Source organism: uncultured Imperialibacter sp. (genome assembly GCF_963974565.1).
GTDB classification, from domain to species: domain Bacteria; phylum Bacteroidota; class Bacteroidia; order Cytophagales; family Cyclobacteriaceae; genus Imperialibacter; species Imperialibacter roseus.
On the sequence record NZ_CAXBCJ010000019.1, the window covers coordinates 1 to 57,671 of the forward strand.

General features: G+C 46.3%; 50 protein-coding genes (1 of these 50 running past the window's edge). 17 read left to right on the forward strand and 33 right to left on the reverse strand.

The features are described from left to right. The first annotated feature begins 252 nt into the window (after nucleotides 1-252). A complete protein-coding gene (locus tag AAC052_RS21580) occupies nucleotides 253-1,146 on the forward strand; it encodes a sugar phosphate isomerase/epimerase (protein WP_339815468.1) in 894 nt (297 codons plus the stop codon). A 15-nt stretch (nucleotides 1,147-1,161) separates the two neighbouring features. On the opposite strand, the gene AAC052_RS21585 is transcribed toward AAC052_RS21580, so the two are convergent. The 6 genes from AAC052_RS21585 to AAC052_RS21610 all read right to left on the reverse strand — a co-directional run bounded on the left by AAC052_RS21585 (nucleotide 1,162) and on the right by AAC052_RS21610 (nucleotide 5,701). Next, nucleotides 1,162-1,938 carry a LuxR C-terminal-related transcriptional regulator gene (locus AAC052_RS21585; RefSeq protein ID WP_339815469.1) on the reverse strand — a complete coding sequence of 259 codons (777 nt, stop codon included), beginning with the start codon at nucleotides 1,936-1,938 and terminating at the stop codon, nucleotides 1,162-1,164. A gap of 119 nt (nucleotides 1,939-2,057) precedes the next feature. After that, nucleotides 2,058-2,846, reverse strand: coding sequence for an amidohydrolase (locus tag AAC052_RS21590; RefSeq protein ID WP_339815470.1), 789 nt, complete (start codon nucleotides 2,844-2,846; stop codon nucleotides 2,058-2,060). Further along, nucleotides 2,828-3,979 carry a methionine aminotransferase gene (locus AAC052_RS21595; RefSeq protein WP_339815471.1) on the reverse strand — a complete coding sequence of 384 codons (1,152 nt, stop codon included), beginning with the start codon at nucleotides 3,977-3,979 and terminating at the stop codon, nucleotides 2,828-2,830. Before AAC052_RS21595 ends, AAC052_RS21590 begins: the two co-directional genes overlap by 19 nt. Before the next feature lie 4 nt (nucleotides 3,980-3,983). After that, nucleotides 3,984-4,535 carry a peptide deformylase gene (gene def, locus AAC052_RS21600; RefSeq protein WP_317489576.1) on the reverse strand — a complete coding sequence of 184 codons (552 nt, stop codon included), beginning with the start codon at nucleotides 4,533-4,535 and terminating at the stop codon, nucleotides 3,984-3,986. After that, entirely contained in the window at nucleotides 4,532-4,948 is a 417-nt protein-coding gene (gene ruvX, locus AAC052_RS21605) for a Holliday junction resolvase RuvX (RefSeq protein WP_339790400.1), read from the reverse strand. The genes def and ruvX overlap by 4 nt, the downstream gene beginning before the upstream one ends. Nucleotides 4,949-4,951: 3 nt before the next feature. Further along, the gene (locus AAC052_RS21610) at nucleotides 4,952-5,701 is read right to left on the reverse strand and encodes an iron-sulfur cluster repair di-iron protein (protein ID WP_317489574.1); all 750 of its coding nucleotides are present in this window, start codon (nucleotides 5,699-5,701) and stop codon (nucleotides 4,952-4,954) included. Nucleotides 5,702-6,080: 379 nt separating this feature from the next. Here AAC052_RS21610 and AAC052_RS21615 point away from each other — a divergent pair, with 379 nt between their 5' ends. The 3 genes from AAC052_RS21615 to murF all read left to right on the forward strand — a co-directional run bounded on the left by AAC052_RS21615 (nucleotide 6,081) and on the right by murF (nucleotide 10,933). Next, nucleotides 6,081-7,700, forward strand: coding sequence for a S41 family peptidase (locus AAC052_RS21615; protein ID WP_317489573.1), 1,620 nt, complete (start codon nucleotides 6,081-6,083; stop codon nucleotides 7,698-7,700). 494 nt (nucleotides 7,701-8,194) lie between these two features. Beyond that, nucleotides 8,195-9,355 (forward strand): homogentisate 1,2-dioxygenase, encoded by a 1,161-nt coding sequence (locus AAC052_RS21620; RefSeq protein ID WP_339815472.1) that lies wholly within the window; start codon nucleotides 8,195-8,197, stop codon nucleotides 9,353-9,355. A 282-nt stretch (nucleotides 9,356-9,637) separates the two neighbouring features. Beyond that, nucleotides 9,638-10,933, forward strand: coding sequence for a UDP-N-acetylmuramoyl-tripeptide--D-alanyl-D-alanine ligase (gene murF / locus AAC052_RS21625; protein ID WP_317489571.1), 1,296 nt, complete (start codon nucleotides 9,638-9,640; stop codon nucleotides 10,931-10,933). 5 nt (nucleotides 10,934-10,938) lie between these two features. On the opposite strand, the gene AAC052_RS21630 is transcribed toward murF, so the two are convergent. Further along, on the reverse strand, nucleotides 10,939-12,321 hold the full coding sequence (locus AAC052_RS21630) for a sodium:alanine symporter family protein (RefSeq protein WP_339815473.1): 1,383 nt from the start codon (nucleotides 12,319-12,321) through the stop codon (nucleotides 10,939-10,941). Between the two features lie 3 nt (nucleotides 12,322-12,324). After that, nucleotides 12,325-13,023, reverse strand: coding sequence for an arylesterase (locus AAC052_RS21635; protein WP_339815474.1), 699 nt, complete (start codon nucleotides 13,021-13,023; stop codon nucleotides 12,325-12,327). A gap of 209 nt (nucleotides 13,024-13,232) precedes the next feature. Between AAC052_RS21635 and AAC052_RS21640 the strand changes: the two genes are divergently transcribed. Continuing rightward, entirely contained in the window at nucleotides 13,233-13,970 is a 738-nt protein-coding gene (locus AAC052_RS21640; protein ID WP_317489568.1) for a response regulator, read from the forward strand. Here the strand turns inward: AAC052_RS21640 and AAC052_RS21645 are convergent. The 5 genes from AAC052_RS21645 to AAC052_RS21665 all read right to left on the reverse strand — a co-directional run bounded on the left by AAC052_RS21645 (nucleotide 13,967) and on the right by AAC052_RS21665 (nucleotide 21,435). Beyond that, nucleotides 13,967-16,045: a tetratricopeptide repeat protein gene (locus AAC052_RS21645; protein WP_339815475.1), complete on the reverse strand. Its 2,079-nt coding sequence runs from the start codon at nucleotides 16,043-16,045 to the stop codon at nucleotides 13,967-13,969. The genes AAC052_RS21640 and AAC052_RS21645 overlap by 4 nt on opposite strands. Nucleotides 16,046-16,725: 680 nt before the next feature. After that, nucleotides 16,726-18,945 carry a tetratricopeptide repeat protein gene (locus AAC052_RS21650; protein WP_339815476.1) on the reverse strand — a complete coding sequence of 740 codons (2,220 nt, stop codon included), beginning with the start codon at nucleotides 18,943-18,945 and terminating at the stop codon, nucleotides 16,726-16,728. 328 nt (nucleotides 18,946-19,273) lie between these two features. Continuing rightward, the gene (locus AAC052_RS21655; protein WP_339815477.1) at nucleotides 19,274-20,056 is read right to left on the reverse strand and encodes a hypothetical protein; all 783 of its coding nucleotides are present in this window, start codon (nucleotides 20,054-20,056) and stop codon (nucleotides 19,274-19,276) included. Beyond that, nucleotides 20,053-20,745 (reverse strand): hypothetical protein, encoded by a 693-nt coding sequence (locus AAC052_RS21660; RefSeq protein WP_339815478.1) that lies wholly within the window; start codon nucleotides 20,743-20,745, stop codon nucleotides 20,053-20,055. Before AAC052_RS21660 ends, AAC052_RS21655 begins: the two co-directional genes overlap by 4 nt. 12 nt (nucleotides 20,746-20,757) lie before the next feature. Next, complete coding sequence (locus AAC052_RS21665; RefSeq protein WP_339815479.1) at nucleotides 20,758-21,435, reverse strand: hypothetical protein; 678 nt, start codon at nucleotides 21,433-21,435, stop codon at nucleotides 20,758-20,760. 241 nt (nucleotides 21,436-21,676) lie between these two features. Between AAC052_RS21665 and AAC052_RS21670 the strand changes: the two genes are divergently transcribed. The 3 genes from AAC052_RS21670 to AAC052_RS21680 are packed head-to-tail and all read left to right on the forward strand — an operon-like array spanning nucleotide 21,677 to nucleotide 25,467. Beyond that, on the forward strand, nucleotides 21,677-22,375 hold the full coding sequence (locus tag AAC052_RS21670; RefSeq protein ID WP_339790363.1) for an ABC transporter ATP-binding protein: 699 nt from the start codon (nucleotides 21,677-21,679) through the stop codon (nucleotides 22,373-22,375). Next, nucleotides 22,375-24,936: an FtsX-like permease family protein gene (locus AAC052_RS21675; protein WP_339815480.1), complete on the forward strand. Its 2,562-nt coding sequence runs from the start codon at nucleotides 22,375-22,377 to the stop codon at nucleotides 24,934-24,936. The genes AAC052_RS21670 and AAC052_RS21675 overlap by 1 nt, the downstream gene beginning before the upstream one ends. 12 nt (nucleotides 24,937-24,948) lie before the next feature. Then, on the forward strand, nucleotides 24,949-25,467 hold the full coding sequence (locus AAC052_RS21680) for a hypothetical protein (RefSeq protein ID WP_339815481.1): 519 nt from the start codon (nucleotides 24,949-24,951) through the stop codon (nucleotides 25,465-25,467). A gap of 302 nt (nucleotides 25,468-25,769) precedes the next feature. On the opposite strand, the gene AAC052_RS21685 is transcribed toward AAC052_RS21680, so the two are convergent. After that, a complete protein-coding gene (locus tag AAC052_RS21685; protein WP_339815482.1) occupies nucleotides 25,770-27,464 on the reverse strand; it encodes an AMP-binding protein in 1,695 nt (564 codons plus the stop codon). 650 nt (nucleotides 27,465-28,114) lie between these two features. Between AAC052_RS21685 and AAC052_RS21690 the strand changes: the two genes are divergently transcribed. Further along, nucleotides 28,115-29,062, forward strand: coding sequence for a ketoacyl-ACP synthase III (locus tag AAC052_RS21690; protein WP_339815483.1), 948 nt, complete (start codon nucleotides 28,115-28,117; stop codon nucleotides 29,060-29,062). Nucleotides 29,063-29,462: 400 nt separating this feature from the next. Here AAC052_RS21690 and AAC052_RS21695 read toward each other — a convergent pair whose 3' ends face one another. Then, nucleotides 29,463-30,011: an NUMOD4 domain-containing protein gene (locus tag AAC052_RS21695; RefSeq protein WP_151996384.1), complete on the reverse strand. Its 549-nt coding sequence runs from the start codon at nucleotides 30,009-30,011 to the stop codon at nucleotides 29,463-29,465. Nucleotides 30,012-30,732: 721 nt separating this feature from the next. On the opposite strand from AAC052_RS21695, the gene AAC052_RS21700 reads away from it, so the two are divergent. Further along, the gene (locus tag AAC052_RS21700) at nucleotides 30,733-32,595 is read left to right on the forward strand and encodes a glycosyltransferase (protein ID WP_339815484.1); all 1,863 of its coding nucleotides are present in this window, start codon (nucleotides 30,733-30,735) and stop codon (nucleotides 32,593-32,595) included. A gap of 64 nt (nucleotides 32,596-32,659) precedes the next feature. Here AAC052_RS21700 and tsf read toward each other — a convergent pair whose 3' ends face one another. From tsf to AAC052_RS21725, 5 genes are all read right to left on the reverse strand, one after another. Then, on the reverse strand, nucleotides 32,660-33,490 hold the full coding sequence (tsf, locus tag AAC052_RS21705) for a translation elongation factor Ts (protein WP_317489556.1): 831 nt from the start codon (nucleotides 33,488-33,490) through the stop codon (nucleotides 32,660-32,662). Between the two features lie 113 nt (nucleotides 33,491-33,603). Then, complete coding sequence (gene rpsB, locus AAC052_RS21710; RefSeq protein ID WP_151996381.1) at nucleotides 33,604-34,380, reverse strand: 30S ribosomal protein S2; 777 nt, start codon at nucleotides 34,378-34,380, stop codon at nucleotides 33,604-33,606. A 30-nt stretch (nucleotides 34,381-34,410) separates the two neighbouring features. Then, the gene (gene rpsI / locus AAC052_RS21715) at nucleotides 34,411-34,797 is read right to left on the reverse strand and encodes a 30S ribosomal protein S9 (protein WP_151996380.1); all 387 of its coding nucleotides are present in this window, start codon (nucleotides 34,795-34,797) and stop codon (nucleotides 34,411-34,413) included. Nucleotides 34,798-34,807: 10 nt separating this feature from the next. Further along, nucleotides 34,808-35,257: a 50S ribosomal protein L13 gene (gene rplM, locus AAC052_RS21720; protein WP_317489555.1), complete on the reverse strand. Its 450-nt coding sequence runs from the start codon at nucleotides 35,255-35,257 to the stop codon at nucleotides 34,808-34,810. A gap of 154 nt (nucleotides 35,258-35,411) precedes the next feature. Then, entirely contained in the window at nucleotides 35,412-36,122 is a 711-nt protein-coding gene (locus AAC052_RS21725) for an RNA pseudouridine synthase (RefSeq protein WP_151996378.1), read from the reverse strand. 116 nt (nucleotides 36,123-36,238) lie between these two features. Here AAC052_RS21725 and AAC052_RS21730 point away from each other — a divergent pair, with 116 nt between their 5' ends. From AAC052_RS21730 to AAC052_RS21740, 3 genes are all read left to right on the forward strand, one after another. After that, a complete protein-coding gene (locus tag AAC052_RS21730; protein ID WP_339815485.1) occupies nucleotides 36,239-37,699 on the forward strand; it encodes a M14 metallopeptidase family protein in 1,461 nt (486 codons plus the stop codon). 246 nt (nucleotides 37,700-37,945) lie between these two features. Then, nucleotides 37,946-40,711 (forward strand): phosphoenolpyruvate carboxylase, encoded by a 2,766-nt coding sequence (locus tag AAC052_RS21735; protein WP_339815486.1) that lies wholly within the window; start codon nucleotides 37,946-37,948, stop codon nucleotides 40,709-40,711. 60 nt (nucleotides 40,712-40,771) lie between these two features. After that, entirely contained in the window at nucleotides 40,772-41,824 is a 1,053-nt protein-coding gene (locus tag AAC052_RS21740) for a hypothetical protein (protein ID WP_339815487.1), read from the forward strand. Here the strand turns inward: AAC052_RS21740 and AAC052_RS21745 are convergent. The 6 genes from AAC052_RS21745 to AAC052_RS21770 form a co-directional block, all read right to left on the reverse strand. Then, entirely contained in the window at nucleotides 41,821-42,888 is a 1,068-nt protein-coding gene (locus tag AAC052_RS21745) for a VOC family protein (protein WP_317489551.1), read from the reverse strand. The genes AAC052_RS21740 and AAC052_RS21745 overlap by 4 nt on opposite strands. 5 nt (nucleotides 42,889-42,893) lie before the next feature. After that, on the reverse strand, nucleotides 42,894-43,589 hold the full coding sequence (locus tag AAC052_RS21750) for a TIGR04283 family arsenosugar biosynthesis glycosyltransferase (protein ID WP_339815488.1): 696 nt from the start codon (nucleotides 43,587-43,589) through the stop codon (nucleotides 42,894-42,896). A gap of 176 nt (nucleotides 43,590-43,765) precedes the next feature. Then, entirely contained in the window at nucleotides 43,766-44,848 is a 1,083-nt protein-coding gene (locus AAC052_RS21755) for an ATP-binding protein (RefSeq protein ID WP_317489549.1), read from the reverse strand. A 6-nt stretch (nucleotides 44,849-44,854) separates the two neighbouring features. After that, nucleotides 44,855-45,544, reverse strand: coding sequence for a response regulator transcription factor (locus AAC052_RS21760; RefSeq protein WP_151996371.1), 690 nt, complete (start codon nucleotides 45,542-45,544; stop codon nucleotides 44,855-44,857). Nucleotides 45,545-45,695: 151 nt separating this feature from the next. Then, on the reverse strand, nucleotides 45,696-46,532 hold the full coding sequence (locus tag AAC052_RS21765; RefSeq protein WP_317489547.1) for a DUF3108 domain-containing protein: 837 nt from the start codon (nucleotides 46,530-46,532) through the stop codon (nucleotides 45,696-45,698). Beyond that, a complete protein-coding gene (locus AAC052_RS21770) occupies nucleotides 46,529-47,557 on the reverse strand; it encodes an aminopeptidase (protein WP_339815489.1) in 1,029 nt (342 codons plus the stop codon). The genes AAC052_RS21765 and AAC052_RS21770 overlap by 4 nt, the downstream gene beginning before the upstream one ends. A gap of 127 nt (nucleotides 47,558-47,684) precedes the next feature. Between AAC052_RS21770 and AAC052_RS21775 the strand changes: the two genes are divergently transcribed. Next, the gene (locus tag AAC052_RS21775; RefSeq protein WP_317489545.1) at nucleotides 47,685-48,101 is read left to right on the forward strand and encodes a hypothetical protein; all 417 of its coding nucleotides are present in this window, start codon (nucleotides 47,685-47,687) and stop codon (nucleotides 48,099-48,101) included. A 106-nt stretch (nucleotides 48,102-48,207) separates the two neighbouring features. After that, nucleotides 48,208-49,239 (forward strand): recombinase RecA, encoded by a 1,032-nt coding sequence (recA, locus tag AAC052_RS21780; protein WP_151996368.1) that lies wholly within the window; start codon nucleotides 48,208-48,210, stop codon nucleotides 49,237-49,239. A 75-nt stretch (nucleotides 49,240-49,314) separates the two neighbouring features. Here recA and rny read toward each other — a convergent pair whose 3' ends face one another. The 6 genes from rny to rpsT all read right to left on the reverse strand — a co-directional run bounded on the left by rny (nucleotide 49,315) and on the right by rpsT (nucleotide 55,758). Next, on the reverse strand, nucleotides 49,315-50,880 hold the full coding sequence (rny, locus tag AAC052_RS21785; RefSeq protein ID WP_317489544.1) for a ribonuclease Y: 1,566 nt from the start codon (nucleotides 50,878-50,880) through the stop codon (nucleotides 49,315-49,317). A gap of 86 nt (nucleotides 50,881-50,966) precedes the next feature. Continuing rightward, nucleotides 50,967-51,254 (reverse strand): cell division protein ZapA, encoded by a 288-nt coding sequence (locus AAC052_RS21790; RefSeq protein WP_151996366.1) that lies wholly within the window; start codon nucleotides 51,252-51,254, stop codon nucleotides 50,967-50,969. Between the two features lie 318 nt (nucleotides 51,255-51,572). After that, a complete protein-coding gene (gene pheT / locus AAC052_RS21795; RefSeq protein ID WP_339815490.1) occupies nucleotides 51,573-53,990 on the reverse strand; it encodes a phenylalanine--tRNA ligase subunit beta in 2,418 nt (805 codons plus the stop codon). An 85-nt stretch (nucleotides 53,991-54,075) separates the two neighbouring features. Continuing rightward, on the reverse strand, nucleotides 54,076-54,678 hold the full coding sequence (locus tag AAC052_RS21800; protein ID WP_339815491.1) for a DUF1684 domain-containing protein: 603 nt from the start codon (nucleotides 54,676-54,678) through the stop codon (nucleotides 54,076-54,078). A 5-nt stretch (nucleotides 54,679-54,683) separates the two neighbouring features. After that, nucleotides 54,684-55,391, reverse strand: coding sequence for a DNA repair protein RadC (gene radC, locus AAC052_RS21805; protein WP_317489541.1), 708 nt, complete (start codon nucleotides 55,389-55,391; stop codon nucleotides 54,684-54,686). A 112-nt stretch (nucleotides 55,392-55,503) separates the two neighbouring features. Next, nucleotides 55,504-55,758, reverse strand: a complete 255-nt coding sequence (gene rpsT / locus AAC052_RS21810) for a 30S ribosomal protein S20 (RefSeq protein ID WP_317489540.1) — start codon at nucleotides 55,756-55,758, stop codon at nucleotides 55,504-55,506. Nucleotides 55,759-55,874: 116 nt separating this feature from the next. Here rpsT and AAC052_RS21815 point away from each other — a divergent pair, with 116 nt between their 5' ends. Together AAC052_RS21815 and AAC052_RS21820 are read left to right on the forward strand one after the other, a co-directional pair. Next, entirely contained in the window at nucleotides 55,875-56,912 is a 1,038-nt protein-coding gene (locus AAC052_RS21815; protein WP_339815493.1) for a zinc dependent phospholipase C family protein, read from the forward strand. A 76-nt stretch (nucleotides 56,913-56,988) separates the two neighbouring features. Next, nucleotides 56,989-57,414 carry a DM13 domain-containing protein gene (locus AAC052_RS21820; RefSeq protein WP_317489538.1) on the forward strand — a complete coding sequence of 142 codons (426 nt, stop codon included), beginning with the start codon at nucleotides 56,989-56,991 and terminating at the stop codon, nucleotides 57,412-57,414. Nucleotides 57,415-57,419: 5 nt separating this feature from the next. Here the strand turns inward: AAC052_RS21820 and AAC052_RS21825 are convergent, their stop codons facing one another. Next, nucleotides 57,420-57,671: the 3' portion of a TerC family protein gene (locus AAC052_RS21825; protein ID WP_317489537.1), read on the reverse strand. 489 nt of this gene lie beyond the right edge of the window; 252 of the gene's 741 nt are visible here — the last part of the coding sequence; its start codon lies beyond the right edge, outside the window — the gene reads right to left on this strand; it ends in the stop codon at nucleotides 57,420-57,422.

Consider the following 57,671-nt stretch of genomic DNA (forward strand, 5'->3'; position numbering starts at 1 on the left):
GACAGACTGAAGCTTAATATTTAAAGACTGACACAGTTAATGTAATACTACCAACAGAGTAGGCATTCTATAAATGAATCAGCATTTATAAGGATCGGATAGAGTTCTTCTGTAAAGGCGTCATTATGCCAGCCCCTCACTCCAAAGTAGCAATGCCCACCCCATCACCACACCAGTTTGTTGCAAATGACACCTCAAGTTTCCATCTATTAATGGTAAATTGAGAAACTTAAACACCCTCAATAATTGAAGATGAATCGAAGAACATTTGTTAAGTCTGCCGGTGCGCTGTCGGCAGCTGCGCTGGTACCACTCACCGGCTTTTCAGCAGCCAGGAAGCCAAAATACAAAATGGGCTTGCAGCTCTTCACCATCAGAGATGCCATGGCCAAAGACCCGGTCAGCACACTAAAGCAGGTCAAGACGCTGGGCTATCAGGACACGGAGATCTTTGGCTACGACGGCGCAAAAGGCACCTACTACGGCATGAAGGCCGCCGACTTCAAAAAGCTCCTGAACGACCTGCAACTCACCGCCACCAGCGGGCACTATGATTTTTCTTCGTATTTCAATCAGCCCATGGACACGCTGCTCGGCTACCTCGACCAGTGCATAGAAGGCGCCAAAGTGATCGACGCCAAATACATCACCTGGCCCTGGCTGGCACCCGACTACCGCACACCCGACAATTTCAAAGCGCTGGCCGACAAGCTCAACCAAATGGGCGAGCGGGTGCAATCGGCCGGGCTCGGCTTTGCCTACCACAACCACGACTTCGAGTTTGCTCCGCACAATGGTGTTAAAGGGTATGACATCATTCTGAGCGAGACAGACCCCCAGCTTGTCAAATTACAGATGGACATGTACTGGGTGGTGCGCTCCTCCAACTCAACTCCTGCTGAGCTTATTGCTGCCAACCCGGGCCGCTACGTGATGTGGCATATCAAAGACATGGACAAAGTGACCCAGGATTACTCCGAGCTGGGCAACGGCTCCATCGACTACATCAAAATGCTATCGACCATCGACGCCGATGCGCTGCAATATTACTACCTGGAGCAGGGCGGCAACTTTGCCACCAACTCCATGCAGAGCATCACTGACAGCGCTGAGTATTTTAAGAAGCATCTGCAGAAGTACTTGTGACCGGCTTTGCTGCCATTAAATCAGTCCCTTTTTCAGGCAATAGGCCACCAACTGAGTGGTGTTTCTGCAATGAGATTTGTTGAGCACATTGCGTTTGTGGGTGGTTACCGTGGTGTCAGCGATAAAAAGCTTTGCTGCGATTTCTTTTACAGCAAGGCCTTCTCCCAGTAACCTCACAATCTCAAGCTCTCTTTTGGTAAAAACAGGCTTAGTTGAACGAATGGCTGAAACCTCTCTTTCAAAAACGTCAATACCCAGGTAGGACGGCTCTCCGTTGAGACCAATGAGCGACAGCCGGTAATTGTTGGTGGAGGTAATATGCGAGATGTCGGTGTGCACACCCATCACCTTCAATAGCGCTCCGTCTGTCGTGGTAGCCAGGGTAATAGTTTGCATATTGAACAGCTTGTAAGTGCCGTCTTTTACCCTTTCCCTGAAGCAGTAGCTGACCTTGTAATTCACCATTTTTTCAGGTGCCACCTTGTTTTTGAGGAAATGCGCCACATAATCCTCGCACTTCAAAAGAAAATCTAAATCGTCGGGGTGCACAATGTTGACCAGTTCGCTTATAGGCTTACCTGTTACGTCAATGCCCAAAATGGCTGTGAGGGTGCTGCTTGCCTTTTCGAAAGTGAGCGTGGGAGAATCTAAAATATAATAGTAAAAAGGCCCGGGGCAGAAAAAGGAAGCAACGAGCTCCTCTACAGGTACTTTTTGCAGGGAAGCTGACTCCTTAGCCAGGTAGTTGTCGTGTGATTCAAAAATCTGGTGAAGTATCTGGTTTTTATCCATCTGTCGTACTCATGCTCAAGGGCTCAACCAGAACCCTGTTCTCTTGCCAACATGGTTCAATACCCAGATCGGCCTAATGGTAACCTCGTGGCAGGGACAGGCAGTCGAAATGGCGGTTGCTACTTCACCTCAAATGCATCCGCTTCTTTGTAAAACGGATACCTGTTTCTGAAAGCAGCCATTTCCTCGTAGTTGAGAGTTGCCTCTAGTATACATTCTTTGCCCTCATTGAAAACGAGCTCTTCACCTTTGTGGTTGTAGGCGGCGGAATGCCCCAGGTACTGTGCTTTCACGCCATCCACTCCTATGCGGTTGACGCCAATACAATACGACAGGTTTTCTATGGCTCGGGCTTGAAGTAGCGTGTCCCACGCATTGACTCTCGGCGCTGGCCAGTTGGCCATGTACACCAGCAGATCGAAAGAAGCTGTGTCGTCTTCCCATTTGTTGCGGGCCCACACAGGGAAGCGCAGGTCGTAGCAGATCATAGGGCAAATTTTCCAGCCCTTCCATTCAAAAATCAGCCGCTCAGTGCCCGGAGTAAATCCATCGGCCTCACCAGCGAGCGCAAACAGGTGGCGCTTGTCGTACTGATGGTGGGTGCCATCAGGCAGCATGGCTATGAAGCGGTTGTAGTACTGGCCCTTTTCTGTCACGATATAGCTGCCAAGTATCGCCGCCTGAGTCTGTGCTGCCTGCTGCTTCATCCAGCGGAAGGTCTTGCTGTTCATGGGCTCAGCCAACTCTTTGGCTTTCATGCTGAAGCCGGTGGTGAACATTTCGGGCAGCACAATGATGTCCGGTTTGTTCCTGATCTTCCATATTTTTTCCTCAAACATGTGGAGGTTGGCTTCAATGCTTTCCCAATGAAGATCGGCTTGTATGAGGGCTACTTTAAGATCCTGCATAGTTTTTCGGCTCCTTGAATGATGGTTTCGTCCTGCTTGGCAAAGCAGAACCGCAATACTTTGTGGTCGGTGTGGTTGTGATAAAACACCGACACCGGGATGCTGGCCACTTTCATTTCTTTGGTCAGGCGTATGGCCAGATCGTAGTCATTCTCTTTTGTTATTTCGTCATACGACATCACCTGAAAATACGTGCCGTGGCTCGCCAGCGGTTTCCAGTCGGTGCCTTTGATACAATCGAGAAACAGGTCTCGCTTTTTCTGAAACATGGGGCCAATGCCCGAATAATGATCGCCCGAGCTCAGGTAAGCGGCAATACCAGCTTGCATCGGCGTGCTAACGCTGAATGTGAGGAATTGGTGTACCTTTTTCATTTCCACCATCAGCTCAGGGTGGGTGACCATATAGCCTATTTTCCAGCCCGTCACGTGAAAGGTTTTTCCGAAGGAGAACACAGCAATGGCCCAGGGCTTCAGGCTGGGACTTGAGAGCAGGCTGTGGTGCTTTTTTCCTTCAAAAATGATGTGCTCATAGGCCTCATCGCCGAGGATGTAAATGCCGTGTTTGTGTGCCAGTCGTTCCAGCTGCTCCAGGTCACTCTCCGCCAAAATGGCACCGCTGGGGTTATGGGGCGTGTTCACTACGATCATGCGGGTGCGGGACGTGATGCTGTCTTCTACCTGGTCCCATGGAATGCTGTAATCCGGAAAATTGAGGGGAATAGGCACCATAGTGCCGCCTGCCAGGGCAATGCAAGGTTGGTACGAATCGTAAGCCGGCTCAAACACAATTACCTCATCTCCCTCCTTTACCAGGGTAAGGATGGCACAAACAATCGATTCCGTGGCACCGGCCGTTACCATCACTTCGGTTGCCGGGTTGGGTGTCCAGCCGAAGGTATGCAGCACCTTTTCTGAAATGGCTTTCAACAGCGGTGGGAAGCCAGGCATGGGGGCGTACTGATTCAGCCCGGCCTTCATGGCCTTCATCACTTCCTCTGCCAGCTCTTCCGAAATAGGGAAATCAGGGAACCCCTGCGAAAGGTTAACGGCCCCCTCATCCAGCGCCAGTTTCGACATCACTGTGAAAATACTGGTACCTACGTCTGGCAGCTTCGAAGAAATGGGCGTCATGCAGTTATCTTTTCACGGGAATTTTCAAACGATAGTCAGCCGACACTTTGCCCCTGCTGATATTCACAAGTTTATTCTTGATAATCCTCTTTTTGAAAGCAGTGAGATGGTCAGTGAAGAGCACGCCTTCAATGTGGTCGTACTCATGCTGAATAATACGGGCCTTCATGCCTTCGTATGTCTCTGTATATTCTTTCCAGTGCTCGTCGTAGTAGTTCACCGTGATGCTGTCCGGCCGTTGCACATCGTCCCTCACGCCGGGAATACTCAGGCAACCTTCTTCCATCACGACAGGCTTGCCATCTCTTTCTACAATTTTGGCATTGATGAACACCTTCCTGAATCCCGACAATTCGGGTTCTTCAAGCGGTGACCCATCCACCACAAACAGCCTGATAGACATGCCTATTTGCGGCGCTGCCAACCCAATGCCACTAGCACTTCGCATGGTTTCAAACATATCCAACACAAGCTGCTTTACATCAGATCCCTTTTCTATATCAGCCGCCCTCTTCCTCAATACGGGATCACCATATACTACTATAGGGTAAATCATAATCTATTACTCTCCATGTACGACTGCAGTATAATCACTGCACTTATTTTATCTACGTTTCCTTTAATTCTCCTGTCCTTTTTCTTCATGCCCCCGGCAATCATGGTGTCCATGGCCATTTTGGAGGTGAAACGCTCATCAATCAAATGAATGGGCATTTCCGCAAATTCCTTTTTTAGCTGCACCAGAAACCGGTTGACCAGCAGCGTGCCGTTGGTGTCGGTATTGTCCAGTTTTTTTGGCATTCCCACCACGAAAGCATCCACAGTTTCCTTTTGCAAATATTGCTTTAAAAACGCAATAAGTTCATGCGATCGAACCATTTCGAGCGACGTGGCAATCAGTTGTAAGGGATCGGTGACGGCTATACCAGTTCTTTTGCCTCCGTAGTCAATGGCAAGAATACGCCCCATGTGCTAGTTCCAGCGGATTTTTCTGTTGATCAACTCCTGCACACTCTTTTCAAGCATGAGCGCCTTGGGGAAAAGCACTTCGTCCTCAATAGACGCATGTTGTACCAACTCTTTGTCAAATGCCTTGAACTCCTCATAAATAACCTTCAGGTGAAGGTCATTGTTAGGGTTATGCTGGTAATCACCAGTTATTTCTCTTATGCCTTTCAATTCATCTTCCGTATGGTCGTGATCGAGCGCCGCCTCCTGAATAGAGTACGACTCCAGCATGTAGAACAATTTACTTGAAGGCATGGTGCCCTGCTGAACTTTATACAACGAATTCACATAGGCAAAAAGTGTGTCTTCTTCCTCGTACACGTGGTGTATGAAGTCTTCCAGAAACAGGGGAAAAACAAACTTGAGGTCATCAGCCAATGTCTTGCTCACAGCAGATCGCTGATCAAGCCCATTGATAAGGCGGGCCAGGTAGGGCAGTTTTTGCTTGATGAATATGTGGTGTGAATGCTTCAGGTATTCAATGATCAGATCAACCGGATAGGTGGAAATGGTGTTTTTGTCAAACTGGCTTTGTGGCTTGTAGCGCTCCATATTGCGAAGTACCTTATCCAAAGGAAGGTTTTTTTCTTTGCAAAGAGCCTCCAAAGTATGCCCCGAGTATTTGTAGAAAGCCACCCCAAAGTAGTCGAGCACTTTAGCGAACACGAAGTTCTCGTCGATGATAGAATTAATGGTTCTTTGGGCAAGCTTCACGCTACAGATTCTGATTAAGAAGCAAATATACACATTATGGTTGATGGTGTAAACGCTGAATATTAAAAACTTACCATTGCCATTGACCAACTAATCGCATAAATTTCAAGGCTATTAATAACCGAACACTATTAAGTTGCGTTTGAACTTAAACTGTTGTTATAAATGCTATTTAGTTAAGAGCATTTCACCCCTACCCCTAAAGGGGCCTACTAATGGTCATTGTGTCGCCCTTTAGGTTTCCCCAATAGGGCTGGGGTAAAAATAGAATTGGGTGATTGAACCTCTTAACTAAACGATGTTGATTGTTGTTGATACACAATGTGATTTATTGAATACTGACTGGAGAAAATAGAAGTCTTGATCAAAGAAAAAAATTATGAACAACTCAAAGTGGGCCATCCGTTTGCCAATCATCATTACCTCAGCTGTCGCCATTGGCGTGCTTCTGGGAGCTAACTTCACCACCAGTGATACCCCATCGGGCGACATGAACAAAAGTCTGTTCAAGTTCAGGGAGGTGCTGGGTTATATTGACAGAAATTATGTGGATGATGTTGATTCAGAGGAGTTGGTAGAAACTGCCATTGTGAAGATGCTGGAGAAACTGGATCCACACACCGTGTATATTCCCAAGGAAGAGGCAGTGCTTGCTCAGTCCCAACTTCAGGGCAACTTCGAGGGCATTGGTATTGAATTCAATATTTTCAAAGACACACTCTATGTTGTTACGCCACTTAGCGGCGGCCCATCCGAGAAAGTTGGACTCCAGGCCGGCGACAAGATTGTGAAGGTGGACGGGGAAAACATTGCCGGTATAGGCCTGAACAACCGAAAAGTGTTTGAAAAGCTGCGTGGGCCAAAAGGCTCGGAAGCGAAACTACAGATCATCAGAGATTCCAAAAAAGCACCGCTTGACTTCACGATCATCAGGGATAAAATACCTCAGTCATCAGTGGATGTGTCGTACATGGTCAATAAGGAGGTGGGCTACATCAAGGTGAGCCGTTTCACAGCCACTACCTACGATGAGTTTTATGCGGCCATGGAAAAATTGATTGACCAGGGCATGAAAAAGCTGGTGCTTGACCTGACAGGAAACCCTGGCGGTTACCTGGATAAGGCGGTGAACATGGCCGACGAGCTGCTCGCCGACGATGACATGATCGTTTATACCAAAGGAAAAGAAACCCGCTACAACGATGAATACAGGGCAGTGCGCAAGGGTATTTTTGAGAAAGGCCCTGTTGTTGTAATGATTGACCAGGGAAGTGCTTCGGCTTCTGAAATTGTGGCCGGTGCCCTGCAGGACAATGACCGGGCACTGATTGTTGGTCGTAGGTCATTTGGCAAAGGCCTTGTGCAAATGCCTATCAACTTGAGCGATGGTGCCGAACTGCGACTGACGATTTCGAGATACTACACGCCAAGCGGCCGCTCTATACAGAAGCCATACGATGGCAAGGACGCCGCTTATTCTCATGACCTGGCCGACAGGTATGAAAACGGTGAGCTTTTCGTAGCAGACAGCATTCACGTGAACGATACGCTGGAATATGCTACTGGCAAGGGACGAAAAGTGTATGGCGGAGGCGGTATTGTGCCCGACTTCTTTGTTCCCATCGACACGACGGAAACATCAAGTTACCTGACCAAGATGTATACCAGCAACTCGTTGAGAGAGTACACATTCAAATACTACGAGGCCAACAAGCAGAAGTTTGAGAAAATGGGCTTTGACGAGTTTTTCAACGACTTTAACGTGACCGACAAAATGCTGGAGGACCTCAACAAGGTGGCAAAGGAAAATGGCGTGAAATACGCCGCAGCTGACTTTGCCAAGTCGAAGGAGTTGGTGCGTATTCACATGAAGGCGCAGATAGCCCGAAGCAACTGGGGCGAGGAAGGCTTCTTCCCCGTCTTCAACCAGGCCGACGAGATTTTCATCAAAGCCCTGACGCTGTTTGACCAGGCCGAGCAGCTGGCAGAAAGAAATTAAAGCATTGGAGATTTCGGGTGGATGAATCCGAATTCAAAAGCTGAATCTGACAAGCTCGGGTTCAGCTTTTTTTTTAAGTAGACTACAAAAGTTTATGCCAGTGGGCGGTAATGCAGTTAGCATACTTGGAGTGAGATTGGTTAAAGAGCTGCGATAGAGCTGCCAAACTTTTGCAGTCTTGATTATGCTCTGGAAATAATCTATCGGATGTTTTCGGTTAAATGACATTGTTGAAATTGAGAGGCGCCCTTTTGGGAGGGGGGGCGAAAAATGGCGGCGGATGAGGGCTTTTGGCATGTGCGTTAATTTTTCGATGATTTTTGGTTACTTTTCATCCAGGAAAAGTAACAGCCAGTCCGGCTTTGAGGACATATTCATCTGTACCGGATTCTGAAATGATTTTTTAGCGCAGCTTAGCACACCCAAATTTTAAGACACCTTTGCTCTATAAAGCCTGCATTGTTATCTAAATTTGACTATTAACCCTACATGAGATGGCTTACTATTATAAACTGGGAGAAATCCCCCCCAAGCGACACACCCAATTCCGGCAACCCGATGGCAGCCTCTACAAGGAAGAGCTGGTAAGCTCCAAAGGCTTTTCGGGCATTTACTCTAACCTTTACCATATCAACGCCCCTACCAGGGTGAAGTCCGTTGGCACGCCCGTCAGGTACGGGTCGAAAATTGCTGAGGACAATGCGCTGCTGCAGACCCATTTGAAAACAACCGGCGTTGGCACCACTGGCGGCGACTGGCTGGAAGCCCGCAAAGTGCTGCTCAAGAACAAAGATGTGTCGATGGCGCTCTGCAATCCCAGCAGCCGAAGCATGGACTACTTTTACAAAAATGCCGAAGCCGATGAGGTCATTTTCATCCACGATGGCAGCGGCTGGCTGCTTTCTCAGTTTGGCAAGCTAAGGATCAAGTCGGGCGACTATGTGGTCATTCCCCGTACCACTATTTACAAAGTTGAGTGGGACAAAGGACCTCTGAGAACGCTGGTTATCGAGTCGGCTGGGCCAGTCGAAACTGTGAAGCGGTACCGCAATGAGCTGGGGCAGCTTTTAGAGCATTCGCCCTACTGCGAAAGGGACATCAGGCCACCATCGGAGCCAGTCACCGAAACCAGGAAAGGCGAGTTTCTCATGAAAATTAAGAAAGGCGGCTACCTGCATCAGTATGTGTACGACTACAGTCCGTTTGACGTGGTGGGCTGGGACGGATTCCTGTATCCCTATGCCCTTAGCATCCACGACTTTGAGCCGATAACCGGGCGCATCCACCAGCCGCCACCGGTGCATCAAACCTTTCAGGCACATGGGTTTGTTATCTGCAGCTTTGTGCCCCGCCTGTTCGACTATCACCCGCTGTCGATTCCAGCGCCCTACAACCACAGCAATATCGACTCTGATGAGGTGCTGTATTACGTGGAAGGCAATTTCATGAGCCGAAAAGGAATTGAGAGAGGCTCTTTCACTTTACACCCTGGCGGCTTGCCACATGGGCCTCACCCCGGCACGGTAGAAAAGAGCATTGGCGCTAAAGAAACCGAAGAGCTGGCAGTGATGCTCGACACATTTGGGCCACTGTATCTCACTGAGGAGGCGCTTGAATTTGTGGATCCTAACTACCCAATGAGCTGGACGGAGTAAGGAAACTGGAAGACCGAAGCAGCGGCGTCGGTGCGGCGGGGATGGCGTTTGCGTGGGTGCCGTCAGCCGCCCGAAAAAGATCGGCCCCGGGAGATGGTAGGCGTCGATACGGCAAGCAGGCCAGCAGCGTTGGGGCCGTCAGCCGCCGGTCCCCTATTGAAGTCTCAGGTTAACAGTATTGCGAAAATGCAGCAGCCAGAAGCACTCCCCCTGCCGACTTTCTCGCCCGGCACTTTCGTACTCACCTGCTCCTCATTACCTTTGACCTCAAACAATTTGTGAATGGACAACAACTTCATCGAATTCCTTTATAGCCGGTTTCTTTTATCGAGCGGAGTAAGCACCGACACCCGCACCGTTGCTGAAGGCAACCTTTTCTTTGCACTGAAAGGCCCCAACTTCAACGCCAACGCCTATGCCGGAGAAGCCCTGGCCAAGGGTGCTAGCTACGCCGTAATCGACGATGTGGCATACAAAAAGGGAGACCAATACATCCTGGCTGAGGATGGCCTAAAGGCTTTACAAGACCTCGCCGCTTTCCACCGCAGCAGGTTCCATCGCCAGGTACTGGGCCTTACCGGCTCTAACGGCAAAACCACCACCAAAGAGCTGATCAATGCCGTGCTCAGCAAGAAATACATCACCCATGCCACCACCGGCAACCTCAACAACCATATCGGCGTGCCGTTGACCGTGCTGGGCATTCATCCGCAGGTGGAAGTGGCCATTATTGAAATGGGAGCCAACAAGGTTGGCGATATCAAAGAGCTCTCCGACATCGCTAACCCCAGCCACGGACTGATCACTAATATCGGCAAGGCCCATCTGGAAGGCTTCGGCGGCATCGAGGGCGTGCTCAGGGGCAAAAGCGAACTCTTCGACCATATCCGCAAAAATGGAGGCACCGTCTTTATTAACAGCCGCCAGCCCAAGCTGCAAAATATGGTCAAGCGATTCGAATCAGCCATAACCTTCCCCCAATCTGGCGACACTTACGAAGTGAAGTTCATTGAAGCCAACCCATTCGTGGTGTTTCAGGTCGGCGATCGGGTGCCTGTTACCAGCCAGCTGATTGGCAGCTACAACTTCGACAATATCGCTGCCGCCATGGCTGTGGGACAGTACTTTGAGGTACCACTGGACCAGGCCGAAGCCGCCATTGCAGGCTACCAGCCAAAAAACAACCGCTCTCAGCTACTCAAAGCTGGCAGCAACAATATCATCCTCGATGCCTACAATGCCAACCCCGACTCTATGAAAGTGGCCATCGAGAACCTAAAGACCATGAAGGCCGACAACAAAGTGGCCATCCTGGGCGACATGCTGGAGCTAGGCGCTGACTCCGACATGGAGCATACCGCTATCGGCAAAGCGGCTTGCGAAGCGGGTTTCAGTCAGGTGATTTTCTGCGGGCCTAAAATGAAACAAGCCAAAGAAGCATGTCCTTCGGCTTTATATTTTGAAACGAGAGACGCACTACTGGCCCATGTGAAGACATCGGGCTTCGCTGACTGCACGATTTTGATAAAAGCCAGCAGAGGTATAGGATTGGAAAAAGTGGTGAGTGCTTTGGAATAAAAAATTCAACTTTGCTTCACCAGCTCCCCTCTTTTCACCCTGCCAAAGTAGTCGTTGGCAGCAGCCTTTACTTTAGGCGCCAGCAAAATGGCTCCCACCATAGTTGGGATGGCCATCAGTCCAAACATCACATTGATAAAGTCGACCACCATGGTGAGTGTGGTGATGGATCCCACAATAATGATGGAAACATACCAATAGTTGAAGTAATGGGCGTATTTCGCTCCCGCCAGAAAGCTGACGCATTTGGTGCCATAGTAGCTGTAAGAGAACAGGGTGGTAAACCCGAATATCAGCACACATAGGAACAAAAGGAATGGCCCTACTGTCGGCATGGCCGCCTCAAATGCCTTACCTGTCAGGGTAATGCCGTTGGTATCTGTCGTTTGCCACACGTTGGTAGCGAGGATGGCAAAACCCGTTAGCGTACATACAATGAGTGTGTCGATGGCTGGCCCCATCATGGCCACAAGCCCTTCCCGCACCGGTTCTTTGGTCTTGGAAGCCCCATGCATCAATGGCGCAGTGCCAATACCAGCTTCATTGGAGAAAGACGCTCTCTTCGCTCCCTCTATGATCAGAGCCCCGATGGCGCCCCCCATTGCAGCCTTTGCTGTAAATGCATCGCTCAGAATCATTCCAAATATGTGCGGGATATCAAAAAAATGAATGCCCATGATGTATAACACACAGGCCATATACAGCACCACCATAAACGGCACCATGCGGCTGGCCACCAGGCCAATTCTCTTAATACCTCCAAAGATTACGAGACACGTAAGCGCCGTTATAGCTAAACCCATGACAAGATTGGAGCCGAATGAACCGGCCCATGTAAATCCAGCTGGTGTAAGCAACACATCGTTGGTGACTTGAATGACCTGGTTGGCTTGAAAAATAGGTGTGGCTCCAAAAAAACAGAATACACTGAAAAACACGGCCAATGGCTTCCATTTCTTCCCAAGACCTTCTGTAATCACATACATCGGGCCACCCTGCACATCTCCATTGGAGTCTTTACCCCGGTACATCACTGCCAGGGTGCAGGTGAAAAACTTGGTGGCCATTCCGAAGAAAGCACTCACCCACATCCAGAAGATAACGCCCGGCCCACCCATGACAATGGCAATGGCTACGCCACTTACATTGCCCATTCCAATAGTAGCTGCCAAAGCACCGGAAAGCGCCTGAAAATGGCTGACGTCTCCGGGAGCATCCGGATCGTCGTATTTGCCTCTTAAGACATCGAGGGCGTGCCTAAAGTAACTGAAAGGTGCAAAGCCCGAATAGAACATGAAGAAAATGCCGCCGCCCATGACGAGCACCAACAATGGAACCCCCCATACAAAGTTGGCCGCAGCCGAAATGAAACTCTCTATTTTGTCCACAGATCAAATATTGTCTTCGTCAATGATAGGTTTGAGCACAGCCCACACATTGTCTGCCAACATCTTGTGTCCTTCCGGCGTGGGGTGGATGCCATCGGGAAGATTTAGCTCGGGAATTCCCCCCACTCCCTCCAAGATGAAAGGAATAAACGCCGTATTGTGCTTTTCTGCAAGCGTCGGGAAAATGCCCTTGAACCTGTCGGTGTACTCCTGCCCCATATTAGGTGGAATTTGCATGCCAGCCACGATAATTTTTACCTGCGGATTAGATTGCTTTACTTTTTCTATGATTTGGGAAAGATTCTTCTCGGTTTCGTCGAGGCTTATCCCACGCAGTCCGTCATTGCCACCCAGCTCCAAAGAGAAAATATCGACTGGTGTTTTCAGCACCCAATCGATCCTGGAAAGCCCACCAGCGCTGGTTTCGCCACTCAATCCGGCGTTGATAACGTTATAATTGTAACCAAGCGAATCAAGCCGCTCCTGAATGATAGCAGGGAAAGCTTCACTTATGTCCAAACCGTAGCCAGCCGTGATGCTGTTGCCATAGAAAAGGATGACTTTTCGATTATCCTCTTCCGATTCGCCGGCGGCATCTGCTTCGCTTGTTTTCTTTTTTGGGGTCTTTTGTTTGCTGCTATCAATGCCGTCACAGGCAAATACACCCACAAGCAGCAGCATTCCCAAAATACTTTTTATCATAAGTACCTTCTTTTATAATTACAAGTATACTAATTCATGACGGAACATCTTTCTGACAGGCGCCAAGTTGATGAGTAGAAAATCCTTCCGATAACTTTACTTAAAACGAAATTCTTGATTAACTTAACACGTAACTACCTGTACCATCAGTTGCAGGCATCCCGTGAGCCTTCGATTTTTTTGTTTAATACTAGTTAGCCAACCTTGTAATGGAACAAGTAAAAGTCCTCATTGTTGAGGATAAGTCAGTGGTAGCCGAAGACCTGAGATTGTGCCTTGAAGATTTTGGATATATAACATTAGGGGTCTGTACCAACGGTTTTGATGCGATTGAAAAGACAGAAGAGTTGTCGCCAGACATCCTTCTGATGGACATCAATATCAATGGCCCTATAGACGGTGTAGAAACCGTCAGGCAGATTACTGCCACCCATTCTCTTCCGGTTATTTATCTAACTGCCTACAGCGATTCAGCGACTGTTGATAGAGCCAAAAGTACTCACCCAGCGGCCTACCTGGTCAAACCTTTCGATCCCATCGACCTGAAGATAGCCATTGACATCGCCATAGAGAACTTCCAGAAAGACAGAAATGACAAAGGTGTGTCAAACGGCGAGCATGCTCTACCCGTCATAAACGATTCGTTTTTCATTAAGCAGGGCGAGTCTTATCACAAAGTGCCATTTACCAACATATTGTATGTTGAAGCAGATGGAAGCTATACCAAAATACATACTACGCAGGGCACAATGACCTTATCAATGAATATGAAAGGTGTTTTGTCAAACCTTCCGTCTATTTTCCTGAAGGTGCACAGGTCGTTCATTGTTAACCTTCATATGGTTGACAAGTTTGACCGGAATAATCTGTATGTGAGAGAAGTCGCCATACCTGTAAGCAATTCTAATAAAGATATTTTGACAGAGAAGTTTTTGAAAATCTCCTAGGCCATCCTGAACTTGATCTCGACTTCGGCGCCCCCATCTTCTGTGTTGGAAAACAGCACCGTACCATCCATCTCAGAAACCAGCATCTTCATGAGGTTAAGCCCAAAGTGAGCCTGGCTGCTTTCGAACTCCAGATCAAAACCGGGGCCATTGTCTGATATTCTCACCAGCACCTGATTACCTGCACTGGTGCCTTCACATTTTACTGTAAGTTTTTTTCCAGGTTGATAAGCATGCTTAAAGATATTTGAGAAAACTTCGTTGATAATCAACCCAAACGTAACTGCCGTATCCACATCTAAATCTATCTCGTCACAAGAGTTCACCCTACTCACCTGAGACTCACCCAAATGATGAACCCTCAACAGATGGTCAAAAATATCTTCGGCATATTGCTTCATCTCAACCGATTCATGGTTGCCCTGCTGGTAAAGTCGCTGATGCAGCAACGACATTGATTGCACCCTGTTCTGCCCCTCAAAAATTGCCTTTCTGGCATTTACATCTTCAATGCCTCTTTGCTGAAGTCTGAGAAGACTCGAAATTATTTGGAGGTTATTCTTTACCCTGTGATGGATTTCTCCAATAAGAATTTCCCTTTCTCTGGCTCTTTTTTCGAGCCTTTTATTTTGGTCGGCAATCTGTGTTTTCTGCGTATCTATGCTTGAGTTAAGCGCTCTGATTTTTTTGAGCCTTGTATTAACAAACATCAACAGGATGATGATGGCTACCAACCCGGCACTAAGCAAAATGATCATTTGCTTCTGGAGCGTAAGTACGCTGGAATTGAGCGTTGCGATCTGGTGCAACTGATCAATTTCCTTTTGCTTTTCCTCTGTCTCGTAGCCGATCTTCAATTTCGCAATTTCCCTATGCGACAGTGCATTGTCTATTTTTTGCTCAATAGTGGTCGCCTCCTCAAGAAAAAACAATGCTCTTTCAAAGTCCTTTCCCTGAACGTATGCCTTGTATAGCGCTTTTGCGGCATTCCGCTGACTTTTTTTTATCTCAAGGTTTGACGCCGCGTCGTAGGCGTCACGTGCTGTGCTTATAGCCAAAGGAATATTGCCAACAGTAAGATAGAGGCCCGAAAGCTTAGTTTTAGTGGTTATAACTGACAGCCTATGACCGACGCTATCATCAAGAAGGATACAGGCATTTAAATAGTCTATTGCCTTTCGGAAATTCCCATGAGCGCTTTCAACATCCGCCAGGTCATTCAACACATAATCCAGTTGAATGCTGTAGCCGTTTTCAAGAAAAATCTGATATGCTTGCGTTAGATAGTCTCTGGATACATCGTTGTTGCTACGTCTTCTCTCGATTTCTGCCAGCTTTCGATAGCAATCCGCCAAAAGCAACTTTTCATCGAGAGCACCATATACATATTCGGATTTATGGAAGTACTCAATGGCCTTTTCGTCTTCACCAAGAAGTTCGAAAAGATTGGCTATCTCATAATACCTTGACACCAGCGCCAGAGAGGGTTCCTTCTGCGAAAAGGACTCAAGTTCATTGAGCTTACGCTGAAGCAATCTCTTTTTTACAAAGGTATTGTCTTCTGAGGCTTGCTGTTCGTATCGCTTTGACGACTGCTCATATACATTTCGGAAATTTAAGTCAAGCTTCATCGCCTCAATGAAGTAATTTTCTGATCGAAGATATTCTCCCCTTGAATCGTATATAAGACCCAGATTGTTCAGAATCCGGGACAGGTTTGTTGTATCGTTTAGTTTTCTGAATTGCGCCTCTGCCTTATTTAAGTATTCCAGCGCCTTGGGGTAATTGGCGGTGTAGTAATAGACTAATCCAATGCCATTATAAGCTTCCCCAAAATCATCCTCTAAATTGTTTTCCAGGAAAATATCCAGCGCTTTTGAATGATAAAATAGCGCACTGTCATACACAGCATGGGCCCAGTAAGCAAGCGCTTTGTTCTGATAAGCCATCGCTTCCCCTTTTGCATATCCCAATTTGAGGCTCAACTTCAGCGCCTGTTGTGCATAACCGATCGCCATTTCAAAATTACTAAGATGTCTGTAGGCGGCGATAGAGTTATAGACCCTGACCCGCATGGTATCATCCAATTTATTTTTCAGTAGCCGGGTGAGACTATCGATTTGGGACAAAAATGGCTGGCATCTCAGTTCGTGAAAAAAGAAAAAAGAAAAAAAGAACACCACAAAAAAGGCCCGCTTACATGTCATGCCCTACAAAGAGTTTATGGTAATATTTCATTCACAAAAAAAATGAGATAGCTCAAGAACCAAATCTCATCACCTGCAAACATTCCCAAATCGCTATTTCAATTTCAGCATAATTTACAAGACTTAACTGACTGTAAATAAAGCAATAACAGCTCATCTAAGTACTTTATTTTTTTGACAAAAGCAATTTAAGCAAACCTGATCGCCTGTCACCACCGTCTTTTTTTACCCCTCAAAAACACCAATATACCAGTATGAAAAGGTCAATTTTTTCGATGTTGTCACTTGCTGCTCAAATACGTCGTCTGGCTTTTAGCCATGATGGCAAAATGCGGCTCTTAACGTTGTTTGTTTCACTAGTCCCAAATTCTTTCGCCATTGAATTCTCATCGGTTGGGACAGGAACCGAGTTAGGCAAATAGAGGACAGCAAATATATTAGGGGTTTATTAGAAAGATCTTTGTCTTTGAAGAAGCGCCAGCAGGCTCTGCGGCCCTTTGACACCCATCGGTGGCTGTTTCTGCGCCCTCAGAAAAAGGCGACCGCCATTAGTCGATATAAGCTTCGGCTACTCTGATTGTGACAGTCAATCCTTCTGTCTTCCCACCTGCAAATGTAGCCTCACCGCCCAGTTCAGTGGCAAGCATTTCAACAAGCCTTAGGCCAAAACCAGTTTCATTGAAATCTATCTTTTCAGGCAAGCCAGGACCATTGTCTGTGATCCGGATGGTCAATCCATTTTCTCTTTTTATTTCCGAGTGAAGCCTCAGCACATCCACAAAAGGATAGGCATGTTTAAAAATATTTGAATACACCTCGTTGGCCATCAACCCTATCGTAACCGCAGTGTCAATGTCGAGGTTGACATTATCAGATTCAAAGCTGCTCTTCATCTTTTGCGTATCCAAATTGTAGACTTTTGCCAGATGCTTACACACGTCCGACACATAGTCGGCGATAGGAATTTTACCATACGACCCGTGCTGGTAAAGTCGCTGGTGAAGTAGCGACATAGCCTGCACCCTGTTTTGGCCTGCAAAAAGAGCTTCTTTGGCCGCAACATTTTTTACTTTCCGCTGCTGTAGCCTCAGCATGCTGGAAACAACCTGCAGGTTGTTTTTTACCCGATGGTGAATTTCCCCGATCAAAAGCTCACGCTCTCTGCCTCTTTTTTCTAGCTTAAAATTTTGTGCTTCTATATGCGCATTCTTCTCCTCAATCCCCGATTTAAGCTCTCTGATTTTGATCAATCGATTTCTCATCACAACGAGGATGACCGCAAACGCAGCAAAACCTCCTCCCATAAGCATCAACAACTGCTTCTGCAAGGCCACGACGTTGCTTTGCAGTTCGGATACTTCACTTAGCTGATCAATTGCCTTCTGCTTTTCTTCACTTTCGTACTGAATTTGTAGCTCAGCTATTTCCCGGTGGGTAAGCTCGTCCCCAAATTTCTGCTTTAGCGAGGTGCTTTCCTCCAGATAACTCAAGGCGGTGCCCATAAACCCCATAGCCTTGTTGCACTCATAAAGCTGCCTCGCACTCGTCTCCACACGGGTAAGCGACCCAATTTCCCTTGCTATTTCATAGCCTGACTGGGCATAAGATAGTGCCTCCTGCTTCTTGCCTTGTTCCAATAGTATCCGTGCCAGGGTTATCTTAGTCTTTGACAAAGCTGCCCTATGACCAAGGCTGTCGTCAAGGGCAACTAGTCTTTTATAATGCAAAATGGATTCCTCAATATTGCCCAGCTTATAATTTGTTTCCCCAAGCTGCGCCACAACCGCAGCTAGTCTTATGTAGTTTCCTTCTCTGAGGTAGATTGACTCTGATTGACGAAAAACTTCCAGAGCAGTCCCGAAGTCGGCGAGCTCGGCATAACATTCGGCCTGGTCACGCAAGCAATGAGCCAACAACACCTGCTCATCCAGCTCAGTGTAAATCTCGGCGGCTCTTCTGTAATAGCTCAGGGCTGAGTTGTACTCCTTCAAAACAAAGTAAATTTCTGCAGCCTCAACGCAAAGATTAGCAAGCTGTTCAGCGCTTCCGCTCTCGCTCACCCGCTCAATTCTCTCCAACCTTTCTTCCAGAATCGGCCTGTTAATGAACTCATTCTCATGTATCATTCCCTTGCCATAGGTGCGGTTCTGCTGATCACGCAACTGTCTAAAGCTCTGGCTCAGTTGCAGGCTTTCTATGATGTATCGGGTGGATGCAGCATAGTCTCCTTTGGCATCATGCACAAGACCCATATTGTTCAATACCCTGGCCAAATTGGCGGTATCGCTTCTCGCTCTGTAATCCTCAATTGACCTGCTCAGGTAGCCAATTGCTTCCTCATATTCGGCCAGATAGAAGTATACAAGACCAATTTTGTTGTAGGCCTCCGCCAGCTCATTCGTCATTCCACCTTTGCGAAACATCTCAATAGATTTCATATGATTCTCGAGTGACTGATCATACCTGCCATTGGCCCATGAGGTTAAAGCGATATTCTGGTATCCCTTGCTTACACCATACTGGTAACCAATTTCTTCGGCTTTTTGTATAGCCAGGTTGGCATAGCGAACAGCCTCTCTGAAGTTCCTCCCATGGAGTGCGCTCGAAATTCTATTGAGTGTGTTTACATAAGCCGTGTCAGCAATTTTACTGCTGAGCTGGCTTTGGAGACTATCAACGGATTTTCTGAAACTTTGGGAAATAGTGATACCCGGCTGGCAGAAAATCAAGCTGAGAAACAGCCAAAACTTAACCTCTGTAATTTTCATTTGCAAAATGATTATGCCTACTCAAAAGGAAATACTATCCATTCGCAAAACAAAGAGGCATTGGAAGCCTAGTTTCGATAAATTAATGGTTATCAAATAGCTGATGATGAAGCTTTAACATAGGAAGTATTTATGAGAAATCCTTATGGCTAGACCATTGACACAAACAGCAAGGGACATAGGTGGAATTATTTTATTATAGAATTCCAGCAAAAGGCTTTGAACGCCAAAACAAGAAGTTTCAAAGAGACAGAGGTCGTTCATAAGATTACACTTCGGTGTAGTTGGCTAACACGGGACTAGATAGAGCCGGCAGGATATGACGGCTTTATTTTTTGATTTCAGTGAGTCTAAACTCTTCCGATTCCATTAGATCAGTACGATTCAAGGCACGATCAGCTATAGAGATGCTTAGCCTATACCGCCGATCCTTGAAAATAGAAAAGGCTTGAGAAAGAAGAGAATATTGAATCTCGATTTCAAATTTGTTAAATCTGGAGATTTTAAAAGGGCTTCCAATATATGTCTGTGTACCAATTTGGCTGGGTGGCGGGGGCAATCTTGCATCATATCCCAGGTAACAATCACTAGTTGTGAACAACTTGCCAAAAGGAATAAATTCACCATCAAACTCTACCATCAAGTCAACAAAGATATTGTGCCTGAAAGTATTTTCTACCTTAAATAGGTTGCCGTCTTCCGTAAGATTTGAATTATGGCACGACTCAATGTCATCTTCTCTCGGATCACTTTGAGAATAAAGAACTGTATCTATGCGATCCCTATATGGAATCAAAAGAAAAAAAGGAGGGTAGTAATTACTTTCATCCCACTTCAAAATCTGGCTCTTTGAATCCACCACTTTGTTATTCCATTCATAGGGGTGATATGTTTCGCTGGGGAGTAAACCAATATCCATTTCTTCGTCAGCCAAAAATATCGAAACAAAAAGTGAATCTGGCTGATTATCCCCACCTTCTGTAAACCAAATGTCCTTAAGCTCAGCATATGGTGACACCTCGTACCTATATATCACCTCTGAATCTTCCTTAAAGCAGCCCACAAGAGCAAACAGTCCGATTACTATCCCAACTGACCGGTTTTTTTTCATTGTCGTATAAGGTATTGCAGGTTTAACGATATGGAGGTGGGTATCAAATCCAAATCAAAGCCCACAGTCTTATCAGTTTCTTTTGCTGGCAGGTACCCAGGCGGATTAATCCTCTCTAAAGTGTTCTTTATCACATGTAAATCCAAATTTCCGACAGATGCCTGTAGAATTAGCTTCGGAAACAAAAACACTATTAGTGACGGACTCGCATTAATGAAATACTCGTCGCTGATCTGCTTTTGGTAAGAATTACTGGTTTCAAACTTTCCTGTCGACAACCCAAGCATGGCCGAAACTCCAAAATAGAGTAGCGATTCTTTAATTTCCAGATATCTGGAAGCTCCAGCACCTCCTTGAAAAGCCATGAGTTTTGCTGTGCCTTCACTTTTGTGTCCATCCACATCCTCGCTCGTATTCTTAGTAGATGTATGCCCTATGCCCAACATTAGATCCAAACTCCACTTCTGGCTAAGAAAAATCTTTAGTGATGGATCCACTTCAAAATAAAGCGATTTTGATTTAATGGGTACGTAAAAATTTTCACCACTTATATCCTTATCACCAATTTCACTTGAAACAGTTATGCCTGTCCCAAGCACCAAATTCCCCTTGCCAAACTGGCCAACGGCATCGGCAGCGAAAAGACTTGCCAAAGCCAGAACTCCAAGATTTTTCCAAACATTACGCATCTCTTTATAAATTTATCTCGGTTGAAACAGATAAGAAATAGCAAAAGCCAGCGAACTCCCATCAAATTTGACGTCTGTACGGTAATACCTGTTGGTAGGTGTGTCCAAAGGGACGAAACCTCCCCCCAAACCACTCACAGCTTTCACATCGAAGTATCCGAACGTCGCTGATAGGAAGTAAACCTCAAAAACAAACCTTTTTCTTATAAAAAAGCCTACAGACGGGTTTGCTTCAGCATAATAACTGTGTGATCGAAAATCCCAATTTCCGTCATAAAAAGTGGAACCACGAATTTCCTGGCTTCCTCTTCCTGTCCCAAAGTTCAGACCGCCGTTCAGTTTTAAAAAAAACAAGGAGTCCTTCAGGTAAAAGTACCGGGCCACCCCAAGCCCAAAAACAGTTTGATTTTCATAGGACTTTGATGAGTACCTTATGGCTCCGCCGCTGTACTGTCGCTGAACAAACTCATTGCCTGTCCAGTCTCGATTTAACAAACCATAAAGCAGCCAGTTGCGTGAAACCATCTTCCCTCCGGACAACCCGGCCCTGGTTTGATTCTCAGAATTGTCAACTCGGAAACCACTGCTTGTGTCATATTTATCATCCCCAGAAATCAGATGATGCGAAACCCCTGCTCCAACCACCCATTCATATGCTGAGTATTGAGCAGAAGCACTAGAACAAAGCATTGAAAAAACAATATAAATAACTCTCTCTTTCATATCAGCACTACCCCCAAATCCTGATGGGCATCGAAAATGGGGAAATAATTTGAGAATAATACAATGGAGACAATATATTCAAAATTTTCACCTCTGAACCAAGTCACCGTCCGGACATTCATTTTCTCGGCTAAACAAATATGTAAACAATAACAAAACACCTCCGTAGATAAAGTGTATTTGTTTAATCTTTATAGCTTTGACTCCTATGTCATCTATTCTTAAAGTAACCAACCTCTCCAAGTCTTATTCAAGCGCTACAGGTTCACTCACCGTTCTCGATGATGTTTCCTTCGATTTGGCAAAAGGCGAAACATTCTCCATCGTTGGCCCTTCAGGCAGTGGCAAGACAACCCTGCTCGGGCTCTGCGCCGGCCTCGACCGAGCGTCGTCGGGCAGTGTAGAAGTGTGTGGCATTAAGCTCGATGCGCTGGATGAAGACGACCGAGCCAGGGTCAGAAACCAGCACATAGGTTTCATCTTCCAAAATTTTCAGCTACTCCCCACCCTCACAGCGCTGGAAAACGTGATGGTGCCGCTGGAGCTCAGAGGGGAGAAAGGCGTTGCTGCAAAAAGCATCGAACTGCTGGAAAGAGTCGGTCTTGGCAGCCGATTGCATCATTATCCTACTCAACTGTCGGGTGGTGAGCAGCAGCGGGTGGCCTTGGCCAGGGCTTTCTCCAACGACCCTGAAATCCTGTTTGCCGATGAACCCACGGGCAACCTGGATGAAGAAACAGGCATCAAAGTAGAAGAGTTGCTTTTCCAGATCAATAAGGAGCAGGGCACTACCCTGGTGCTGGTTACCCACAACATGGAGCTGGCTCGAAAAACTGGCCGCATCCTCCGGCTGAAAGGCGGAAAAGTAATCGAACTCACCGAATCGGCACTGGCAGCGCAAGCATAATGGATAGCAAAATCAGCATCAACCGACCGGAGTATAGCAAAAGCTGGCTGTGGAAAATGGCGTGGAGAGACAGCCGCAGAAGCCGCTCCAGACTTTTTCTGTTCACCTCCTCTATTATCCTCGGCATCACCGCCCTGGTAGCGATCAACTCCTTCAAAGCTTCTCTTTTCTCTGCCATCAATGACCAGGCGAAGGGGCTACTAGGGGCGGATTTGGTCGTGAGGTCGAGCCAGCCATTTACAGAAGACTACCAGCCGCTGCTGGACTCTATCGGCACCGAGCGCTCCAGCGAATGCTACTTTGCTTCCATGATCTACTTCCCCAGGAGCCAGGGCACCAGGCTGGTGCAGGTGCGAGCTTTGGAGGGTGACTTCCCCTATTATGGGGCCATCGAAACCGACCCAGTAGAAGCTGCAAGGTCTTTCCGGGGAAAGAAACAGGCCCTTGTGGACCAAACACTCATGCTACAATTCGGCGTAGAGGTGGGAGACGAAGTAAAAGTGGGTACCGAGTCGTTTGAGATCGTCGGTCGGCTACAAAAAATTCCGGGGCAAACGGGAATTACCACCAGCGTTGCTCCGGTGGTGTATATCCCCTTCGAATACGTGGAGCAAACCGGCCTCCTGCAAAAGGGCAGCCGCATCAACTACATGGAGTACTTCAGGTTCGACGACGAGGCCTACGTAAAAACCGTTGAGGAGATGTATGAAAAAAGGTTTGACCAATTAGGTTGGAGATACGATACCGTCGAAGAACAGAAAGAAGACACTGGCCGGGCATTCAAAGACCTGACGGGCTTTCTGAACCTGGTAGCCTTTGTTGCACTTCTGCTGGGCTGCATTGGCGTTGCCAGCGCCGTCCACATCTATATCAAAGAAAAAATTACGTCTGTGGCAGTTATTCGCTGCCTCGGCGGCACGTCTATCCAGGCCTTCTTTATTTTTCTTATACAGATTGCGTCAATCGGTTTGCTGGGTGGCATCATTGGAAGTGTGCTGGGGTCAGTCCTGCAAATGTATCTGCCGGGTGTGCTCAAAGACTTCCTTCCAGTCACTGTCGACTTTGCCCTTTCGTGGTCAGCCATTCTGCAAGGCATTGCTCTCGGTTTGTCAATCTCTGTGCTATTTGCGCTTCCTCCGCTTCTTCGTATCCGGAAGGTAGCTCCATTGCAGGCAATAAGGGCGGGAATTGATGGGGCCGTTCCTGATTCTACCCGTGGTATCTACCCCGTTTATGCGGCAATCCTGGCTTTCATTCTTGGCTTTGCCTGGTGGCAAATTGGCTCTATTCTCGATGCCTTGTCGTTTACAGGAGGCCTTATTGCAGCTTTCCTTTTACTTGCCGGAGTTGCCAAACTGATCACCTGGTCAGTGAAAAAGTTTTTCCCTATCACCTGGAGCTATGTGTGGCGACAAGGCCTGGCCAACCTGTTCCGGCCACAGAACCAAACAATGATCTTGATTATCACAGTTGGCCTTGGCACAGCCCTCATTTCTACGCTGTACCTTGTTCAGCAGTCTCTCATCAGTCAGGTAAGCATCACCGGTGCGGGCGACCGGCCCAACATGGTGCTTTTCGATATACAGTCCGATCAGAAAGAGGCCATCAAAACGATGACCCTTGACTACGAACTCCCGGTAATACAAGACGTACCTGTGGTGACCATGCGGCTCGAAGAACTAAAAGGCTATAGCAAAAAAGAAGCAGAAGCTGACACCACATTGGGTCTACCCGACTGGGCATATAATCGGGAGTATAGGATCACTTATCGAGATTCACTCATCGACTCAGAAGAGATCATTGCAGGCAAATGGCTTGGCAAAATTGAGAACCCTAACGACACCATCTTTATTTCCATGAGCGACGGCTACGCCGAAAATCTGGGAGTGAAAGTGGGCGACGAAATGTTGTTCAACGTGCAGGGCGCCCTCATCAAAACCTACGTGGGCAGCCTGCGGCGCATCGACTGGAACAGGGTGCAAACCAATTTCCTGCTCATTTTCCCCGAGGGAGTGTTGGAAAAAGCACCTCAGTTTCATGTACTGATCACAAGAGTTGAAAACAACGAGCTTTCTGCCAGGTTCCAGCAAGCTGTGGTAAGGAACTACCCCAACGTTTCCATCATCGACCTGCAACTGATCTTGTCAACGCTCGACGATATTTTGGGAAAGGTGTCCTTCGTCATTCAGTTCATGGCACTCTTGAGCATTTCAACCGGCATTTTGGTTCTCATTGCCTCGGTTGTCATTAGCAAGTTCCAGCGAATACAGGAAGGCGTCCTTCTCCGAACGCTGGGTGCGAGCCGAAGACAGGTGCTGACAATAGCAGGCCTTGAATACTTGTTTCTGGGGGTTTTTGCCTCCTGTTCTGGCATATTGCTGTCACTAGCCGGATCCTGGACCCTGTCCTACTTCCTGTTCGAGTCTACTTTCAGCCCAGTGTGGATGCCCCTTCTCGCAATTATTGGAGGCATTACGGCACTGACTGTAGCCATAGGGGTAACTAACAGCAGGGAAGTAGTGAATAATCCTCCATTGGAAGTTTTAAGACGTGAAATCTAATTTGACCCAACTATGAATCGTTTTTTGGCAATCGCAGCATTGATATTGTGTGCAGCCAGCTCGGCAACGGCCCAAAAGAAAACCAAATGGTCAGCCGAGCAGAAGGAAGTGCTGTCAGTAGTTTTCGACATGTTTGAGGGCATGAGGAAAGCAGACACCACTGGCTATCACAAAATGTTTACGCCCAATGCACAGCTTCATACCGTAATGGACAGAGAAGCGGGAAAAGAAAGCCTCAGGTCAGATGATATGACCAAGTTTTTTGAGGCCATGGCCAAACCCAGGGAAATCATCTATGACGAGCCGCTTTGGGACATCAAGGTAGAAATAGATGGCAGACTGGCCCAGGTGTGGACTAAATATGCCTTCTTCGCTGGCGACAAATTTTCCCATTGTGGTATCGATGCTTTTCTTCTATTCAAAGACAAAGATGGCTACTGGAAGATTTTCGAGCTAGTGGACACAAGGCACTTTGGCGAGGAGAATTGCCAGCTTCCGAAGAAGTTTTTGAGAGCACTTTCAGACCTGTAACATTTATCAAAACGTTTTTTGGTAAAAAAAGAGGATCAATCTGTATTTCTGGGGGGATTGATTTTTGGCATGGGTATTTTCTGCTTGCATAAAAAAGCAAAAGGTTCAAGCCTGTCCGACTGGAGAAGCCCGGCCGGGCGAGACGCATTGAACCAGTTTTGCTTTTTTATCGCCGCCTATTTGCTGAATCGAATAACACTCCTTTTGAGTTTTATCTCCCAGATTTTCCGCTTGATCCAAAAAAGAACCCTGTTGAAAGATTCAACAGGGTCCCTGAAATTGATAAGCACAAAACAGAAAAGTTATGTCCATATGACAGTATTCTCTGTTGCGTACCAAGTTTGTAAATTTTCTTCGTATTTCCCTTCTAAAACATTTCTTTTTATACTCATTTTAGGCGTCAATATGCCATTTTCCATCGTCCATGGCTCCTTCATCACAATCACTTTCCTCACCCTTTCGTAATCCACCAAATCCTTGTTCACCATGTTCATGGTATCCACAAGCGATTTTTCTACCTCAACCCGATTCTTTTTCAGCGCCTTGTCTGAAATAACCACCAATGCCACTGGTTGTGGTAGTCCTCTGCCCAAAACACATATTTGTTCGATGTAACCATTGAGAGAGTAGCCCCACTCGATAGGCCCCGGCACTATGTATTCGCCCTTGGACGTCTTGAAAGTGTCTTTTACCCGCCCTGTAATTTTCAAAAAGCCCTCATCATCAATCTCTCCCATATCGCCTGTATGCAGGAAGCCATTTTTGAGTACCGAAGCCGTCATCGCTGGCTCTTTATAGTATCCCTGCATCAGCCACGGCGCCTGCATAAGTATCTCCCCGGTTTCTTCCTCAATCTTGAGAACGGAGCCACGGTAAGGCTGCCCTACGGTTCCCATTTTTACATTGTCAGGATGCATCAGCGTACAGGCGCCAACATTCTCCGTCATGCCGTACAGCTCGAGCAGCTGAATACCGAGAGCGTTGTACCACTTATGAAGCGAGGGCGGACAAGGAGCGGCAGCAGTAAGGCAATATTCTGCCTCGTTGATTCCCAGGCCGATCCGAATTTTCTTTTTCACAATTCCTGAAATAATTGGCAGCTTCAATAGAAAATCCAGCTTCGACTGTGGCATTTTTTCCCAAACGCCCATTTGAAACTTGGTCCAAATGCGTGGCACAGCAAAAAACATGGTCGGCTGGGCATTTGAAAGGTTCTGCATGAACGTATCCAGCGACTCAGCAAATGAAATAACCCCACCACAATGAAGCGCACCCAGCTCAATAATCATTCTTTCGGCTACGTGGCACAGCGGGAGGTAAGAGAAGTATCGATGACGCTTATCTCCAAAATTTATCACATACTTGGCAGCAGCGGCAGTGAACTTCAGTTGTTTGTGATTGTACATCACACCTTTCGGCGAGCCGGTCGTTCCTGAAGTATAAATAATGGTGCACAAATCCATTTCATCCGGAATATCGCTTTCTGTCAGAGGATCATTCTTTGCGATAATGTCCTGCCACTTGTCGTAGTCCTCCACATGGCTTTCAGGCAAAGTTAAGCAGGGCAGTGTTTCAGGGATGCCCTTCTTCATACTGTCCCACTCATCTACTTTTCCAACAAAAAGCAGCTTCACTTCGCTGTGCTCCAGCACCTGGTTCAGCTGCTCCCCTACCAGATTGGGGTATAGTGGAACTGAAATATAACCTCCCATCATTATCGCCAGATCGGCAATAATCCAGTGGGAGCAGTTTTTGGAAATCAACCCGACATGGTCTCCTTTGACAAGACCCTGACTCTTCAAATAAGAAGTCATCCTGCGGGCTTCATCCCCCACTTGCTTCCAGGTGTATTCGATCCATTGGTCCCCATTGGGTTGCCGTAAAAAAACACGATCGGGTGTCCCTTTTTCCCAATGAAAAAACCATTCCACGAGTGATCTTGGATCATACTTAGACCTGATGTTTTCAGGAATTTCAATTACTTCAGTCGAGGTCATACGGATGCTGTTTCCTGAATTTATGAAAATTGATCTAAAACTTGGAGAATTTTCCATGAAAGTAAGCCCGCAGTAACTTCACGGCGGCAGATCCACTGGCTTTGACTGGCTTGCCTGTCAGCAAAAAGTACGTGTTTAACAACAAAGCTGTACACTCCTGAAAGAAAAGTGTTGCAAAACCGGACACAACAAGCCTTTCTTAAAATTACAACTTATTGATTATCAAATATTTAAATTTTTTGGCATAGCAATTGGCTAAGATGTGGCAGGTCAACAACTCAAAATAATCAGGACATCAAATTTTAAGTGACATGTTACGGCAAATTTTACTCAGTAAAAATGTGTGGGCTAGTCTGGCAATCATGCTGGGCCTGACAATACTGTGGGAGGCTAACCAGAATCAACCATCAGCTGATGCTGAGCACAACTCAACCCATCAAGTTGCAAAAAGATGATAACGAAATAGCGGTCGTGAAAGCGATCAAAAAAAGAAAAACTCAAAAATAAATTCTGACTAAGGACTAATCAATCTCTAAACAACCGGGCAGACTACTGTCCGGTTTGTTTTTTTGTAGCCAAACACAAAAAATAACAAGGTTAATAACCCCGAAAGTGTTTATTTTGAGGCAAAATCCTAGCACACAGGATACATGTACATTAGAGATATCTCACATTATATTCCCAGCCAGCGAGTTACGAATCAATACTTCGCCGATCTAAACGGCCTGACAAACGAGTGGATCGTAGAAAGGACTGGCATTTCTGAAAGGCGAAAGGCCGGGGTGGAAGAAAACACGGCGACAATGGCCCTTGAGGCCGTAAAAGCACTCGAAAAACAAGTAGACTTTCCCCTTCAGCAGGTTGATCTGATTGTAGGTGCTTCCTACACTCCGTACGACACCATCGTTACACTTGCCCACAAGACACAACATTACCTCAACGCAACGAATGCAGCGGTGGTGTACATTTCATCGGCCTGCTCTTCATTCCTCAATGCCATGGAGATTGTGGAGGGCTATATGGCGATGGGAAAGTCAAAAAATGCGCTGGTTGTCCTTTCCGAGCATAACACGGCCTACCACAACGAGCACGACCACAAGGCAGGCCATCTTTGGGGAGACGGCGCCAGTGCTTTGCTGGTGACCAAAGACAAGCCAACTACGCCAAGTTTGGCAGTGAAAGAAATTTTTACCAGAGGTGCCGCCCATGTGGGAAGGGGCCTGGAGGGAGTTACTTTGAGGCCTCTCCACGGTGGCATTGAAATGCCTTATGGAAAAGACGTATTTCTAAACGCCTGTTCCTATATGGCATCGGCCACCAGAGACATCATTGAAAGAAATAACTACACACTTGACGATCTTTCTTATCTGATTCCTCACCAGGCCAACCACAGGATAACAAAGAATGTGGCGGAAAACCTGAAGCTATCGCCTGAAAAAGCTATTTCAAACGTACAGTACCTTGGCAACACGGGGTGCGCAGGTGCTGCTATTGGCATATCCGAGCACTGGCATGAGTTCAAAAACGAAGACAAAATAGTCGTGACGGTTTTTGGTGGTGGCTACAGCTACGGTGCCATGCTGCTGGTGAAAGAATAGCGGTACGTAAAACCATTTTTAATAGTTGTACTGTACATCACCGGCCTATACATGTATCATTTTCGGACATTCCGCCAGGATAACATTTCCGGTCTCCCGAGTAAACAACTGTTTTTCAACTACTTACAAAAGTTGGCACGTCGTTTGGCTATTAACAGGTGTCTGTAATCAGGCAGACACAAAGGTCAAGAACTCAAAATAGAAAATAACAATACGCAAAGTGGATGCTGAACGACAACAACAGAAAAATCTACTCTGCCACGAATCTCAAGGTTAAAATATACTCCTGAGTCTCTGGGTTTTAAGCAGTTACTTAACACCCCGCATACTGGCAAAAGGATATAGTTTTTAGTTTACGGTTGGTTGATGGAAAAGGGAGGGCACAAGCCCTTCTTTTTTTTTATTCTACTGCCTCGAGCATTTCCTCCTCCACTTCCACCTCGCTGTCAACATAAACCTCGTCTTTTCTCGGACGTCCTTTAAATGTGGTGTCCGGCTTAAATCCATTTTTGTAGCGTCGCTTCCTTATCTTCCAAACCTTGTAGTTGTCTTTGTTTCCGTTCTCAAACTGGAAAGCCATATGTTCAGAAGAACTTACCCACTCCAGGTTGGTCGAGTCGTTGTTGCGGGGATTATTGTCAAGATGAATAATCATATTGTATTCATCCGGAAGAACATTGATACAATAAGCTTTTGCAACTTCTTTGTGCGGATAAACAGTTCTCCTTTTCCCGTCATCATTGAGAAGATCCAGGAAAAAGCACTTACACGACTTGTTCCATCGTTGCTTCATCACCTTGCCTTTCACCTTCATCATCGTTTGGCTTCCCCTGTGAAAAGTCTCTCGGTCTTTGCTTCTGATACGACCCCTATTGGATACTTCGTAGTTCGAAAATTCATCAATGGGCTTCCACACCTCTTCTATACGTTCAATTCTTTGAATGCTCATAGCGTGTGTTAGTAAAATCTTAAACTAATGTTGTCTATTTTATAAATAATTCAATAACGACGGTTAATTACCCTCGTTTGAAGAGAATATTTCAAATATAGCATTTTGTTGGTAGGAGAAAATCAAAATACGGAAAGGTCAAAAAAATATTTTTGAGATTGAAACACATTACTCTATTCACTGATGATATTTAAAATTATATGTCACATTATTTAATGCTTAAAATATCCATTGACAATGTTTATATACAAAAACATCATTTATATGGGATTAATAATAACCATATAAAAAAACAATATTTTCAGTGCAAACGATTGCAAAATTTGCTTATTGGGTCAACACATTAGCCACACCGGCCAATACATTCTGCCAGTCGGTACCGGACGCAAAATCCACACCCTGATGAGAAGCCTCCTTCATATGAGTACTATTTCAAATAGTGCTCTATGATGAAATAGCCATAAGGAATACCATACCCAACGGAACCGGCGTGGAACGATGAATAAGTGAATCGAAAATCTAAATATTCATTCCCATTGGTAAAAGCTATTCCATGTGGCCGTTGAAAAACAAATTTTACACACATGAAATATGGAGACAATCTATCCTATAGTTGATTTTACTACGCAATACTGGCTCAGTAATTTCTTCCTTAAAAAAATAGTTATAATTTACCTAGCACATTGGAGACCCTACATATATACCTACTAAGCACCCTACTATGAGCACGACCAAAGGCCAGGAAGCAAAAGCTGTAAAAGCGTTAAAGAAGATTAGCAAAAAGGAAATGAAAGACACCCTTCTTGTGGAGATAGCCTGGGAGGTCCTTAATCAGGTGGGTGGTATATATACAGTGATACGATCCAAGGTGCCGGCCACTATGCCCAAATGGGGCGACAACTACTGCTTATTGGGCCCCTACTTTAAGCACCAGGTATCTGCTGAATTTGACCCAATTGATGATTTCTCTGATCCTTTTGGCAAGGCCGTTGTTAAAATGAGGGAAAAGGGATTTGAAGTGCATTATGGCCACTGGCTTGTGACGGGGCGCCCCAAGGCTGTTCTATTTAACCTCGGCAGTATCTGGAACAAGCTTGGTGAAATCAAATATTTGCTATGGGAACACCACGGTATCACCACACCAGCCGAGGATCACCTGATTGACCAGGTAGTTGCCTTTGGAGAGTGCGTTAAAATCTTCCTCGATGAACTATCGCTGGGTGTCGCCAAAAAGAAAAAGATTATAGCGCATTTCCACGAGTGGATGGCTGCGTCGTGTATTCCGGACATCAGAAGGCAAAAAATGCCGATATCCACGGTGTTTACAACTCACGCCACCCTGTTGGGTCGTTACCTCGCCATGAACAGTTCTGACTTCTACCAGCACCTGCCTTTCATGGACTGGTCGAAGGAAGCAACCAATTTCAACGTAGAGGCCATCGCCAACCTGGAGAGAGCAGCGGCTCACGGAGCTCAGGTGTTCACCACGGTCTCTGACGTTACAGCCCAGGAGTGCAAGTACCTGCTTGGCAGAACGCCCGATGTGATCCTGCCCAACGGCATCAACAACCAGCGCTTTGAGGCATTGCACGAATTCCAGAACCTTCACCGGGAGTACAAAGAAAAAATACACCAGTTTGCTATGGCTCACTTCTTCAAGAGCTATACTTTTGACCTGGACAATACGCTGTATTTCTTTACCTCGGGCAGGTATGAATACAAAAACAAAGGGTTTGACCTGGCCCTTGAGGCGCTGGCTCGCCTCAACTGGAGGCTGAAAAATGAAGGGAGCGAAATGACGGTCGTCATGTTTTTCATTACAAAACAGCCATTCCACAGCATCAACCCTGACATTTTGCACAGCCGGGCTGTGCTCGAAGAGTTGCGCCAAACAACAGACGCTATCAAAAAACAGGTAGGCGAAAGATTGTTCTACTCGGCAGCCTCGAGTAGCGACCATCGACTCCCCATGCTCAACGACTTTGTTGACGACTATTGGAGACTGCGCTACAGAAGGCTTCTGCAAAGCTGGAAAACGGACCAACTACCACCAGTAGTCACTCACAATTTGGTCGACGACGGTGGCGACGACATCCTTAACTTCCTCAGAACATCCAGCCTTCTCAATCATGAGGATGACAGAGTGAAAATTGTGTATCACCCTGATTTTGTAAACTCGACCAACCCGCTGTTTGGCATGGAGTATGGCCAGTTTGTAAGAGGTTGTCACATGGGTGTTTTCCCAAGCTACTACGAGCCCTGGGGCTACACTCCGCTTGAATGTATTGCCAGCGGGGTGCCGGCCATTACGAGCGACCTGGCTGGGTTTGGCGACTATGTATTGCACAATATGAAAGACCATGCCAGCAATGGAATCTATGTGGTAAACCGGCAGAAAAGGAACTTCAATCAGTCGGCCGACCAGCTTGCTTACCAAATGTACAAGTTCATCAATATGAACCGAAGGGAAAGAATCACCTTACGAAACAAGGTGGAGAGCACGTCGGTATATTTCGACTGGACTACCCTAACGAAGTATTATGATCAAGCCTATCAGCTGGCGCTTGATCGGCTGAAGGCTTAGTCCAAATAAAAAAAGCGTCCTCAAATAAGGGCGCTTTTCCTATCTATTAATGATAATATAAACCTTAACCGATTGAAATTCTCTTGAAAGAAGTGACAGTCAATCCCTTTTGAACACTATCAAGGTATTGAGCAATCGTTTTTGAGTTGTCTTTCACGAACGCCTGGCTAAGCAATGTGCTTTCTTTGAAGAATTTGTTCAGCTTGCCAAGAGCGATTTTCTCTACCATCTCCTCTGGCTTGCCCTCCTGACGAGCAATGTCTTTTCCAATCTCAATTTCTTTTTCAATAACAGCTTTGTCAACACTGTTTTGATCCACTGCAATTGGGTTCATGGCTGCAATCTGCATACCCACGTCACGACCAGCGTCAATCACGTCAGCGCTGTTTCCACCTTTCAGAGCTACCAAAACGCCAAGTTTGCTGCCAGCGTGGATATAAGAAACTACCGTTTCGGCTTCCATCACTTCGTAAGCAGAAATTTCAAGCTTCTCACCAATCTTACCAACAAGCTCTATGATCTTCTCGTCAACTGTAAGATCGCCAGCCTTAAGTGCCTTCAAATCTTCTACCGAAGCTGGAGACTTAGCAAATGCCAGGTCGATGATCGTGTTGCCAAGCTTAACGAATTCTTCGTTTTTAGCAACAAAGTCTGTTTCGCAAGTGAGCGAGATAAGAACTGCCTTTGTATTGCTGTCGTTAGTGCGCACAAAAACGGATCCTTCTGTAGTTTCACGATCAGAGCGGGAAGCAGAAACCTTCTGTCCCTTTTTCCGCAAAATCTCTATTGCTTTTTCGAAGTCACCGTCCGATTCTGTAAGTGCTTTCTTACAATCCATCATGCCGGCGCCAGTCATTTGCCGTAACTTGTTTACGTCTTGTGCAGTGATTGCCATTGTTATTTATCCTTTAATGTTTTTTGAAATGCTTTAAACAAAAATTGAACACCGAAGGATCTCCGATGTTCAATTTTTAAAATCTATCCGTTTCCGGATACACTATTTATAAATTAATCTTTTGATTCTTCTACTGCCTCTACTTCATCTACCCGACGCTTCTCATCTTCGTCTTCTTTAGACTTTGCATCGTCTTTTTCTCTCTTGCGCTCATTGAGACCTTCCTCAATTACTTCAGAGATGTAAGATAAAATTAGTTTCACAGACTTGTAAGCATCATCGTTGCCTGGGATAGGGAAATCAACCTCGTTAGGGTTTGAGTTAGTATCCACAATAGCAAACACAGGAATGTTCAGCTTTTGAGCTTCTTTCACTGCTATGTGCTCACGCTTGATATCCACGATGAAAAGAGCTGCAGGAAGACGAGTAAGGTCAGCGATACCGCCAAGCACTCTTTCCAGCTTTTCTTTTTCACGAGTCACCATCAAACGCTCTCTCTTGGCAAGGCCGGTGAAGCTTTCTTCCTTCATCAACTTGTCAATACCCTGCATTTTCTTCAATGACTTGCGGATAGTAGCAAAGTTTGTAAGCATACCGCCCAACCAGCGCTCAGTAGCATAAGGCATCTTCAGCCTTCTTGCTTCATCAGCCACCAGGTCTTTGGCCTGCTTCTTTGTAGCCACGAACATCACCTTGCGGCCTGAACGTACTACTTGCTTGAGTGCTTTAGACGCTTCTTCGAGGCACACAAGCGTTTTGTTAAGATCGATAATATGGATTCCATTTTTCTCCATGAAAATATATGGAGCCATTTGGGGATCCCACTTTCTCGTTAAGTGTCCGAAATGAACACCAGCGTCTAGTAAGTCCTTGTATTCTAGATTAGCCATTAATTATATATAAAGTATATGAAATACTGATTAACGCTTACTGAACTGGAATCTTCTACGAGCCTTAGCACGACCGTATTTCTTACGTTCAACCATACGAGGGTCTCTGGTAAGGAAGCCTTCCTTCTTCAATGCCGGACGGAACTCCTCGCTGATTTCGCAAAGTGCCCTGGAAATTGCCAAACGAATCGCTTCTGCCTGACCTTTGATTCCACCACCGTCAACATTGATTTTGATGTCATACTTGCCCGACTCGCTGGTAAGCTCAAGAGGCTGCTGAACAATCAGACGAAGGATTTCTGAAGGGAAGTATTCTTCAAGGCTTCTTTCGTTTACGTTGAAAGTACCTTTTCCGCTCTGAAGATATAGTCTCGCTACGGAGGTCTTTCTTCTGCCTATGGTATTGATTACGTCCATTAACTAATTACTAATATGTTAACTTGATTTCTTTTGGTTGTTGTGCAGCATGAGGATGCTCAGTGCCTGCATAAACATATAGATTGCGGAATTGCTCTCTGCCCAAGCTATTCTTTGGAAGCATTCCTCTTACTGCCATCTCAACAAGTCTTCTTGGGTCTTTTTCCAACACCATTCTAGGTGAAGCAAAACGCTGACCACCAGGATAACCTGTGTGACGGATGTATGTCTTGTTGTTCATTTTCTTACCGGTAAGGCGAACCTTCTCGGCATTCAAAATGATCACATTATCTCCACAGTCCATATTAGGAGTGTAGCTAGCCTTTGTCTTTCCACGAAGAACATTAGCCACCCGGCTTGAGAAACGACCAAGAATCTGATCAGCAGCGTCAATCACTACCCAGTTCTTCTCAATTTTCGCCTTGCTTAGAGACTGTGTTTTGTAGCTTATCGTATCCATTTATCGAAACAGCTTTAATTTCTTTATTGTGTACAGAATATACCTTGCCCTCAAAAAGGGACACAAAGATAGAAGTATAAAAATTGAATTACAATAATGCCCTGAAAATATTTAAGTTAGCTCCGGCCGCTTGCCAAAATCAACTTCTCAGGGGTCAGCTATTCTTCTCCAACTGCTTGATCAGCACCTCAAAGTCCTTTGGGTATGGTGCCACAGCTCCCACTTTTTTTCCATCGAGGTCTTTGAAGACCAATTCATGAGCGTGCAACGCATAACGCTTGATCAAGGGTTGCTCTTCTTCGAACTTCCCAATATTAAACTTGCGTTTAAGGCTGGACAAGTAAAGCCACTTGCCACCGTATAGCTCATCGCAGGCAATAGGCGCTCCGGCATAAGCACAATGCACTCTTACCTGATGCATCCGACCCGTCAGTGGCTTGCAGCTTAACAAGGTGTGGTTGGAAAACGCTTTTATAGAATTCAATATGGTCTCTGATGCCTTACCTTTTCGGCTGGGCTTCACCTCACCTTTTCCTGTGGTAAGCAAAGGAACAGCCACTTTGTGGTCTTCAAACTTGTGGATGCCATCCGTCAGCGCATGATATATTTTATACACCTTCCTTTTTTCAAACTGGATGGCCAGGCTTCTATAAGCCTCGGGGTTTTTAGCGATAGCGATTACTCCCGATGTGTTTTTGTCGAGCCGGTGCGCTACCTGAGCATCAGTCACGTAGCCTCTTGCCAAATCGAGTACATTGCGTTCGCTCTGCCTGTCCATGAGGGTAGAAAGAAAAGGAGGCTTGTTTACCAGCAGGTAGTTCTCATTTTCAAACAAAATCCAGTCTTCAAATTTCTCTTTCTTCATGAACCAAAACTAATTCCGGCCACAAAGCTATCACACAAAGTGCAAAAACCCTCCAATGGTTGAATTAAGGTTGTCAATAGCTGATATTTATCCTTCCTTGTTGAAAAGAACCCAATATGAAAAGATCAACCTTCCTGTTTCTTACCGCATTACTCTGCCAGCAGGCTTTCGGCCAGCAAAATGAGTTTCTGGCAAAAGTAGAAGCGGCCTACGACAACTTCGCCGAGAAAAGCATCTCAGTAAGGCGGTTCAAACACAGCGACGTGGAGCCACTACTTTTGAACCTCAAGACAAAACAAGGCTTCTCTGTTGCCAAAGCAGGTGAGAGCATAGAGGGCCGGAGCATCTATTTGGTGAAAGCCGGTACAGGCCCTGTAAAAGTTTTGCTTTGGTCGCAAATGCACGGCGACGAAACGACCGCCACGAGGGTGCTGCTCGACCTTTTCAATTTCCTTTCTGACGAAAGCACATTTGCCAAAGAAAAGGAGGCCTTATTAAAAGGTGTCACTTTGTACTTCATTCCCATACTGAACCCCGACGGGGCAGAGCAGTTTCAAAGGCGAAATGCTTTGGGGATCGACATCAATAGGGACGCCGTAAGACTACAGTCGCCGGAGGCACAGCTATTGAAGCACGTCAGAGACAGCCTGAATCCTGATTTCGGCTTCAACCTACACGACCAGAATTCGGCAACCAGCGCTGGCAGCACAGGGAAGCCAGCGTCTCTGTCTTTTTTGGCACCCGCATTCAACGAAGCAAAAGACATTAATGCATCAAGAAAGGCCGCCCTGCAAGTCGTGGTCAAACTCAACAACCTGGTTCAAAACTACATGCCCGGCCACACTGCCAGGTACGACGACACTTTTGAGCCCAGGGCCTTTGGCGACAACATCCAGAAATGGGGCACCAGCACAATCCTTATCGAATGTGGCGCTTACCCTAACGACCCTGAAAAGCAAATGATCAGAAAAGTACATTTTCTCGCCCTGCTGGGCACCCTGCAAAGCATATCCGATGGGAGTTATAAAAAGCTTGATAGCAACGACTATTTCAAAATACCTGAAAACGGACGGTACTACGTAGACCTGCTGGTTAAAAATGGGCAGCTAGCGCTTGATAGCAGTTGGTATACCATGGATTTAGCCATACGCCTCAGGGAAAACACCCGTGAAGACCTTAGAACCTACGACGTGGCGGGCTATATTGAAGATGTTGGCGATATGTCGGTCTATTTTGGTTACGACGAAATTGATGCGACCGGAATGACGATCGTGCCAGGGAAAGTTTACCCGGATGTTTTCGATACCATGGATGCCATTCCAGTTGACAACATTGACAACTGGCTGCAGGAAGGGTACACTTATGTGAAGGTGAGGAAGCCAGTCGGGAGATATGTTGACTTGCCTGTCAATGTTATCGGCGCTTACCAAACGCCTGATGAAAGCATCTCATTTGGCGATCCAGCCACATTCATCGTCACAAAAGACGGAAAGGTGATGTTCACGGTGGTAAATGGAATGGTTTACAATCCGACTGCTAACAACAAGGGGGTAAAGAACGGAGTGGTGGTCAGGTAAAACAAAATATGCTCTTTTGGGCCCTTGCGTAATTGATGCTAGGCTAGGCACCCTCAATCACTACATTGAACTATTTCAATTTTTTCGTAAAAAAATTAAGAATTTCATAAAACTACGTAACCAGCACTAATCTCCTCTCTACTCACATAGCCTTTCCATTAAGAATCACTATTTTTGGAAGCCCTAATTTACACTTGGTCGGCTCAAGCCAAATAAAAGGCTATGCCGGCATAAAAATTATACTTTATGAGAGACGTGCTGGAACAGGTAAGGATTGAACTTGGCAAGCCTTACGAAGACCTGACCTTTTTGCTGGAAGCCCTTAAGGATTCATTATCCGAAAACGGTGAAGAAGCCATTGCTTCCAAAATTCCCTGGATCAACAAAATAAACTTTAGCAATACCGACCAGCTTAGCGAAAAGGAGATTCAGCTTTACTCACTGGTGTTTCAAATAGTGAACATGGTTGAAGTAAATGCCGCTGTGCAAAGCCGCAGGCATTTGGAAGACCAGTCGCTGCCAAGTATCAGTGGTTTGTGGGCCAAAAATTTACAATCGCTCAAGGAGGCTGGGGTCAGCCCAAAAGACATTGCCAGCAAACTGGCCGAGATTTCAATTGAGCCGGTGCTCACGGCACACCCAACGGAAGCCAAGCGTGCATCTGTACTCGAGCACCACAGGGAGCTTTACCTTCTCATTGTGCAGCGGGAAAACCAGATGTACACCAAAAAGGAGAAGGACAATATCAGACATAATATAAAGCTGGTACTGTACCGCCTTTGGAAAACCGGGGAGATTTATGTGGAGAAGCCGGACGTAGCCTCTGAGTTAAGAAACATCCTGCACTACCTGGTAAATGTGTTCCCTGACGTGATACCGGTGCTTGACCGCCGCATGATACAAGCCTGGGATGACGCAGGGTTTGACAGGTCTCTTCTCCTCAACAATTCCGCCTTTCCGAAGATCAGCTTCGGTGACTGGGTGGGCGGAGACAGAGATGGTCACCCACTGGTAACTGCCCAGGTGACCGCCGAAACCCTGCAAACCCTTAGGCTCAACGCCATCGTGGTGGTGCGCCGCCGGTTACTGATGCTCGTAAAGCACCTCAGTCTGGCATGCGATATTGATAAAGTATACCCGCCCCTAAGAGAGAGGGCCTACCACCTGATGCATGAATTGGGTGAAAAAGGAATTGAAGCTTTGCAGCGCAATAAAGGTGAAGCATTTCGCCAGTTCGTCAATATTCTGATGGCCCGACTGCCCATTGACACAAAAAGGGGTCACGCCACTGAACTACAAGAATTCAAGGGCGCCTATGCTGGCTCAAAAGAGCTCATTGACGATCTTACCATTTTGAAAGATGCCCTCATAGACTATGGTGCCAAATCCATTGCCTTTGATGAGGTAATAGGAGCCATTAGGATCGTAGAAACATTTGGCCTTCACCTGGCCCGCCTGGACATACGCCAAAACAGTGCATTTCACGACAAGGCTATTTCTCAGCTGATGGACGCCGCTGGCCTGAAAGGGGCTGACTACCTGCAGTGGAATGAAGAAGAGAGACTGGCGTTTCTGAACAAAGAGTTAGCCTCCAACCGGCCCTTTGCCAACAAAAATGTTCCACTGGGTGAAAACGCCCAGGCGGTGGTAGACTGCCTCAAGGTAGTGGAACAGCATATTTCAAAGTACGGCACAGAAGGCATCGGCTCACTCATTGTCAGCATGACCAGGAGTGTCTCCGATTTGCTCGCCGTTTATCTGCTAGCGAGAGAAGCCGGGCTAACAACCCAATCGGAAGAAGGGCTCGTTTGCATTTTGCCGGTGGTTCCATTGCTTGAAACGATCGAAGACCTTGAAAACGGTGGTCAGATTTTAAAAGGCTTTTTAGAGCATCCTTTCACCAAAAGAAGCATTGAATACATAAAAACCAAGAACCAGGCCAGCTCGCTCTTCCAGCAGGTGATGGTAGGATACAGCGACAGTAACAAAGATGGCGGCATCATGGCCAGCCAGTGGAACCTATACAAAGCACAGTCTCGGTTGAGCCAAATTGGACGTGATCTGGGCGTGAAAATTGTGTTCTTCCACGGCAAAGGCGGCTCAATCAGCCGTGGCGCAGGCCCGACGCACTACTTCGTTAATGCCCTTCCGCATTCTTCTCTTCAGGGAGCCATCCGGCTGACCGAACAGGGTGAAACCATTGCGCAAAAGTATGCCAACAAGGTAAACGCCGAATACAACCTGGAACTGTTGGTTGCCAGCACTGCCGCCCGAACTATTTTGGACGGCGTGACCGAAAGAAAGTATCACCCTATGGCGGAAATTCTTGAGAAGCTCGCCAACGAAAGCAAAGGCTACTATGAGAAGCTAATGCACGAAGAAGGCTTCATACAGTTTTTCAGAGAAGCTACCCCCATCGATGCTATCGAATCCAGTAAAATTGGTTCAAGGCCTGCGAGAAGGTCCGGCGCCAAGTCATTGGAGGATCTGAGAGCCATTCCGTGGGTATTTAGCTGGAGCCAGTCGAGGTATAATATGACCAGCTGGTTTGGTGTTGGTTCTACTCTGCAAAATTTGAGAGACAATCAGCCCGAAATTTATGCGGAGTTCAAGAAGGCTATCAAGTTTGATCCTCTCATTCGTTATGTATTCACCAACATCGACACCAGCCTTGCCTCCACCGACGAATTGATCATGAAGGAGTATGCGTCGCTGGTAACTGATGACAAAGTGAGAGAAAAATTCCTCAACATCTTTATTACGGAGCTAAAGAAAACAAGTGAAGCGCTTGAAGGTCTTCTGGGAAGGCCAATGAAGGAAAGGCGGAGAAACCACTACTACTCCAGTCTTTTGAGGGCATCCCTGATGGACAACCTTCACAAGACCCAGGTGAGCTTGCTTAAAAAGTGGCGCAAAGAGAAAGAAGAAGGGTCTGACAAGACTGAGGTAACACTTACTCATTTGCTCATTACTATCAATGCAATAGCAAGTGCTATGCGAAACACCGGTTGATGAATTGATTTGAATTGCGCCTGAAAAGTGTCATATTTCTTAATATTTCGCTTTCAGGCCATGAATCGTCTCAAACTCAACATGTTTATCTCTGCATTTATCGCCATGACATTGTCTGGCTGTTATATGCAAAACGCCCCGGTTCATTTGGGGCAAAAGATAAGCGGCGTGTCGCTGGTGGCAGGCAGGGAAGTAAGCACTGAAGAAGAACTTGAGCACCTCGACAGCGTTGGTGCCAAATGGGTTGCTATTATTCCCTTTGCCTTTGCCCCCGGGCACTCTCCTGAGCTGCACTTCAATCACTCCCGTCAGTGGGGAGGGGAAACGACTAATGGCGTTGCTCAACAGATTGTGGCTGCACATAACAAAGGCCTGAAGGTAATGGTAAAGCCGCATGTGTGGGTGAGAGGCGACGGCTGGGCTGGCGATTTTGTACTTCAAACGGAGGAAGAATGGGCGGCATGGGAAGAAAACTACCTGAGCTATATCATGACTTATCTGAAGGTAGCCGACTCATTGAATGCCGAAATTTTTTGCATTGGCACTGAATTCAATCAGGCCATCATACACCGTCCTGATTTTTGGGTGAAACTTGCTACCACATGCCGGGCGAACTTCAAAGGCAAACTGACCTACGCTGCCAACTGGGACAACTACATGGAGGTGAGCTGCTGGGAACAGTTGGACTACATCGGCATTGATGCATACTTCCCAATCAGCGACGAAAAAACACCTTCAGTAAAACAGCTGAAGAAAAATTGGGCGGAGCCGAAAAAGTCACTAGAAAAGCTTTCTCAAAAATTTAACCGCCCCGTTCTGTTCACTGAATATGGCTACCGCAGCGCTGACTATGCAGCAGCTAAACATTGGGAATTGAACGAAAAAGAACAGCCGCTAAACCTGCAGGCCCAAAGCAATACGTATGAAGCGCTCTTCCAGTCTTTCTGGGACGAGCCATGGTTTTCTGGTGGGTTTCTTTGGAAATGGTATCCTGACCACCCTAAGGCCGGCGGAATGGAGAACAACGACTATACGCCACAAAACAAGCCTGCAGAAGTTGTTATCAAAAAGTGGTATGGCCGGGATGCAAATATTCCGCAAGCTGGCAACTAGTCCATTGCTTTTGCTTTGGGGCTCGCCATGGCCAACACCTTGAACATCCACTTGGCCAACGGCTTGTTTCCCTTTCGCTTCGTGAGATCCAAAAACCAACCATATTTCTTCATGATAGGGATTTTGTGAGTTTCTACCAACTCTATCAGGGCTCCGTCCGGATCTTCCACATAGGCGAACCGACCTCCGGCTTCTCCCATGGCAAAAGTGCCCTTGCTGTCAATGGTAAATTTGTGGCCAGCTTTGTTCAGCACCTTCTGAAGAGGCTCCATATCCAGCACATCGAAGCAAAGGTGGATGAATCCACAGTCGCCCCAATATCTCGTATCGTCAAAAATTCTTTTTCCTGCTTTGTCTTTCCTTTCAACAAGCTCAAGCTCTATCCCTCCCAGTAGCTGGCTAAAGGCCCCCACTTGTCCGGGAGTTTTGCTCAACACCAGTCGCCGGACAGCCGGTGAGCCAGCATCGACGAACTTGTCTCCCTTGGCCTCTTCATCGAACACTACTCCTGACTTGCCAAGCAGCGTTTGGTAAAATGGCAGCGATTTGTCCACTGACGAAACTCCTATAACGGCTCCGAAAATGCCGCCAGTGAGGTTGCCATTCTCGCCAAACCACCCTTCTGAAATCTCAACAACCTGAAATATGTTGCCCATTGGATCCTTTACCCACGCATACCCTCTCCCTTTAGCGTCTGTCAGAATCTCTGACACCTCTGCTTTGGCGCTTTGAGCAAGTGCTACAAATGATTTAATGTTTCGGGTTTTGATCTTTAGAGCGAACAGACCGAGGTCACCATACACAGGGTTAAAAGAGCAGCTGCCGGGTGTTCTGCTTGTAAACTGCCAAATTTCCGCACCACCGCCGCCGGCCATGTTCAAGGCCAGCACAGCCCTTCTGGAGTGCACCTCTCCGCCAGTGTAGGGCGTCATAAGTGCTGCTTCAGCTCTGTCGTCGAAGATGGCGACAGACAAGCCGAACATTTTGCTGTACCATGGCCAGTATTTATCAATATCCGGCACACCTATGCCTGCCTGCTGAACTCCAGTAATGTAACTTTCCATAGAACCTATTGATCAGTCTTGAGTAGTTTTTTATAAAGGCTTGTCAGCCTATGCTGAGAAGCGCCCCAAAAATACAAGCTAAAAACTAAAAAGTTAGCAAATTGAACCCGAAGGTAGCTATTGGTGTCATATTTTCTTGCTGACACTACTATCTCCCTGGGCATGATCCGGAAGCTGCTTTTCCTCTTTATCCGTTCTATGATGTCATAGTCCTCCATGATAAGATAGTGTTCCTGAAAGCCTCCCAAATTCCGAAAAAGCTCTTTTGTGACAAAAAGCGTTTGATCACCACCCCGACACCAAAGAAATGGGAACCTTGTAAAAAAAGCATTGATTCTAAGCGACAAATTGTTCGAATTGAAGCGGTAGCGATAACAGCCGCTTTCGTAACCCCGTGAGAGCGATTGAAAAATATCGGTCATATAGTCGGGCTCAACAACAACGTCGGCATGCACAAAGTAGAACACATCGCCACCGGCTTTTTCAGCACCAAGGTTCATTTGCACCGATCGCTGCCTGACAGCAGTTTTAACCACCACCGCCCCGGCAGCCGCAGCCAATCGAGCTGTGTCGTCACTGCTACCTCCATCCACAACAATTATTTCCCTGCTTTCGTCATCGCCGTGCCTTTTCAGGCTTTCAATCAGGCGAACGATATTCTGCTCTTCATTGTAGGTTGGAATGATTACGCTGATTGTCATTGATGCGTTGGGTCGTTCGTGTCAGTTTCTCCATTTGAAACCTGCCGGGCTTCCGTTTGTTCTCACCAGCGCTTACAAGCTCCATCCAGCAGGTGTCCTCAGACTTGTGCCAGTATAGCGGCTTCAAAAGCAACACCCAAAAATTAACTGACTATTTTTCTGTAGCGGCACAGCTACTACTCATCCTCATCCGGTGAGTCATCCCGAAGAACTTCTATTTCCTCCATGTCGCTCTTGCGAAGTTTAAAAAAGAAAGTTGAGCCTTTGCCCACCGTGCTGGTAACGCTGACTTTACTGCCATGGGCTTCGATAATGTGCTTGACGATGGCAAGCCCCAAACCAGTCCCCCCTTTTTCTTTCGACCGGCTCTTTTCCACTCTATAAAACCGTTCGAACACCCGTTTCAAGTCTTCAGGAGGTATTCCACGCCCGGTATCTTTGACGAATATAGTTACATCATGCTTTCCCTCTTCGAAATCGATCTCCACCATACCTTCATCCTTGGTATATTTGATTCCATTCGAAATGAGGTTAGTCAGCACCTGATAGATTCTCTGAAAATCGGCGTGAACATAAATCGGGGCCTTCCCTGCCTTCGTATAGCTAAGCTTGATTTTCTTCTTCTCGGCTTTCTCTTCGAACTGTTCAATAATTTCCTCTGTAAGCTCCCGAACATCAAAGTCTTCAAAATGCATTTTAATTTCACCAGTTTCCATTTGAGAAATGGTTAACAGGTCGTGCACCAGAATGTCCAGACCATCAAGGCTCTTGGCGGCTTTTTTCAGGAACTTGATCCTAACAGACTTGTCTTCAACCGCCCCATCCAAAAGTGTATGCACAAATCCCTGAGCAGCAAAAATGGGTGTCTTCAGCTCGTGGGAAACATCGGCAAGAAACTCCCTTCTGAAAGCCTCCATCTTCTTCAACTCATCGATCTCCCGCTGCTTGATTTTTGCGTAGGAATAAATCTCTTCATTGATTCTCTTGAGCGGGCTGAGGGGATTTGAAGAGGGATCATCTACTTCAGTGAAATCTTTTTTCCTTATGTTTTCAAAAGCCTCATTAATGCCATTGATTTCCTTAAAAAAAAGAAATTCCAGCACGACGCTGATCAACAGATAAGAAGACGAAAACGAAAGCCCAAATGCGACAAAGAGAGCTGTGACGGTTACCTGAGGCAGCAGGTACAAAAAAGCAGTAGTAATAACGGATATGGAAACAGATAGCAGCAGCGCAAGGGCCCGGGAGTTAAGCAACATAAAAGCTTAGTTAGCCTCAAACTTATATCCAACGCCTTTCACGGTAGATATATATCCTTCCCCTATTTTCTCTCTGACTTTTCTGATATGCACATCGACTGTGCGTGCCAACACATATACGTCGGTGCCCCATATGTTCTGCAACAGATCATCCCGGCTGAACACCTTTCCAGGGTTTTGGGCAAGGAAGTACAGCAGCTCAAATTCCTTTTTGGGAAGGTTGATCTTGTCCTCCCCAATAGTGGCAGTGTAGCTTGTCCGGTCAATACTTAAATCCCCTGCCGACACCTGATTATTGTCCTTCTTCTTTTTAGAGTCTCGTCTGAACAAGGCGTTTATCCTGCTCATCAAAGCCCTCGGCTTAATCGGCTTTGTTATATAATCGTCGGCTCCGATATCAAAAGCCGCTACTTCCGAGTATTCTTCAGACCGTGCTGTTAGAAAAATAACGAAAGAGTTATTGAGCTCTGGTATCTCTCTTAGCTGCCTGCATGTTTCCACACCGTCCTGATGAGGCATCATTATGTCCAGCAGAATGAGGTCGGGATGGTAGGTTTTGGCAATTTCAACAGCCTTTCTACCATCGAGCGACGTCTTTACGTCATAACCTTCTTTGGCCAGGTTGTACTTTAGCAGCTCTAATATGTCAGCTTCATCGTCTACTACCAGTACCTTTTGTGATTGCTTATTTCCCATTGTTCACCGGGGGATTACGATAATTTAAAAACCAGGTCTTAGTGCTGTATTTTTTGTTACTCAACCGATAAAAACCAGCTACGAATACTAAAGACGGCTTAAAAGTAGACAATAAAGAACTGAATGTAAAAGCGGTAACAATTTGTTAATACTACTCCTGAACGACCGCCAGCCTAGACTTAATATTCTTTGCGTCGGTGATATCAATGTCTACCGAACCCACTAAAAACATCTTAGCTCTCACTTTGAGCGGAATCTTATTCGCATCGTCAGACATCCATAGCAAGATAGCATCTTCCCCTTCAAAAATACTGTTTTCTGGCATAACAGGTGCAAAAACCAATGAGTTGATCTTGCCGAGTTTGGTCTTCAGCACTTCACGCCTTACAAACCTGATTTTCATATCGAAAAGTTCTTTGTCGAAAAAAGCTTTTACCTGGAGCGTATCGTTGGGTTGAGTTTTTGAAAAGTCAAGCGTCCGGATGTAGTAGTAACCACTTACCAGGTCCTGGATATTGGACGGTATATCGTACATTTTGGTTTCCTTCGGCTTAAAGGTATGCTTGTCCAGCGTGGTCACTTTGGCCTTTTCCCCCTGGTGATCAAAATCAACTATTTCATACTTCCTATACTTTCCTTCCTGGATATTCCTGTAAAACTGGTGCGGCACCAGAGAGGCGGTGTCATAATAAGTGCCCCAGTTGTCCTTTACGCTATACAGAAAATCGGCCAGGCCTGTAGTTTTTCCATAGACGTCGATGCGGTAGCAAGGCCTCCCATTCCGCCTTTCAATATCCGGCAGAATGCTCATCGTAGCTTCACCGGCAGTCAGCATGCCAATGTGCAGTCTGTACTCCAAAAGCTCACCCTTTTTGAAACTTCGGTTACTAAGGGTTCTAAATGCACGATCACCAGCGTACTGACCGAACGCTGAAAAAATTCCTGCGAGTGCTATTAACCCACCTATTTTTGTCAGTATATTTTTCATAACGAAGGATATACTCCTTTTAAATAAGTCACATATGCCCTAAGGTCACCCCCAAACCTCTCCTCTAATTCGTTTTCGAAGCTGGTCATTTTGCCACGGTACCTCAGGTATGACATAAAGAAGGTATTATTGGGCAACCTGTTTTCAGTCTTCCACTGAAAAGGCTTTCTTTCTTTGAAGCGCAGGGTGTCCAGGTTTTTCATTATGTCATAAATCATGTCCTTTTTTTGCTCACTTTTCAGGGCAACAGACATTGATTCGTCCATGGTTGTATATAAGCTATCCAATTTTCGTGCCCCATTCAAATAGTGACGGTAGATCTTTTCATAATCGACCTCCGAGTTTACATACGACGTGAGTTCAGCTGAGTTTTGTCCGAACCGGTTCTTTAAGAACTGAATGGCACCCATTCTTCCCACAAAGCTGGCCAGGTTCTCATTAAACTCAACGCTGTCTTTAACGTAAAGCGTGCCGTGTGTAAGCTCATGAATGATCAATTCAGCCAGATCACCTTCTGATCTCTCCAGCATTTTACTCAAAATCGGATCCTTAAACCAGCCCAGGGTAGACCAACCGCTTACCATGCCGATATGCGTGTCGTAGCCAGCCGAGTCCAGCCTCGCCCTTTCAAGCTTCGCCTTTTCCAGGTCAAAGTATCCCTTGTAGGGAAACGACCCCAGAAACGGAAACTTCCAGCGATATGGCACCAGTGCAAACGGCTCTGCGGCGGTTACGTTCCAGAGTAAATTTTCGCCCTTCTGATTGTACATCGTCGTATAGTTGTCAGAAGGGGAAATACCCAGAGAGTCAACCGCAAAAGACCTTATCTCCTGAATGAGCCTTAGCTTGGCCTTTAAAGAGTCCGGGAAGTCGGGTGACTCAAGAAATTCCCCAATTGGTTGAGCTTCCCACAAGATCTCAAACTGACCTTTGCCCTGCATCCACCCATAACTAACCAAATCTCTATAGTAGATCAATACTGCTACCAAAAGCAGAACAATCGTTAAAACAATCTTTTTCTTCACGATTCCAATTTAGCTCTTCAACACCTAACGACGAAAAATATTGTACAGGAAGCAAATCGCCGAACCATTTAGAGCGCCGAGCGTATAATACCTTGTAAAACATAGTACTAATCATTACCTTGTCTATATGAAGTCTCCTGAACAATTTCAAAGGCACAATAAGATCATCGGAAAAATTCTGATTGTCGTATCACTTCTGCACCTTGTGTTCTCAGCTTTTATGTACAATGCTGTCTATTTTTTCGACAGCTGGGAAATATTTAGTGACATCCATATAGGTGGGCTTACTTTCAGACATCCCGCTGCCCTTATGTATGCCTTCCCGTTTTTCTATGTTGGGCTGGCCATTATCGAGTTTATCCTGGCTGCCGGCATACTGGCCAACCAAAAATGGGCACAAAAAGCGTCGATGGCACCTGCGGTTTTCTACTTCTTCAATTTTCCGCTGGGCACTGCATTTTGTATCTATATCTTCCTCACTTTCTGGGAAACACCCACAGCCGCTGAGATGGAAGTCAGTCAAAAGGCGGAAGAGAATAGCTGAAGGCTATTGTTGTGTGACAGGGTAAATCTGCCCGTGATAGCGTTGGTATTTGAGGCGAATCCTAGTAAATTCACAGCCCCAATACTCAATATTTTAATCACATATCATGAGCGATAAAACTGAAAAACTGAAGGCGCTGGCGCTGACCATCGACAAACTTGAAAAAACTTACGGCAAAGGCACCATCATGAAGCTGAGTGATGAGCGGGTAGTTGACGTGCCAGCCATTTCTACAGGCTCTTTGGGGCTTGATATCGCTCTTGGTGTTGGTGGAATTCCAAGAGGCCGGGTAATTGAAATTTACGGACCGGAATCATCAGGTAAAACCACCCTTTCAATGCACTGCATTGCGGAGGCTCAAAAAAAGGGAGGTCTTGCTGCTTTCATTGATGCGGAACATGCCTTTGACAAATCCTATGCAGAAAAGCTCGGCATTGACACCGAGAACCTGCTCATTTCTCAACCCGACAATGGAGAGCAGGCGCTTGAAATTACAGAACACCTGATCCGTTCAGGCGCTATTGACATCATCGTGATTGACTCCGTAGCTGCCCTTGTGCCAAAAGGAGAACTTGAGGGAGAAATGGGTGATAGCAAAATGGGTTTGCAAGCCAGGTTGATGTCGCAGGCTTTGAGAAAGCTGACTGGTACTATTAATAAGACTGGCTGTTCCTGCATATTCATTAACCAGTTGAGAGAGAAAATAGGCGTGATGTTCGGAAATCCTGAAACCACCACTGGTGGTAATGCGCTGAAGTTTTATGCTTCGGTTAGGCTTGACATTCGCCGTGTGGGTCAAATCAAAGAGGGCGCTGACAACGTGACTGGTAACCGCACCCGGGTGAAAGTGGTAAAGAACAAAGTGGCACCTCCATTTAAAATCGTGGAGTTCGATATCATGTATGGTAAAGGCATCTCCAAAGTAGGCGAGATTATCGACATTGGGGTTGACCTGGACATTGTGAAAAAGTCAGGCTCGTGGTTCTCGTATCAGGAAACCAAGCTGGGTCAGGGAAGGGATTCAGTAAAGGAATTGCTGCTTGACAACCCTGAACTGATGGAAGAAATAGAAAAGAAAATCAAAGAAAAAATTGCGGGCGTTGCTGCACCGGCTCCTGCAGTGGCAGAAAAAGAATAAACAAACAAAAAGCCTTTAGTTTTTCGACCCTCAACGGGCTTAAAACTAAAGGCTTACTTTTTACAGACTCCCGGTCTACTTTGCGTAAGCAATCGATCGCATCTCACGAATAACAGTCACCTTTATCTGCCCCGGGTACTGCATATCTCTCTCGATCTTCTGGCTAATCTCAAACGACATGTCGCCAGCTCTTTGGTCAGACACGGAATCAGCGTCTACAATCACCCTGAGCTCACGGCCGGCCTGAATAGCGTAGCATTTATTGACGCCATCAAACTCCAGCGCTAAAGCTTCCAGCTCCTTCAATCGGCGGATGTACGACTCCATCACCTCACGGCGGGCGCCTGGCCGTGAGCCTGAAATAGCGTCACATGCCTGAATGATAGGTGAAATCATCGCTGTCATTTCCACTTCATCGTGGTGAGCGCCAATGGCGTTGCAAACATCAGGATGCTCCTTGTATTTCTTGGCCAGCTCCATGCCTAGGATCGCATGTGGCTGCTCTGGCTCTTCGGGCCACACCTTGCCAATATCATGTAGAAGCCCGGCTCTTTTGGCCATCTTGGCATTCAGCCCAAGCTCAGCAGCCAGCGTGGCGCAAAGCTTCGCTACCTCTCTGGAATGCTGAAGCAGGTTTTGCCCGTAAGACGAACGGAACCTCATCCGGCCAACCATTTTGATCAATTCAGGGTGCACCCCGTGAATACCCAACTCAATCACAGTCTTCTCACCAATTTCGACTATTTCATCATCGATGTTCTTGGCAGTTTTGGCCACGATCTCTTCAATACGGGCCGGGTGAATCCTGCCATCCTGCACCAGGCGGTGCAAAGACAATCTGGCTACCTCACGGCGTACCGGATCAAAACCTGAGATGATGATGGCTTCTGGTGTGTCGTCAACTATGATCTCCACTCCTGTAGCCGCTTCCAATGCCCGGATGTTTCTACCTTCACGCCCAATGATCTTGCCTTTGATGTCGTCACTTTCAATGTTGAAAATGGAAACACAATTTTCTATGGCGTGCTCTGTAGCAGTTCGCTGGATTGTCTGGAGAACGATCTTCTTCGCTTCCTTGGTAGCAGTCAGCTTCGATTCTTCAATAATCTCTTTGATGTGAGACGATGCCTTGGAACGAGCTTCGTCTTTCAGCGTTTCCACCAGCTGCTCTCTTGCTTCGTCGGCTGTGAGGCTTGAAATTTTTTCGAGGATCTCTACTTGCTGCTGCCTGATTTTGTCCAGCTCTTCCTTCCTCTTTTTCAATATCTCCATTTGAGCATTCAGGTTCTCCTTGGCAGAGTCTAGCTCAGCCTCGGTTCTCTTGTTCTGCTCAAACTGCTTCGATAGCGCCTGCTCTCTTTGCTTGATCTTGTTTTCGTTGGAGATGATGATGGCCTTTTTCCTATTCGACTCCTCCTCGAATTCTTCTCTAAGCTTCAGGAATCTTTCTTTGGCTTCAAGAATCTTATTCTTCTTGATGTTCTCAGCCTCAATTTCAGCTTCTTTTACCAGCAGCTTACTCTTTTCTTCAATGTCCGACTCCTTAGATGCATAGGATTTCTTAAGGGCCATTCTCCCTGCGAGAAAGCCCGCCACAATCCCAACAAAGGCAAATAGGATGATATATACGGTTGTGTCCATAACATTTAATATAAGGTGTATACTATTACTAGTTAGCACCAGCAGAAATTGCTACAGAAGCACAGGGTAAAAAATGATATGCAGGTTTATAAGGCCTGGGTGATCAGATGATTTAGGTGAGTAATTTTTTCTAGTGTTACCTGATCATTGTCTACAACAGTCTCGTCGACTTTCAGTTTTTCAATAAGCAAGTCGAAGGACACCATTGCCAGCAAGTCTTGTGGATCGTCGATGCCAAATTGTTCCTTGTACGACTTCATCCTTTCATTCAATTGCTTGCCTGCCTGACGTACCATGCCCTCTTCATGAGCCGATACCTTCATTGGGTATTCTCTGTTGCCTATTTTTATCCGTATCGAAAGCTGTTCCCCCATCACTTATCCTTACAGGTTATTGACTCAAATGAGCAATGCACCTATCTATCTCCTTAATATATTCATTTAATACTTGTTTGAGTTCTGTCGAGTCGTCTCCGCTCAATGCCAAACTATCAGCAATCTTACTAATTTTAAATTTATTTTGGAAGTCGCTTATCTGATGTTCCTTCGAACTCAAAACACTACGGAGCTCTTCATTCTCCGTTTTGGTATGATCTAACTCCTTTTTCAGGTTTTTATATTCATTTAAAAGAAGGGAAATCTTTCTTTCCAATGAGTTTAATTCCGAGTTGAGTTGGTTTGAGTTCATAGTAATCACTTCCTTATTATAGCCCCAAGCTGACTTTCAAAAGCAGCTATCAACGCATTCATTGTTTTGTCAATTTGCTTGTCCTTCAGGGTCTCCTTCTCATCCTGAAGAGTGAAACTGATGGCATACGACTTCTTACCAGCTTCCAGCTTGTCTCCTTCATAAACGCTGAAAACATTCAGCCCCTTGATCAGTCTACGTTCCGCTTGCCTGGCCACTTTCTCAACCTGCGAGAAACTCACTGACTTGTCCAGCACTAACGACAAGTCACGGCGCACTTCTGGAAACTTCGGCACTTCAGCATAGTCGATTGTGCCTTTGTACCACTTCAGCAGTTGCTTCCAGTCGATGTCAGCATAAAAGACCGGCTGTCGCACCTCCGCCAGCTTCAGCACCTTTTTGTTTACCTGCCCAATGCTTGCAAACATTTTTCCATTCAACGAAAAATCAAGGCCCGACTCAAATGTCTTGTCTGAGGTAGGTTGAGTCTCGTATCCTGAGATGTTCAATTTATTCAAAATTTGCTGCAAAGCAGCGGACAAATCGTAGAATTCTATCGCTTTGGTTGGCTGTCTCCAGGATTCCTCATGAGAGGCGCCTGTAACAAACAATGCCAGCCTGTTTTGCTCCCGGTACTTTCCGCTGTCCTTCTTATGATACGTCTTGCCAAACTCAAAAAACTTCAGGTTCGGTTGGCGGTGGTTGTTGTTGTAAGCCACCACTTCCAGTCCACTGAAAAGCATTGACTGACGCATCACGCCAAGCTCTTCACTCAACTTGTTAAGGATAACGACATTCTGCTCTTCCTCGTACAATCCTGATTTGGCACCATATTCAGCATTGGTCAGAGAGTTGGTGATGATTTCGTAGAAGGATCTTGCCGCCAGGAACTCCGAAATTTTAAGCTGAAGCTTATTGTCGTCCACCGTCGGGAATTCCGACAAAGTTTTGGCACCAATAGTCGCCGATAACTCAATATTATCGATGCCATACACCCTCAAAACCTCCTCTACTATGTCTATTTCACGCTGCACATCCACCCTGTAGGGAGGCACAACAGCGGTGAAATCATGAGCCGTTAAATCCTCAACACCAATGTGCAGATTTTTCAAAATTTTCAGAATAGCCTCTCTGCCGATATCTTTCCCCATCAGCATATTGACCCTGGCAAAGCGAACTTTGAACCTGAAGTCGGCAATGGGCTGCGGGTAGATATCAACTACCTCAGAGCTAATACTTCCTCCAGCCACTTCTTTTATAAGGAGTGCAGCATGTTTCAAAGCATTTACGGCCCCATTTGGGTCAATGCCTCGTTCAAATCTGAAAGAAGCATCAGTTTTCAGACCATGCAAGATGGCAGTGCGTCTCACGTAGTCAGGAGAGAAGTAGGCAGACTCGAGAAAGATACTTGTCGTGGTGTCGGATACGCCCGAGTGTGTGCCGCCGAAAACGCCTGCTATACACATACCTTCTTCGGCATCGCAAATCATCAGGTCATTGGCCGAAAGCTTCCTCTCTTTCTCATCCAATGTGGTAAACTTAGTGCCTTCGGGAAGCGTCTTGACAACCACCTTTCCTCCCTTGATTTTCGCAGCGTCGAAAGCATGTAGCGGCTGACCCACGCCGTGGCAGATATAATTGGTTACGTCAACGATGTTGTTGATGGGAGTGAGTCCTATCGCCTCCAGGCGAGCTTTGAGCCATGACGGCGAAGGCCCAACTTTCAGGCCCGTCAATGTAACGCCTGCATACCTTGGACACGCCTCAGCGTTTTCAACAGAAACGTCTATTTTAAGAGACTTGTCATCTGTTTTAAAAGTATCAATAGGAGGGAACTTCAAAGGCCTTCCGTAAAAGGCTGCCAGGTCTCTGGCTGTGCCGTAGTGCGAGGTGGCATCGGCCCTGTTGGGTGTTAGGCCAATTTCGAATACATAGTCTGTGGTTGGCTTAAAATAATCTGCCGCTGGCGTGCCATTGGGTAACTGCGTATCCAGCACAATTACGCCACCATGGTCGCTGCTCAGGCCTATTTCGTCCTCAGCGCAGATCATCCCGTTCGACTCTTCGCCTCTTATTTTTGCTCTCTTGATTTGGAAAGGCTCACCTGCCTTAGGGTGTATCGTGGTGCCATTGGTAGCCACCACTACCCGCTGCCCTTTTGCCACATTGGGAGCACCGCAAACAATACCCAACAGTTCGGGCCCACCAACATCAACTTGTGTCAGCTTCAGCTTATCTGCATTCGGGTGGGGTTCGCATGCCACCACTTCGCCCAGCACCAGGCCCTCCATGCTTCCGGGAATCTCCTCGTGAAATTCGAGTCCTTCCACTTCCAACCCCAACCCGGTAAGTACTTTTGACACCTCCTCGGGCTTCTCTGTCAGATCAATATATTCCTTCAGCCAATTATATGAAATCTTCATTCCTTGCTTCTCTTCTTCCTTATTTAATTCGTTTCAAAAAAACGAAGGGGTAAAATTAACCAAATAGCGTCAAGTAGTAGGCGAGCTAGTAGTTTTTTTCGCCTGCCTCGATAGCGATGTCCAAAACATTCTCTTTCAAAGGAAGGGGGCATGAATAACTGCTGTTGTACTCACAGTAGGGGTTGTAGGCCAAATTGAAATCCAGCACAATTTGCCTGGCATTTTTTACTGACACGTCGAGGTAGCGGCCTCCGCCATACGTTGATTCCCCACTGGTGGCGTCAGCAAACGCCAGGAAAGTGACATTTTGCATGCCTGGCCCGGCCTGCCTCAACAAAGTCAACTTCTTCCTCTGACCTTTGATCTCAAATTCAACGAAGGCAAATTTTTGATACTGCTGTGTTTTTCCATCGCTGGTACCGAGCGTTACAAGCTCCCTGGCCTCCAACTGATTAACATTGGCCATGACCTTGTAAGCCGGGTCAGCAGGAAAATATTTTAACTCGGTAAATTCTTTTCCTCTGAATGGCGAGTCAGATGAACTCCGCATAAATTCGTTCTTCTCCTTGCGCTCCTTTTCAATGGAAGCTATGTACTCTTCAGGTGACTCTTCACCGGAGTTCGCTAAAAAAATAACGACACCAACCACCACTGCAAGAATACTGATAATCAATTTCGAACCTTTCATCTTACCTATAATGTTGCTTCGTCTGCAAAACTATAATATCCTTCATCACAAAAAATCAAATGGTCGAGTACAAGTATCTGAAGCAACTCTCCGGCAGCTTTCATCGACTTGGTGAGCCTGATATCCTCCTGGCTCGGCCTGGGGTTTCCTGAAGGGTGATTATGAGTCAAAATAATCCCAGTACAGCCTGGCAGTTCCAATGCCTTTTTATAAATAACACGGGGATCAGCAACAGTGCCACTAATGCCTCCCAAACTCACTTGTTGCACAGAAATTACCTTGCCCCCACGGCCAAGAAAAATAATCCAAAATTCCTCATGGGCCAGGTCAAGTAAATAGGGCCGCATGAAATTGTAGGCCTCTTTACTGGTAATTATGACGGGTTTTGCTTCTGTGGCTTGCTCCTTCCTCCGCCGACCCAATTCAAGAGCGCTCATGATGGTAATGGCCCTGGCCTCCCCAATGCCCTCAAAGGTAGTGAAGTCTGCCATGCTAAATTTCCCCAACGCATTCAGATCGTTGTTTGCCTTTTGGAGGATCATTTTGGCAAGGTCGACAGCAGAGTGTCTTTTAGTGCCCGAGTTGATAAGAATGGCAAGCAGCTCAGCATCTGACAAAACCGACTTGCCTTTCGACATGAGTTTTTCCCTGGGCCGATCATCTTCTGACCAGCTTTTTATCGACAGCCGTTGCATGTAGTCACCTTCAGACATACTTGATTGATTTGCTTCTTAAGGTAACCAAAAACAACAAATCAACCAGCAATAAAAACAAAAAGCCCCTTCAAATTGAAGAGGCTCCTTAAATCTTCGGGTAAATTGGTGTTTAGTCTAGCGCATTAACCAGCTTAGCCAATTTTGATTTTTTGTTAGAAGCATTATTTTTATGAATAATGTTTCTCTTAGCAAGCTTGTCAATCATGCCTGCAACTTTTTTGTAAAGCTCAGTGGCTTCTGCTTTATCAGTTGATCCTACAAGCTTTTTGATAAAGGTACGAGTCGTTTTGTGCTGATAACGATTTCTCAACCTTTTGGCTTCTGTAGAACGAATTCTTTTTAACGACGATTTATGATTAGCCATACTATTTTAGTACTTGCGGTAAACAGTTCATTTTTAGAGAGCGCAAAGATAAAAGTATTGTTTGAATTTACAAAACCCTCCTGGAATATAATCTCCAGCGAAGCAACTGATAGCCTATGCGACCCGACAATAAAGTGACAACATTCCCAGCTTCATTTAAAGCTACTTCGCTATTAGCCGTTTTAGGGACGCTAATCGCAAATATATCATTTTCGAACCCGGGCAGCAGCCGATGGGGATTTTTTGCTCACCAAAAAATAAACCACCTGGCCGTTTACACATTACCTCCGGAATTAGGGGTTTTCTTTAAATACCATATTCAATATGTGGAGGAAAATGCTGTTAACCCTGACAGGCGCAGGTATGCGATTCCTGAAGAAGCGGCCAGACACTATATAGACATCGACATCTATGGAGACAGCGCCGTTTACAAGATGCCAAGGTATTGGAACGAGGCCGTAGAAAAGTATACCGAAGATACACTCCAGGCATACGGTATCGTTCCCTGGCATATTGCCACCATGAAAAACTTCCTTACAAAAGCTTTCCGGGAAAAAGACATTGATCGCATTCTTCGCTATGCTACAGACATAGGCCATTATATAGGCGACGCCAACGTGCCTCTGCACACTACGGAGAACTATAACGGCCAGCTCACCAATCAATATGGCATCCATGGCTTCTGGGAATCGAGGCTACCAGAACTCTTCTTTGAGGATTACGATTTTTTTGTTGGGAAGGCCGAGTACATAAAAAATCCCCAGATGGAGGCCTGGACGGCGGTCACCAATGCCCACCTGGCGCTCGATTCGGTGCTGGGGTTCGAGAAGCAACTAAATGCTCAGTTTGCCGAAGACAAAAAATACACTTTTGAAGAAAGAGGAGGCAGCATGACCCAAACTTACTCACGTGAATACGCAGCGGCTTTTCACCAAATGCTTGGGGCGCAAGTGGAAAACAGAATGAGAGCCTCGATAAAGATGGTAGGCGACTTTTGGTTTACCTGCTGGGTAGATGCTGGCCAGCCTGATATGTATGAGTTGGTCAAAACTCAACTAACTGAGAGACAAAAGAAGGAACTTGAGGCTGAACAAGAAGCCTGGAGAGTGAAGAAAGTTAGCACAAGAGACCACGAGGGAGGGGAGTTACCGTGATCGTTCTTCTGAACTTTGAGGTAACATGTCATTCCCCCGACAACATTGTTTGACCTTTCTGAGTTAATTGGCTAACATGAAAAGCACCCATTTTATACTTCTCCTCAGCCTAAGCCTCTTTTTTTCTTGTGAAAAGGAGGGCGAGACACCAACAGACCCAGTTGAAGATGATTTTGTGCCAACGCCTACAACAACTGTTTTGAAGGCCGGTGAATTCACGAATGTTGCTCACAAAGTGACTGGCAAGGCCACTATATACCAAACCGGCGGCACGAAAACCCTGGTGCTTGATCCATTTACTACTGAGAACGGGCCAGACTTGTACGTTTACTTAAGCTCTGACACAAAAGCGTCAAAGTTTGTAAGTCTTGGGAAACTTAAATCAACCAACGGCAAGCAGTCCTATGAAATCTCCAGTGACATAATGTTGGACGACTTTAGCTACGCCATTGTTTGGTGCGAAGACTTCAGTGTGAACTTTGGAAATGCGGAGCTGAAGTAGAACCTCTACTCTTCCATCCTCCTCTTTAGTTTAACAGGGTTTCTGGCCTTACGCATCCTCATATTAATGACCTCCACAACGAGGGCGAAGAACACCGCAAAGTAGATGTAGCCCTTCGGCACGTGGTGATGCCAGCCTTCAATAAACAACATGAACCCAATCAGGATGAGGAAGGACAGCGCAAGGACTTCCAGCGTGGGGTGGTTGTGAATAAAGTTACTGATAGACCCTGCGAAGACCATCATTACTCCCATAGA

Bases quoted from the DNA above. Each gene is read 5' to 3' on its own strand.
- AAC052_RS21580 (WP_339815468.1), top strand. From the start codon at position 253: ATGAATCGAAGAACATTTGTTAAGTCTGCCGGTGCGCTGTCGGCAGCT.
- AAC052_RS21585 (WP_339815469.1), bottom strand. From the start codon at position 1,938: ATGGATAAAAACCAGATACTTCACCAGATTTTTGAATCACACGACAAC.
- AAC052_RS21590 (WP_339815470.1), bottom strand. From the start codon at position 2,846: ATGCAGGATCTTAAAGTAGCCCTCATACAAGCCGATCTTCATTGGGAA.
- AAC052_RS21595 (WP_339815471.1), bottom strand. From the start codon at position 3,979: ATGACGCCCATTTCTTCGAAGCTGCCAGACGTAGGTACCAGTATTTTC.
- def (WP_317489576.1), bottom strand. From the start codon at position 4,535: ATGATTTACCCTATAGTAGTATATGGTGATCCCGTATTGAGGAAGAGG.
- ruvX (WP_339790400.1), bottom strand. From the start codon at position 4,948: ATGGGGCGTATTCTTGCCATTGACTACGGAGGCAAAAGAACTGGTATA.
- AAC052_RS21615 (WP_317489573.1), top strand. From the start codon at position 6,081: ATGAACAACTCAAAGTGGGCCATCCGTTTGCCAATCATCATTACCTCA.
- AAC052_RS21620 (WP_339815472.1), top strand. From the start codon at position 8,195: ATGGCTTACTATTATAAACTGGGAGAAATCCCCCCCAAGCGACACACC.
- murF (WP_317489571.1), top strand. From the start codon at position 9,638: ATGGACAACAACTTCATCGAATTCCTTTATAGCCGGTTTCTTTTATCG.
- AAC052_RS21635 (WP_339815474.1), bottom strand. From the start codon at position 13,023: ATGATAAAAAGTATTTTGGGAATGCTGCTGCTTGTGGGTGTATTTGCC.
- AAC052_RS21640 (WP_317489568.1), top strand. From the start codon at position 13,233: ATGGAACAAGTAAAAGTCCTCATTGTTGAGGATAAGTCAGTGGTAGCC.
- AAC052_RS21645 (WP_339815475.1), bottom strand. From the start codon at position 16,045: ATGCGGGTCAGGGTCTATAACTCTATCGCCGCCTACAGACATCTTAGT.
- AAC052_RS21650 (WP_339815476.1), bottom strand. From the start codon at position 18,945: ATGAAAATTACAGAGGTTAAGTTTTGGCTGTTTCTCAGCTTGATTTTC.
- AAC052_RS21655 (WP_339815477.1), bottom strand. From the start codon at position 20,056: ATGAAAAAAAACCGGTCAGTTGGGATAGTAATCGGACTGTTTGCTCTT.
- AAC052_RS21660 (WP_339815478.1), bottom strand. From the start codon at position 20,745: ATGCGTAATGTTTGGAAAAATCTTGGAGTTCTGGCTTTGGCAAGTCTT.
- AAC052_RS21665 (WP_339815479.1), bottom strand. From the start codon at position 21,435: ATGCTTTGTTCTAGTGCTTCTGCTCAATACTCAGCATATGAATGGGTG.
- AAC052_RS21670 (WP_339790363.1), top strand. From the start codon at position 21,677: ATGTCATCTATTCTTAAAGTAACCAACCTCTCCAAGTCTTATTCAAGC.
- AAC052_RS21675 (WP_339815480.1), top strand. From the start codon at position 22,375: ATGGATAGCAAAATCAGCATCAACCGACCGGAGTATAGCAAAAGCTGG.
- AAC052_RS21680 (WP_339815481.1), top strand. From the start codon at position 24,949: ATGAATCGTTTTTTGGCAATCGCAGCATTGATATTGTGTGCAGCCAGC.
- AAC052_RS21685 (WP_339815482.1), bottom strand. From the start codon at position 27,464: ATGACCTCGACTGAAGTAATTGAAATTCCTGAAAACATCAGGTCTAAG.
- AAC052_RS21690 (WP_339815483.1), top strand. From the start codon at position 28,115: ATGTACATTAGAGATATCTCACATTATATTCCCAGCCAGCGAGTTACG.
- AAC052_RS21695 (WP_151996384.1), bottom strand. From the start codon at position 30,011: ATGAGCATTCAAAGAATTGAACGTATAGAAGAGGTGTGGAAGCCCATT.
- AAC052_RS21700 (WP_339815484.1), top strand. From the start codon at position 30,733: ATGAGCACGACCAAAGGCCAGGAAGCAAAAGCTGTAAAAGCGTTAAAG.
- tsf (WP_317489556.1), bottom strand. From the start codon at position 33,490: ATGGCAATCACTGCACAAGACGTAAACAAGTTACGGCAAATGACTGGC.
- rpsB (WP_151996381.1), bottom strand. From the start codon at position 34,380: ATGGCTAATCTAGAATACAAGGACTTACTAGACGCTGGTGTTCATTTC.
- rpsI (WP_151996380.1), bottom strand. From the start codon at position 34,797: ATGGACGTAATCAATACCATAGGCAGAAGAAAGACCTCCGTAGCGAGA.
- rplM (WP_317489555.1), bottom strand. From the start codon at position 35,257: ATGGATACGATAAGCTACAAAACACAGTCTCTAAGCAAGGCGAAAATT.
- AAC052_RS21725 (WP_151996378.1), bottom strand. From the start codon at position 36,122: ATGAAGAAAGAGAAATTTGAAGACTGGATTTTGTTTGAAAATGAGAAC.
- AAC052_RS21730 (WP_339815485.1), top strand. From the start codon at position 36,239: ATGAAAAGATCAACCTTCCTGTTTCTTACCGCATTACTCTGCCAGCAG.
- AAC052_RS21735 (WP_339815486.1), top strand. From the start codon at position 37,946: ATGAGAGACGTGCTGGAACAGGTAAGGATTGAACTTGGCAAGCCTTAC.
- AAC052_RS21740 (WP_339815487.1), top strand. From the start codon at position 40,772: ATGAATCGTCTCAAACTCAACATGTTTATCTCTGCATTTATCGCCATG.
- AAC052_RS21745 (WP_317489551.1), bottom strand. From the start codon at position 42,888: ATGGAAAGTTACATTACTGGAGTTCAGCAGGCAGGCATAGGTGTGCCG.
- AAC052_RS21750 (WP_339815488.1), bottom strand. From the start codon at position 43,589: ATGACAATCAGCGTAATCATTCCAACCTACAATGAAGAGCAGAATATC.
- AAC052_RS21755 (WP_317489549.1), bottom strand. From the start codon at position 44,848: ATGTTGCTTAACTCCCGGGCCCTTGCGCTGCTGCTATCTGTTTCCATA.
- AAC052_RS21760 (WP_151996371.1), bottom strand. From the start codon at position 45,544: ATGGGAAATAAGCAATCACAAAAGGTACTGGTAGTAGACGATGAAGCT.
- AAC052_RS21765 (WP_317489547.1), bottom strand. From the start codon at position 46,532: ATGAAAAATATACTGACAAAAATAGGTGGGTTAATAGCACTCGCAGGA.
- AAC052_RS21775 (WP_317489545.1), top strand. From the start codon at position 47,685: ATGAAGTCTCCTGAACAATTTCAAAGGCACAATAAGATCATCGGAAAA.
- recA (WP_151996368.1), top strand. From the start codon at position 48,208: ATGAGCGATAAAACTGAAAAACTGAAGGCGCTGGCGCTGACCATCGAC.
- rny (WP_317489544.1), bottom strand. From the start codon at position 50,880: ATGGACACAACCGTATATATCATCCTATTTGCCTTTGTTGGGATTGTG.
- AAC052_RS21790 (WP_151996366.1), bottom strand. From the start codon at position 51,254: ATGGGGGAACAGCTTTCGATACGGATAAAAATAGGCAACAGAGAATAC.
- pheT (WP_339815490.1), bottom strand. From the start codon at position 53,990: ATGAAGATTTCATATAATTGGCTGAAGGAATATATTGATCTGACAGAG.
- AAC052_RS21800 (WP_339815491.1), bottom strand. From the start codon at position 54,678: ATGAAAGGTTCGAAATTGATTATCAGTATTCTTGCAGTGGTGGTTGGT.
- radC (WP_317489541.1), bottom strand. From the start codon at position 55,391: ATGTCTGAAGGTGACTACATGCAACGGCTGTCGATAAAAAGCTGGTCA.
- rpsT (WP_317489540.1), bottom strand. From the start codon at position 55,758: ATGGCTAATCATAAATCGTCGTTAAAAAGAATTCGTTCTACAGAAGCC.
- AAC052_RS21815 (WP_339815493.1), top strand. From the start codon at position 55,875: ATGCGACCCGACAATAAAGTGACAACATTCCCAGCTTCATTTAAAGCT.
- AAC052_RS21820 (WP_317489538.1), top strand. From the start codon at position 56,989: ATGAAAAGCACCCATTTTATACTTCTCCTCAGCCTAAGCCTCTTTTTT.